This is a genomic window from Pseudorhodobacter sp. (genome assembly GCF_034675685.1).
GTDB lineage: Bacteria > Pseudomonadota > Alphaproteobacteria > Rhodobacterales > Rhodobacteraceae > Pseudorhodobacter.
Map to the genome: position 1 here is coordinate 1 of NZ_JAUCDA010000006.1, position 57,671 is coordinate 57,671.

Below are 57,671 nucleotides of genomic sequence, written 5' to 3' on the forward strand. Positions count from 1 at the left end.
ACAATTACATGCCGCTTTCGGATTGGCGGGATGGGTACGAACATGCCGATGCTGACCATAAATCCATCTATGACCTGGAGTATCTGAGCCGCAATGTTTTGGGCGGCGAGGGATATGATTGGTACTATGACGGCCCTGAGGGCGAAGCCGCGCAGCGCCGTTTGCCAATTGAGGACGGCGCCCATGATGAGCCGTGGGTGTTTCGCTACAAAGATCTGAAAAGCTGGTGGCTGAATGAACATCATGAGCGGATAGATGGGGCCCGGCAGCCTGTGCCAACCGATTGGGTTCCACAATCAAAGCCTATTCGTTTCACCGAATATGGCTGTGCGGCCATCGACAAAGGCGCGAACCAGCCCAATAAGTTCCTTGATCCCAAATCATCGGAATCGAGCCTGCCAAACCATTCGAATGGCCGGCGCGATGATCTGATGCAGATGCAATATTTGCGGGCAATGGCGTTGGCATGGGCCAAGCCTGAAAACAATCCGGTATCGGCGATCTATGCCAAACCCATGCTGGATATGGACCGTGCGCATGTTTGGGCATGGGACGCGCGCCCGTTTCCGCAGTTTCCCAACAACGCGGCCCTTTGGTCTGATGGTGAGAATTATTCGCGCGGTCACTGGCTTACTGGGCGCAGCAGCAATCAGCCGCTTTCGCTTGTCGTTGCAGAGATTTGCGAACGCTCTGGCGTGAGGCAATCTGATGTGTCTGGTCTGTTCGGGGTTGTGCGCGGCTATGCACCCGAAGGGGTTGGCACCGCCCGCGCCGCCTTGCAGCCCTTGATGCTGGCCTATGGGTTTGAGGCGATCGAACGCGAAGGGCGGTTGATATTTCAAATGCGCGGCAATCAAAAGCCGGTCCCGATCGAACGTGAGCGGTTGGCCGAAACCGGCGCGTTGGCGGGAACCATAGAGACGATGCGCACGCCTGCAGCAGAAACGGCTGGCCGCGTTCGGATGAATTTCATCGAGGCCGAGGCCGATTTTTCTGCTCGGCAGGTGGAAGCGATCTTTCCTGATGAAGAAAGCTTTGGCGTGTCGCAGGGCGATCTTGCCCTGACGCTGACGGATGCCGAGGGGCGCAGCATCGCCGAGCGCTGGCTTTCCGAAGCGCGCGTTGCCCGTGACACCGCGCGGCTTGCCTTGCCGCGATCATTGGCCCATCTGGGGGCCGGCGATGTGGTTGAACTGGACGGGTTGACTTACCGCATTGACAGGGTTGAGCAAACGGAAACCTTGCTGGTCGATGCGGTCCGGGTAGAGCGGTCGGTCTATAGCCCTTCGGATGTGACCGACGAGCGCCGACAGGTCAACCAGTTTGTCGCCCCGGTTCCGGTCTATCCGGTTTTTCTGGACTTGCCGCTGTTGACGGGTAACGAGGCAGAGCATGCGCCGCATATTGCAGTGACGGCAAAGCCCTGGCCGCAATCGGTCGCGGTGTGGAGTGCGGTTCACGACGCCGGCTATGTGCTTAATCGGCTGGTCACGCGCCCATCGACGCTTGGCGTGACACAGACCCCCCTGTTGTCAGCCCGACCCGGACTGTGGGATAAAGGAAGGCCGCTGCGCATCAAGATGAGCCATGGCACACTTTCCGCAACGGACGCGCAGGGGGTTCTGGATGGTGCCAATGTGCTGGCCATCGGGGATGGAAGTTCGGACAATTGGGAGCTGTTCCAATTTGCAGACTGCACCCTGATCGAGCCGGGCGTCTATGAGGTCAGTCAACGCCTTCGCGGGCAGTTGGGAACCGATGGAAACATGCCCGAGGTCTGGCAACCGGGCAGTATCGTGGTGCTGGTGGACGCGGCACTGACGCAGATTGATTTGGCGCAATCTGCGCGGGGTTTGGCGCGCAACTATCGCATAGGTGCGGCAGGGCGCGGCATTGACGACCCTGAGGTCGTACATCGGGTAGAGGCGTTTTCCGGCATTGGCCTGCGGCCATATTCGCCCGCGCATTTAGGGGCGAAACTGCTGCCCAATGGCGACCGCATGATTTCATGGCTGCGCCGAACACGAATCGATGGCGACAGTTGGGAATCTTACGAGGTGCCCTTGGGCGAAGTACAAGAGCAGTATCTGATACGGGTTTTTGTGGTCGGCACCATGGTTCGCGAATTCACAACCACAACCAGCAGTTGGCTCTATACAAACGTAATGTTTCTTGCTGATTCCACGTTGGGGGGCGTGACGGTTTCAGTCGCGCAGATATCGGATCGGTTTGGGCCGGGCCGCTTTACCGAGCTGGCACTTTGAACATGGGGGGCAGATGCGCCAGATCCTGATCGGTGATATCATCGCGGCGGCACGATCATTGCTGGAAGTGCCGCCGCAGGCGTGGGCGCAGACTGCAACAACCATGCTTGATCATGCTCATATGGCTGACAAGGTGGTGAAACGCACAGGCGTGCCCCATCGAAAATGGGGCAATGGCAGCCTGATGGCCGCCGCCTTTCCAACACCGAAAAGCGCCGAGCCCTTTTTGAACAACCCTGCCTATATCGAGGCAATGCACCTTGTCTTGCAGCAGTTGATTGCCTGGAGGCGCGCCAACCGCAGGTGAAATCGGCGTCAGGACGCCGGAAACGACTGACCTGCGATGGACGTTGGCAGGTGTTTTCGCTTATAGTGTCGCCTTGAACATTCAGGAGACCAGCCTTGGCGGAAAAACAAAAGAAAGTCGCTAGCATTGATCCGGTTTGGCAATCTGTCTGCCAAGAGGCGGTGCAGGCTATTGCAGCAGAGCCGCTTTTGGGTGGGTTGATTCACTCCAGCGTTTTGCATCATCCCTCGTTTGAGCGGGCATTGGCTTACCGGTTCTCGCTAAAGCTTGCCTCTGCCGAGATGAGTGAGCAAATCTTGCGTGAAATTGCCGACAAGGCTTTTGCGTCAGATGCCCAGTTGGGACAATTCGCGCGGGCCGATATTACCGCCGTGCTGGATCGTGACCCGGCCTGCAACCGCTATCTTCAGCCATTGCTGTTTTTCAAGGGGTTTCAGGCGGTTCAGGCCTATCGCATTGGCCATTGGCTTTGGGCGCAAGGGCGGCAGGATTTGGCGTATTTCGTACAAATGCGGGTATCAGAGGTGTTTGGCGTTGATATCCACCCCGCTGCAAAAATTGGGCGCGGCATCATGATAGACCATGCCCATTCGATCGTGATCGGTGAAACGGCTGTTGTTGGTGACAATGTTTCAATGCTGCATTCTGTAACCTTGGGCGGCACCGGCAAGGAACATGGCGACCGCCACCCGAAAATCGGTGACGGTGTTTTGATCGGGGCGGGCGCGAAAGTCTTGGGCAATATCAAGATCGGGCGCTGTTCGCGCATCGCGGCAGGGTCGGTTGTTTTGCATGATATTCCGTGTTGCAAGACTGTTGCCGGGGTGCCCGCGCGCGTTGTGGGCGAGGCCGGGTGCGATCAACCCTCCATCACGATGGATCAGGTATTCGATCGTGAGGCCTGAACCGCATTGCCTTTGAATGAGAAACGGCCCGGCCATGAAATATGGCCGGGCCGTTTTGCTGTCTGGCCCAGATCAAGCCAGCATCGCCATCGGGTTTTCCAGGTTATCTATGACGGCCTGCAAAAAGGTGGCCCCCAAAGCGCCATCAATCACGCGGTGATCGACCGAAAGCGTCATCGACATGACGGTCGCCACCACTATCTCGCCCGCAGCATTGACAACCGGCCGTTTCACGCCGGCACCAACTGCAAGGATAGAGCCATGCGGCGGGTTGATCACGGCATCGAAATTATCAATTCCCATCATCCCGAGGTTGGAAATGGCAAAACTGCCGCCCTGATACTCATGTGGTGCCAGCTTTCTGGTTTTGGCACGGGTCGCCAGGTCTTTCATTTCTGCCGAAAGCGCCGAGAGCGACTTTTGATGTGCATCGCGCAAGACCGGTGTGAACAGTCCACCCTCAATTGCCACGGCCACCGCGACATCTGACGGCTTCAGCTTCAATATCCGATCTCCGGCCCATACCGCGTTGCAATCTGGCACGGTTTGCAACGCGTTGGCGCAAGCCTTGATGATGAAGTCATTGATCGACAGCTTCACCCCACGCCCTTCCAACTGTTTGTTGAGCGTGGCGCGAAAAGCCATCAAAGTATCAAGCTGCACGTCACGGCGCAGATAGAAATGCGGGATGGTTTGCTTGGCTTCGGTCAGACGGGCTGCAATGATCTTGCGCATACCGTCCAACGGAACCTCAGTATAGTCGCGGTCGGCGAACATCTTTTTCACCGTTTCGGCCAAGGCGCCTGTTGCCATTGCAGGCGCCGAAGTCGCTGCCGGTGCGGGGGCGGGGGCGGCTGCCGGGGCTGCGGTGCTGGTTGCTGCGGGCTTCGCAGCTTCAACATCGGCCTTCACAATCCGGCCATGCGGGCCAGAGCCGCTGATCTGCGCCAGATCAATGCCTTTTTCAGCCGCAATTCGCCGCGCGAGGGGGGATGCAAAGACGCGCGCGCCTGCGGGTTTCGCGGTTGCCGGGGCAGGGGCCGCGGTGACTTCAGCGGCCTCGGGTTTGGCGGTTTGTGCTTTGGCCGCGTCTTTTTGCGGGGTAACGTCGCTGGCAGCGGCGTCTTCGCCCTCTTCCAGCAGCACAGCAATAGGGCTGTTTACCTTCACCCCTGCCGTACCTTCCGTGATTAGAATTTTGCCGATGATGCCCTCATCGACGGCTTCAAATTCCATGGTGGCTTTGTCGGTTTCAATCTCGGCCAGAATATCGCCGGATTTTACCGTGTCGCCTTCTTTTACCAACCATTTTGCAAGCGTGCCTTCTTCCATCGTGGGGGAAAGCGCGGGCATTAAGATTTGTGTCGCCATTGCGTTTCTCCTTAGCGGTAGCAGACAGATTTAACGGCCTCGACCACTTCGGCGGTCGTGATCAATGCGTGTTTTTCAAGATTGGCAGCGTAGGGCATTGGCACATCCTTGCCGGTGCAGTTGATCACTGGCGCGTCCAGATAATCGAAGGCACGTTGCATGATCGTAGCCGAGATGTGGTTGCCGATCGACCCCACGGGCCAGCCTTCCTCAACCGTGACACAACGGTTGGTTTTCTGCACACTTGCCAGAACCGTGTCGTAATCAATCGGGCGCAGGGTGCGCAGGTCGATCACTTCGGCAGAAATCCCATCTTCGGCCAGCTTGTCCGCAGCTTCCAGCGCATAGGTCATGCCAATACCGAAAGACACGATTGTAACATCCGATCCCTCGCGCCAAATCCGGGCCTTGCCAAAGGGAATGGTGAAATCTTCCAGATCCGGTACATCAAAGGATTTGCCATACATGATTTCATTTTCAAGGAAGATCACCGGATTGGGATCGCGGATCGCCTGTTTCAGCAGGCCTTTCGCATCCGCCGCCGAATAGGGCATCACCACCTTCAGCCCCGGAACCATTGCATACCAAGCGGCAAAATCCTGGCTGTGCTGCGCCCCCACACGGGCCGCAGCGCCGTTGGCGCCCCGAAACACAATCGGGCACCCCATTTGCCCCCCCGACATATACAGCGTCTTGGCGGCCGAGTTGATGATCTGATCAATCGCCTGCATGGCAAAGTTGAAGGTCATGAACTCAACAATCGGGTTCAGGCCAGCAAAGGCCGCGCCCACGGCGATTCCGGTAAACCCATGTTCGGTGATCGGCGTATCAACCACGCGGCGGGGGCCGAATTCATCCAGCAAACCTTGGCTGATCTTGTAGGCCCCCTGGTATTCGCCAACCTCTTCGCCCATCAGAAACACCAGCTCGTTGGCGCGCATTTCTTCGGCCATCGCTTCGCGCAACGCTTCACGCACCGTCATGGTTTTCATCGGCGTGCCTTCTGGCCAATCGGGAGAGGCGTTGGATTTCACCTCGACCGCGGCGCTGACCGACTGTTTGGCGTTTGCATCGGCCCTTGGGGCCGTTTCGGTTTTGGTGGCGGCTGTTTCGGTGGGGGCGGCGGTATTCTCGGCGCTTTCGCCTTCCTCTACCAAAACGGCGATGGGCGTGTTGACCTTTACGCCTGCCGTTCCTTCCGCAATCAGCAGCTTGCCGACGATCCCCTCATCGACGGCCTCAAACTCCATCGTGGCCTTGTCGGTTTCGATTTCGGCCATGATATCACCGGCTTTTACGGTGTCGCCCTCTTTGACCAGCCATTTGGCCAAAGTGCCCTCTTCCATCGTTGGAGAGAGCGCCGGCATGAGAATTTTTGTTGCCATTATGTCTATCCCCCTCAGGCGTAAATATCTGTCCAAAGCTCGTCCAATGCGGGCTCCGGGCTATCTTTGGCGAATTCGGCCAACTCGTTGACGACCGCCTTGATCTCTTTGTCGATGGCTTTCAGATCGTCATCGGTTGCATGCCCCCCCTGAAGCAACAGGTCGCGGACATGCTCGATCGCATCTTTTTCATCGCGCATCTTTTGCACCTCTTCGCGGGTGCGGTATTTCGCTGGGTCCGACATGGAATGTCCGCGATAGCGGTAGGTGTGCATTTCCAGAATATAAGGCCCTTCGCCCGCGCGACAAACCGCAACTGCCTTTTCCGCAGCGGCCTTTACCGCCAGCACATCCATCCCATCCACGGCCTCGCCCTTGATGCCGTAAGCGGCACCGCGTTCCCACAAGGACGGCGATTTGGTCGAGCGTTTCATGCTGGTGCCCATGGCGTATTGGTTGTTTTCAATCACAAAAACGACCGGCAAGTTCCACAGCTCTGCCATATTGTAGGTTTCATAAACCTGACCCTGGTTGGCGGCCCCATCGCCAAAATAGGCAAAGGTCACATTGTCATTGCCGCGGTATTTATCGGCAAAGGCCAGCCCCGCACCCAAGGGCACCTGCGCACCGACAATGCCATGACCACCATAAAAATGCTTCTCTTTCGAGAACATATGCATCGAGCCGCCCTTGCCTTTGGAGTAGCCGCCCTCACGCCCTGTCAACTCGGCCATCACGCCCTTGGGGTCCATGCCGCAGGCCAGCATATGGCCGTGATCGCGGTAGCTGGTGATCCGTTTGTCACCCTCTTTGGCCACAGCTTCGATGCCAACGACGACCGCCTCTTGCCCGATATAAAGATGGCAGAAACCGCCGATCAGCCCCATCCCGTATAGCTGCCCCGCCTTTTCCTCGAAACGACGTATCAACAGCATCTCACGGTAAAACCCCATGAGCTCATCTTTGGATGTATTTGAAGTCTTGGGTTTCTTTTCCGCAGCCATGAAGCGCCCCTCCGTCAAAGGTTGAAGTAGTTCAGTATTAAACTAGTTTGCGGGCTTTGAAAAAACAAGAACAAAGCTGACGGGCGCGCCAAACACGAATGCACCGCAAAACTGCGGCGCCAAGGCGCCTCGCCTTGAATCTGCTTCACATAGCGCTGGCTGAAAAAAGATTTCAATGTGTTACGGGATGAGCCGTGCTTCAAGCCAAAGTCAAAACGCGATTGCGTTGGGGAAAGGCAGGCGGCGTCAGCGGATGACGATTTCGTCGGCGCGCAGATACCCCAGGACATCGCGGGCCTGTTCATCCAGAAGATCAAGGTCAAGATAGCTGTCAGACAGGCGGTGGGTCAGGTTTTTCATCCCGGCCAGTTCCGCCCGCAGGGCGTCGCGCTTGTCAATCAAGGCGCGTTCTTCGGCCCGCAACTGCACTTGCCGAAACACCCCATAATCACCCTGCACGGCGGCAAAGGTAAAGTAGCCGCCAAGGCTGACGGCCAGGATCATCAACAAAAGCGACGCGATTGCGGGGCGTGGTTTTGGCGGTGTCATCTGCGTGCTGCCTCATACCCCTCTCATGCGGGGGCTGGGGCTATGATGGCACAAGTGATCTGCAAAGGGAATCCCCCAAAACAGGGGAATTCCGGCATTTTGGCCTTTGGCTTGCGCCCCGGTTTTATCCGGCAACCGAGGCGGCATGGATGCTGCTGATCGCATGTGCCAGGGTTGCGTCAAAATCCGCCTCTGTTTGATCCGCACTCAGCCCTTCGGACAAGGCGCGGCTGAAGCTGGCGATGACACCCTTGTTTTGCGCGAGGATCTGGTTCGCCTCGTCCCGGCTATAGCCGCCCGAAAGCGCCACAACCTTCATCACGCCGGGATGATCGACCAAGGGCTGATAGAGGTTGGCTTTGGTGGGCAAGGTCAATTTCAGCATGACCTGCTGGCCTGCGGGCAGGGCATCAAGATGGCGCAGGATCGCGGCCAGAAGCAGGTCTTCGGCCGCGGCCTTGTCGACAATGGAAATCGTGACCTCCGGTTCCAGGATCGGCATCAGGCCCGCGGCGGTTACCTCGGCGCCCAAAGCGAATTGCTGGGCGACAATCATCTCGATGCCAAGCGCATTGGCGGCGTTGATCACCGAGCGTGCCTTGGTGCCGAAAATGCCCGCTTCGGCGGCACGGGCCAGCAAGGCCACCAACCCCGGAATGGGTTTCATCAGTTGTACACCATTGGCCTCTGCCTCCAGCCCCTTGTCGATTTTCAAGAAGGGCACAACCCCACGCTTTTCCCACAGATAGGTCGCTGTGGGGATGCCATCAATCGCGCGGTCCATGGTCTGTTCAAACAAGATCGCACCGATCACCTTGTTTCCGGTAAAGCCGGGCGATTTGATGATACGCGACCGCATGCTGTGGATCAGGTCATACATCTCGGATTCAGATGCATAGGCGCTTTCCTCAATGCCATACAGCCGCAGCGCCTTGGGGGTAGAGCCGCCGCTTTGATCAAGGGCCGCGATAAAGCCAGCGCCCTTGCGCATCTGTTCGGATTGTTTGCTGTTCGGCATGATTTTGTCCCACCTGTTCAAAAGGGCACAGCCCCGGTTGGACAGGACATAACGGCAAGCGCGCAACCGTTCAATTCTGTTGGCGCTAACGGCGCAAAGTTTAGCGCTCAGGCGCGTCGTTCAAGCAGGATGGCAAGCACCCAGGCAACAAGGGCGCGTGGGGCAAGGCGGGGCAGGTTTGCAAAAACGGTATTCAAGAATCCGGGCACCTTGATCCGCTTGCCTTTCTCCATCGCCGCCCAGCCCGATCTTGCCACCGATTTTGCCGAAGCCATGCCCATTCTTGTTACCAAGGTCGCTTTCTGGGCATCATCTGCGGCAAAGAACGCCGTCCTTGTGGCACCGGGGCACAGGGCCGTAATGGTCACACCCGTTCCGCGCAATTCTGTTGCAACAGCTTCGGACAGCGATAGAAAATAGGCCTTTGTGGCGTGGTACACCGCCATGTTCGGCCCCGGCAAAAACGACGCCACCGAGGCGACATTCAAAACCCGGCCAGAGCCGTGCTCGACCATATGCGCCACGGCGCGCTTCATCAAGATTGTCGCCGCCACCACATTGACCGCAATCGACGCGGCCTCTCTTGGCCAGTTATCCGCTTCGGCAAAGGGGCCATTGCGGCCAAGCCCCGCATTGTTCACCAAAATCGAGATATGGCGGTCAGTCGAAGCGTCGCGCCACAGCCTCTCAACGGCGGCGGCATCTGCAAGATCGGCAGGCAGCACCACCACGGCCACATGATATTCCTGTTCCAACTGCTGCGCGAGCGCTTGCAGCTTGTCTTCTTGCCGGGCGGTCAGGATAACATCAAACCCCGACTGCGCGGCCAGAATGGCAAATTCGCGCCCCAACCCTTCGGATGCTCCGGTAATCAGGGCCCAAACTGCCATCGTTCTATCCTTTCAAGACCGCAACGCCGGGCAGGTCTTTGCCTTCCATCCATTCAAGGAAGGCCCCGCCAGCGCTGGAAATATAGGTAAATTGTTCGGCCACACCGGCCTTGTTCAGGGCTGCCACGGTATCGCCCCCGCCCGCCACGGAAACCAGCGTCCCCGCACGGGTCAGTTCAGCAGCCTTTTGCGCGGCGGCATTGGTGGCGGCGTCAAACGGGGCGATTTCAAATGCACCCAGGGGGCCATTCCAGATCAGCGTGCGCGAAGCAGCAAAAACGCTGGCGATATTGGCGACGGTCTTGGGGCCTGCATCAAGGATCATTGCATCCTTTGGGCAAAGATCAACTGGCACCACCTCACTGTCGGCACCCGCCTTGAATTCCCGCGCCACGACGATATCCATGGGCAAGTGAATGGCACAGCCCGATTGGTCTGCCTTGGTCAGAATGGCCAGCGCGGTTTCGGTCATATCCCGCTCGGCAAGGCTTTTGCCAACCTCAATTCCTTGGGCCACAAGGAATGTATTGGCCATGCCGCCGCCGATGACCAGATGGTTGACCTTGGTCACCAAATTGCCCAAAAGCTCCAGCTTGGTTGATACTTTGGCCCCGCCGACAACCGCGACCACGGGGCGGTTCGGGGTGCCCAAAGCAGCCTCCAGCGCCGTAAGCTCCGCCTGCATCAGACGGCCTGCACAGGCGGGCAGCAGCCGCGCGATGCCTTCGGTGCTGGCATGCGCCCGGTGTGCGGCGGAAAAGGCATCATTCACATAGACCTCACCCAGGGCCGCCATGCTTGCCGCCAGCATGGCATCGTTCTTTTCCTCACCGGCATGAAAGCGGGTGTTTTCCAGCAAAACCACCTCATTCGCGCCCATTGCCGCGATTGCCGTCTTTGCCGGGCCACCAATGCAGTTACTGGCAAAGGTAATCTTGACGCCGGGCAGGGCGGCTTGCAACGCCGGCACAACCTGTTCAAGGCTCATCTCGGGCACCACCGTGCCTTTCGGGCGGCCGAAATGGGCCAAAAGCACGGGTTTGCCACCCTTGGCCAAAATATCGGCAACTGTGGGCACGATGCGCTCGATCCGTGTTGCATCGGTGACCCTGCCATTTTCCATCGGCACATTCAGATCAACCCGCACAAGCGCAACCTTGCCGGTCAGGGTCATGTCATCAAGCGTCTTCCAAGCCATTGCAGCCTCCTCGAAATCCATTCCCTCCCTTCGACCCTATCCCAGTGCTTTCGTCAATGGTTAGCCCTTTCCATCTGTGCCCCGGATGATTAGGTTGTGCGTCATAAAATCCATAGGAGCGCCAGATGGCTGATATCAAAGACCCCGAAAACACAATCTTGATGGAACTCAAAGGTGGCACTGTAACCATTGCGCTGCTTGCCGATGTGGCCCCGGCCCATACCGCGCGGATGAAGGAACTGGCCCGCGCCGGTGCCTATGACAACGTCTGCTTTCACCGTGTGATTGATGGTTTCATGGCCCAGACCGGCGATGTGGAGCACGGCAATATGGAGAACGGCTTCAACCTTGGCCGCGCCGGGACCGGCGGGTCAGACAAGCCCGACCTTCCGGCAGAGTTTTCCAAGCTGCCGCATGCGCGCGGAACCCTGGGCGCAGCGCGGTCGTCAAACCCGAATTCGGCCAACAGCCAGTTTTTCATCAACTTCAAGGACAATGATTTCCTGAACGGGCAATACACGGTCTATGGCCGCGTGATTTCCGGGATGGAGCATGTTGACGCGATCGCCAAAGGCGAGCCGCCCGCAGCGCCGGACCGGATGATCAGCGTCAAGGTGGCCGCCGATGCGTAAGGAAAACCTGATCGCGGGCGGATTTTTTGCCTTTGGCCTCGCCGTTCTGGGGGGGTGGGCGTTGTCTCAATCCGCCACGCCAGCGATGGCGCAGGCTGTCGATGGCCCCGGCCCCAACCTTGTGGTCGAGATTGCGGGCGAGGCAAATGGCAAGGTTGTCATTGATCTGTTGCCCGATCTGGCGCCCAAGCATGTGGCACAAATCACGGCGCTTGCCGAAGCTGGAAAATATGACGGGGTGGTCTTTCACCGGGTGATTGATGGGTTCATGGCCCAGACCGGGGATGTTCAGTTCGGAAAAGCGGGGGGCGATACCTCGCGCGCGGGTATGGGCGGTTCTGACCTGCCGAATATCCCGGCAGAGTTTTCCAACGAAAGCTTTGAGCGTGGCGTTTTGGGGATGGCCCGCAGCCAAAGCCCGGATTCGGCCAATAGCCAGTTTTTCATCATGTTTGCGCCGGGTCCGTTTTTGGACAATCAATATACGGTCGTGGGCCGGGTGATTGACGGCATGGATGTGGTTGACAAAATCAAGCGCGGGGCGGGTGCCAATGGCGAGGTTTCCGGGCCAGACCAAATGGTTTCCGTCACGGTTGAAAAATAAGCCCTTGGCCCGTCTCGCGTGATGCGGGGCGGGCCAATCGCGGCCGTTTCTGTCATGCGGCACGCAGACCGCACGCACAGGCTGGGCAACGCAGAGATAGCCTTGCCCACAACCGCGTGATGCGGCTTTTGCCCTGCCGTTTCTGGGCCGCACCGCCGGTTTGAACAGCGCTGCCCAGCAGGGGTTCAGTGCGTTTCAGGCAAGATTTGATACCGCATTGATCGCCAAGACCCTGCCGCGCCATGCGCCCAAGGCATTGGCGATTCAGGTTTTTTCCGAAACGCTATGGGGCAGTTTACAGTAATCCTCTATGGTTTTCACACAGCCCTTTTGCCAAAGACTGCCAAGCCATTTTACAAAAGCATCGGCAAAGGCAGGTTCGGACGCCAGATCGCCGTAGATGTGGCTTTGCTCCAACCATGCCATCGGTCGGGTTCTGGCGGCGCAGGCAGCCGTTTGAAGCGCGTTCCAATGTGGGTCATTGGCCAGGATCTGGCTACCATCTTCGCGGGTGCCTTCGCACATGCGCGCCCAGATCGCCTCGACCAGGGCCAGCCCCTCGATCGGCGTGCCCGATGCAAGGCCGTCCCGGATGATCGGCAGCAAGAACCCGGTATGACGGGACGAGCCATCAAAGGCAACGCGGCGCGTTGTGTCGACGATGGCCGGGTTGGAGAATCGCCGTTCGATAAGGTCGATATAGGCGGCGGGGGTCATGCCGGGCACAGGTTTCACATGCGGGGCGATCTCGGTGGTTTCGACCTTGCGAAACAGGGCGCGAATTGCCGGATGTTCCATACAGCCCGCGATGGTTGCGACAGACAGCACCTCGCCGGGGTTGGCGATGACTTGGTGACCCGCGTTCAGAATGCGGATTTTCATCACCTCATAGGCGTGGACATCATCGGTAAAGGTTGCCCCGACCTTGTCCCAATCGGGGCGCCCGGCGCAGAAAGCATCCTCGATCACCCATTGGCGATAGTTTTCATGGGTTACGGGGGCCGCATCCTCGATGCCAAAGTCGCGGGCCAGTACCAGTTCATTCGGGCCGGTTGCGGGCACGATGCAATCGACCATCGAATTTGGAAAACTGCAAGTCGCGTCGATCCAATCGGCCAGCACGGGGTCCGTCATCTGCGCAAGGCCGACGACGGTTTGCCGCAAATCGCGCCATTCCCTTGCAGATTATCGCAGCTTTGGCAGGTGAAGGGGCCAATCCCCTGCGCGCGGCGCAGCTTTAACGCGGCAACCATCGCGCCAAAGGCGGTTTTCGGGGTGTCAGGATGGGCTGCATCATGCAAGATGTCGGGGTGTGTCGCGTCAAAACCGCCGCCTTTCGGTGCGATGTAATAGCCCCCTTCGGTGACGGTCAGCGACACGATGCGGATCGCGGCGGCGGCCATTTGGCGGATCAGGGCGCCGTTGCCGTCTTCAACCGGAACAAAACCGATCATCGAGCCTGTCACCTCGGCTGATGTCTGTGAAGGCCCGAGTTCTATCAATGTGGTCAGGCAATCCTGGGCAAGCAGCTTGTCACGCATCGCCGCATCGGTGGCGCGTACACCTGCCCCGATGATCGCCCAATCATGGTTGATGCCAAGATCAAACAATCGGTGCAAATACCACGCCTGATGGCCACGGTGAAAGTTGCCAAGCCCGATATGCACGATTCCCGGTGTCAGGGTGGCGCGGTCATAGCGCGGCACCCGAACGGTTTTCGGCACGCTGGCCAGTGTGGCGTTGGACAATTTCATGCTAATGTTCCTATCAACTCATCCATTGCCCGCCGTCGACGTTATACGTCTGCGACACGATGTAATCAGACTCGGCCGAGGCCAGAAAAATCGCCATCCCCGTCAGGTCGTCTGGCGTTGCAAAGCGGCCTGCGGGCACACCAGCAGCCACTTCGGCCTTTTTCTGGCCGGGTGCTTTGCCTTCCAATTTGGCGAACATGCTGTCCACATGCACCCAATGCTCACCATCCACCACGCCGGGCGCGATGGCATTGACGTTGATGCCATGCTTGATCAGGTTCAGCCCCGCCGATTGCGTCATGGAAATGACCGCAGCCTTGGTGGAGCAATAGACCAGCACAAGGCTTTCGCCGCGACGACCCGCCTGCGAGGCCATGTTGATGATCTTGCCGCCATGACCTTGCTTGATCATCTGCACGGCTGCGGCCTGCATGGTGAACAGGGTGCCAGCCACGTTGACGGCATAGAGCCTGTCATAGCTGGCGCGGGTGATATCGACCGTTTCGGCCGCATCAAACAGCGCGGCGTTGTTGATCAAGATGTCCAGCTTGCCCGCGCGCGCCACCACCGCCGCCATTGCCGCGTCAATGCTGTCTTGATTTGTGACATCAAGTTCCACGGCATAGGCCGCAGCGCCAATCTCGGCGGCCGTGGCCTGCGCTGCCTGCAGGTTGATATCGGCAATGGCGACGGTGGCCCCTTCGCGCACATAAGCCTCGGCAAAGCCGCGACCGATACCGCGTGCAGAGCCTGTGATAAGCGCGGATTTTCCAGAAAGACGTGTCATGCGATGCGCAGCCCCTTGTCATTGAAACGGTGGATCTTGTCAGCGTCGGGCGTCAAATACACGGTATCGCCTGATTTCAACGCAACCTCGCCGGCGACGCGCACGGTGATGTCATCGACCAGCCCGGTATCATGCACATAAAAGAACGTGTCAGAGCCAAGATGTTCCGACACGCCAACCCGGCCTTTCCATGCCCCCGCCGTTGCCGACACCGACAGATGTTCAGGGCGGATGCCGATGGTGGTGGCATCGTGTTTTTTCGCCTCGGCCCCCGCGATCAGGTTCATTTTCGGGCTGCCGATGAAACCTGCCACAAACAGGTTGCGCGGGCGGTGGTACAGTTCCAGCGGGCTGCCGACCTGTTCGATATGCCCCGCGCGCAGCACCACGATCTTGTCGGCCATGGTCATGGCTTCGACCTGATCATGGGTCACATAGATCATCGTGGTTTTCAGGCGGGCGTGCAGTTCGGTAATCTCCAGCCGCATGCCAACCCGCAACGCGGCATCAAGGTTGGACAGCGGTTCATCAAACAAAAACGCTGCCGGTTCGCGCACGATCGCGCGGCCAATGGCCACCCGCTGACGCTGGCCGCCCGAAAGCTGGCCGGGTTTGCGGTCGATGTAATCGGTCAGATTCAGGATTTTGGCAGCATTTTCAATGCGGCGGTCCTGTTCGGCCTTGTCCATCCCCGCCATGCGCAGCGGAAAGGCGATGTTCTTGCGCACCGACATATGCGGGTAGAGCGCGTAGGATTGAAACACCATCGCAAGCCCGCGTTTGGCCGGGGGCGTCAGCGTGGCGTCTTTGCCATCAATGCGGATCTGGCCGCCCGTAACATCCTCCAACCCCGCTATCAGGCGCAAAAGCGTGGATTTACCGCAGCCCGAGGGGCCGACGAACACCACAAACTCGCCCTCTTCAATCGTCAGATCCAGCGGCGGAATGACCTCTACATCGCCAAAGCGCTTTGTCACCTTATCAAGGGTAATACGTCCCATAGTCTGAGCTCCTTATTTCACTGCGCCAAAGGTTAGGCCGCGGACGAGTTGTTTTTGGCTGAACCAGCCCATGATCAGGATCGGCGCGATGGCCATGATCGAGGCGGCGCTGAGTTTGGCATAGAACAACCCTTCGGGGCTGGAATAGCTGGCGATGAATGTGGTCAGCGGCGCCGCTTTGGCGGTGGCCAGGTTCAGCGTCCAGAAGGCCTCGTTCCAGGCCAGGATCACGTTCAGTAGCAAGGTCGAGGCGATGCCGGGAATGGCCATTGGCGTCAGCACATACAGGATTTCTTCGCGCAGGCCTGCGCCATCCATCCGTGCCGCTTCCAGAATTTCGCCGGGAATTTCCTTGAAATAGGTATAAAGCATCCAGACGATGATCGGCAGGTTGATCAGGGTCATCACGATGACAAGGCCGGCTCGGCTGTCCAGAAGGCCCGTAGAGCGGAAAATCAGGTATATCGGGATCAGCACCCCAACCGGCGGCATCATCTTGGTTGACAGCATCCACATCAAGATATCCTTGGTGTATTTGCCCGGCACAAAGGCCATCGACCAGGCCGCAGGCACCGCAATGATCAGCCCCAGCAGCGTGGAGCCGCCCGCAATCACAACCGAATTCCAGAAGTGCTTGAAGTAATCCGAGCGCTCCTGCACCGCGAAATAGTTTTCCAGCGTCCAGTTGAAGGTAAAGAATAGCGGCGGGTCGGCAATCGCATCGGCTTCTGATTTGAAGCTGGTCAGAAACGTCCATAGGATCGGAAAGAAAATCAGCAAACCCAAAGCCCAGGCCAGGGCGGTAAGGCCGATTTTGCGTCGTGTTGATATTGCACGGGCCATCAATAGTCCTCCGTCTGTGCTAATGGGGTTAGGAATCCAGGTTCTTGCCGATGGCGCGCATCAGGAAGATGGCAACGATATTGGCCAGAATAATCGCAATCACCACCCCCCGCAGACCCCGCACCGACGTCAAAGGACAGCAGGCTTTTGGCGTAAACCAGATAGGTCAGGTTGGTGCTGGCTGTGCCCGGCCCGCCATTGGTGGTGACCAGAATTTCAGCAAAGACCGACAGCAGGAAAATGGTCTGAATCAAGATCACAACTGTAATCGCGCGGCCAAGATGTGGCAGCTTGATGTAGAAAAAGCGGCTGAGGGGCGACGCGCCATCCATTTCGGCGGCCTCCAACTGCTCACTGTCAAGGCTTTGAATCGCGGTCAGCAAGATCAGCGTCGCAAAGGGCAACCATTGCCAACTGACGATCCCGATGATCGAGGCCAGCGGCGCCTGGCTAAGGAAATCATAAGGCTGCATCCCCAGCGCCTTGGCCGCAAAGGCAAAAAGGCCATTCACCGGGTTCATGAAAAAGTTCTTCCAGACCAGCGCGGAAACCGTGGGCATCACAAAAAAGGGCGCGATGACCAGAATGCGCACAATGCCTTGCCCGTACATCGGCATATCCAGCAACAAGGCAAACAAAACACCCAGAACAATGGTGATGATCAGCACGCCACCCACCAATAACAACGTGTTGCCCATCGCGCTCCAGAACGCGGGGTTGTTGATAAAGTTGGAATAATTGTCAAAACCGGCCCAGCCTTGCCGCTCGGGCGACAACAGGCGGTAACGGCGGAAGGAATAGTAGATTGTCATTACCAGCGGGATGAGCATCCAGACGAACAATAGAAACGTCGCGGGCGCAATCATCAGCTTTGCGGCAGAGCGGGAATGTTGTGTGGACATGGGAACCATCCTGCAAATGCGGTGGGGGTGTTCCAGCGTTTGATCTGGAAAAGGCAATGGGGCCGGCCAATTTTCTGGCCGGCCCCATCAGACAGGGCGGCGGCTTAGTTGTAGCCTGCTGCCTTCATCTCGGACACGGTCAGGCCTTGTGCTGCAGCCAGCGCATCGGCAGCCGACATCGTACCAGCCAGCGCAGCCGAGAACTGTTGGCCGACGGCAGTTGCAATGCCCTGAAATTCAGGAATGGCCACGAACTGAACACCTGTGTACGGAACCGGATCAACGGTTGGCTGCATTGGATCAGCCGAGTTGATGCTGTCGAGCGTCATTTTCGCAAAGGGTGCCGCGGCCTGATACTCGGCGTTCTCATAGAGCGAGGTCCGCGTTCCCGGAGGCACGTTCGCCCAGCCTTCCTTGGATGCAACAAGGGCGGTGTACTCTTTGGATGTGGCCCAGGCTACGAACTTCTTTGCGGCCTCGGGGGCATCGGTGCTGGTGGGGATAGCCAGCGACCAGGCCCAAAGCCAGTTGCCGCGCTTGCCCAGACCATTGTCGGGGGCCAGTGCATAGCCCATCTGATCAGCAAATTTGCTGTCATTGGGGTTGGATACAAAGGATGCAGCAACCGTCGCATCAATCCACATGCCACATTTGCCGGTTTGCATCAGGGACAGGTTTTCGTTGAACCCGTTGCCCGACGCACCCGGAGGGCCGTAGTTGGTCATCAGATCAAGATAGAAGTTCAGCGTATCGGCCCACGGCTTGCTGTCAAACTGGGCGTTCCAGTTTTCATCAAACCACTTTGCGCCAAACGAGTTGGACATCGCGGTCAGGAAGGCCATGTTTTCGCCCCAGCCCGCCTTGCCACGCAGGCAGATGCCATAAATCTCGGCGTCCTTGTCGGTCATCGCGGCGGCAGCTTCTTTGATAAACGCCCAGGTTGGCGCGTCGGGCATGGTCAAACCAGCCTTTTCCATCAAATCCTTGCGGTACATCACCATAGAGCTTTCGCCGTAGAAGGGCGCGGCATACAGGCTGCCATCCACCGACAGACCGCCAGCGATTGCGGGCAGCAAATCGCCCTTGTCCCATTCGGCAGGCAGGTCATCCAGCGATGTCAGCCAGCCTTGCTTGGCCCAGATCGGAACTTCATAGGTGCCGATGGTCATAACGTCGAACTGACCACCTTTGGTCGCAACATCGGTCGTGACCTTCTGGCGCAGGACGTTTTCTTCCAGCGTCACCCACTCCAGCGTGATGTCGGGGTTCTTCGCGGTGAAATCTTCGGTCAGACCCTGCATGCGGATCATGTCGCCGTTGTTCACGGTCGCAATTGTCAGGGTTTCGGCGCCGGCAGTGGCGGCAAAACCAACGGCAAGACCAAGTCCAACAGCCGAGTTCAGAAGTGTGCGTTTCATCGTCATGTAAATGACCTCCCGTTTTTTACATGTGTAAAAGATAGCGAGAGAAACCACCATTCGTCAAGAAATTTTTTTATCGTTCTTTTTCTGCGCAGCAGCATTGTTGCGCGTCTACGCGGATTCACGCAATTTCAAGACCCCATCAAACAACTGAATCTGGGGCTGCTTTACGCTGTTCTCATTTCGGATCAGGTCAACCAGACGCGAAACCGACGCCTTGCCAATAGCTTCCACATTTTGCGCAACGGTAGACAGGGCCGGGGTGGTAAAGGGGCAAAGCGGGTAGTCATCATGCCCGGCGATGCGCAAACCATCCTTGGCCGCACGCCCCGGCAGCAGGCCATGCCGCGATGCAGCACGGATCGCACCGATGGCAACACGGTCATTGACGCAGAGAATCGAGCGGTCCGTATAGGCCCCGCGTGAGAAATGCTGATTCAGCACCGCCTCGCCATGGGCCTCAAAATGCCAGTCCTGTGCGATCAGCTCTGTGCCGATCACAATCGGCGCATGCCCCAATGCCCGCATTTTTCCGATATAGGCGTTTTCGCGTTCTATCGCGTTGAAGTTGACGCGGGGCATGGCCAGGAAAATCGGGGGCCGACCGACGCGGCACAGGTATTCTGTCATGATACCAGTGCTTTGAATGTGATCCGTGCCGACAAAATCCACGTCAGGCATGGTCTTTGGCCGGGAATCCACCAAGACAAAGGGCAGGCGGGCCCCTAGCCGTCGATAGGTTTCCGGGTCGCTTTGGTTCCCCAGGGGCGCTACCAGGGCGCCATCCACGCTCATGGACATCAGCGTTTCTGCCGCCCGCGCCTCTATCGTCGGGTCGGAATGTGAGCATTGTGTGATGACCGTGAACCCCGCATCCATTGCGGCGATTTCAATGGCTTCAAGCAGCTTGGTAAAGAACAGATCGTTCAGATAGGGAATGATGACGCCAATGATTCCCGTCGTCTTGCGGTTCATCCGCGTTGCGAAAAAATTCGGCACATATTCGACCCGCTCAAGACCAAGGCGGATCTTTTCCGATGTTTTGCCCCGCACGCTGTCGGGGCTTTGGAAATAGCGCGACAAGGTCGGGCGCGATACGCCAATGGCCTCTGACAGCTCCTCCATCGTGTTGATCGTTGGCTTTACCATGCAGGTCCCCTTTTCTGTCGTCCCCAAGTTGGCTGGTAGCATCCAAGGTTGATGAGGCACAGTCCGACATTTTTTTACGCGTGTAAAGCGTTAGGGTCTGGGGGCGGTGCAGCAATGCAAGTGGCCCCGGTGTGTTCCGGGGCCTTGCTCTCTCTATGCAAAAGAATCAGGACGGGCTGCGCGGGCTTTTACGCTCTTTGGCGGGGGGGGGCAGCGGGCCAGCATGAATGGCCCAAAACCATGCGGAGCGCAGTCCAAGGATCGAAAGGCAGGATCTTTGATCAAGGCTTTTGCGCGCGCGCCTTGGTGCATCCGGCGCAGCGCACGGCCAACCGACGGATAAGCTGCGAAATCGTTACAAATGGGCTTGCCCAGGGTGGCGGTCTTGGGCAAGCCGGGGGTGTTTCAGGCCAATCCCATCACCGTATCACATGCACCGAGCATTTTGCATGGCGCACCACCACGGTTGCAGTCCCCCCTAAAAAGTAATCTGTGATGTTTGGCTTGTGCGAATTGAGGACAATGCAGTCAACATCGTTCTTTTCGGCCCAATCCAGAATGGTCCGGCCGGAATGGCCCTCAATCAGCACGGCACGCCCATTTTTAAAACGCTTGGCCAAAACAGAAAGCTGGTCGTAAATGGCTTGTTTCAGGCCAAGATCATAATCTTCGGGCATATAGGCGATCGCATAGCTTGGCACTTCATCTTTGACATGCAGCACTGTCACGCGTGTAGGGCCGTCGGCCAATTTTGCGGCCACTTGCAACGCCCGTTCGGGGTCTTTTTCTTCATCAAACGCGATGGCGACCAGAATATGTTGAAACATCGACTTCTCCATTCGATTACGGGTGCGGGCGAAGACATCAGATAAGGAAGCGTAACAACACATTCACGAAGTTAGAAGTGGCTATTTTGTCATGTGGGGTGGCCGCAAGCCGGGCACGGTGCAGATCGTCGTTATTTGCCGATGGGCTGCGGCCTTTGGGGCCACAATGGCCGCAGCCTGGTTCCAGCGCTGTGCTGGTTACTGGGCGGCATCCAGATTGGCGCGGGTTTCATCAAGATCCTGGCTCATTGCGGCGGCCAGATCGCGTTCCAGCTGCAAGGCGCGCGCGACATAAGCATCATTCAGATGCACAGGTTGCCCCGGCACCCATAAGGCGGCAAGATCACGCAGGGCTGCGCGCTCTACCTTGAAATAGGTCTGTGACATCTTCGAGGCCTCGTAATCGGTGAAGCCGATGTTTTCCAGCACATAGCGCCCCGCCCGGATAGAGCTGTCATAGGTTTCGCGTACAATATCATTGGCCCCGGCGCGGTACAGCGCGAACACATGCGGGCGGTCATACGCGCGCGCAATGATATGCAGATCGGGGCGCTGTTTGCGGGCATGAGTCACGATTTTCAACGCGTTTTCAGGGCTATCCACGGCGACGACCAAAACCGACGCCTCTGCCAGCCCCGCCGCTTCCAGCAACTCTGGCCGTGTCGGGTCACCAAAAAAGCCTTTGGCCCCAAAGCGGCGCATCTGCTCAATCGCGCCCATATCACTGTCCAGAACGACGGTGGAGCCACCGCTCATCCGGACCAGACGGTTGACGTTCTGGCCAAACCGCCCGATGCCGGCAATGATGACCCGGCCTTGCTCATCTATCTCATCTGCCGGGCGTTCGGTTTCGCGCGCCTTCATCCGCCGTGCCAGCGCCTCATAGCCGATGAACAGGGCCGGGGTCAGCAGCATCGACAAGCTGATGATCAACAGCACGATTTCCGCGATGGAAGGGGGCAGGATCGACTGTTTCCGCGCAAAGCTGACCAGCAAAAAGCCAAACTCGCCCGCTTGTGCCAGACCCAGGGCAAACAGCCAGCGGTTATGCCCGCGAATCTTGAAGATAAGCGACAGGAACAGCAACACCCCGATTTTCAGCGCAATTACCGCCAGCGTCAGCGACACCACCAGCAACGGGTTGGCCAACAGCACGCCAAAGTTGATCCCGACGCCAACAGTGATGAAAAACAACCCCATCAAGATGCCCTTGAAGGGCTGAATATCGGCCTCTAGCTGATGCCGGAACTCTGAGTTGGCCAAAACCACCCCGGCCAGAAAGGTGCCCAAAGCAGGTGACAACCCGACCAACATCATCAAAAAGGCAATCCCCAGCACCATCAGCAAGGAAATGAACGTGCTCATTTCCGGCAAGCGCGAGGCATGGACAAAGCGGAAGATCGGCCGGGTCAGAAAATGCCCGACCAGCATGATGCCGATCACGATGCCCAGTGTCATCAGCGTCACCGCCCAGCCCGGCAGCGATTGTACAAGTGTCAGCAATGGCTCGGCGGCCCCGGTTGCATGGTCATCGGTGGCAGCAATCCCGGCACCGTTGTTGATGCCAAAGGTTGACGCCGTTATCCCCTCGGGCAGGCCGGTGCCACTGATCGCCAGCAGCGGAATGATCGCCAAAATCGGCACCACCGCGATATCCTGGGTCAGCAGCACGGCAAAGGTGGCCCGCCCGCCGCCGGTTCGCATCAGGTTCTTTTCTGACAGGGTTTGCAGCACGATGGCGGTGGAAGACAGGGAAAACAGCATTCCCAGCGTCACCCCGACCTGCCAGCTGAACCCCAGCCAATGCGCCACCAGGGCAATGGACGCCGTGGTCAGCACCACCTGCAAGCCCCCCAGGCCGATCAGCTTGTGCCGCATATCCCAAAGCGCGCGTGGCTCCAGCTCCAGCCCGATCAGGAACAACATCATCACCACACCAAATTCGGCAAAATGTTGCAGGTCTGCGGTTTCCGTACCGGCAAGCCCCATGATCGGCCCGACCAGAATCCCTGCCGCAAGATAGCCCAGCACAGACCCCAGCCCAAGCCGGACAGCCAAAGGCACGATAAGCACAGCCGCGCCAAGGTAGATTGAGGCCTGAAGCAGAAAACTTTCCATGGTTATCCTTTTTTGGTGCGTAACAACTGGGTGGGGCAGGCCGGCAATCAGGTTGGCAAGGCGGTGTCGGGTTTGAACTGATCCATCACAATCTGGCTTTGCGCCCGCGATACCGCCGGATGCGGCAGCAGAACATCATGGATCAAGCTGTTCAGCCCGGCCAAATCGGCACACCAGACCCGCAGCAGATAATCCGCCTCGCCTGTCAGGGTCCAGGCGCTGATAATCTCGGGCCGCTGGGAAATCAGATTGGCAAAACTGCGCACGCCGTCGGGGGCATGGCTGGCCACCTGAATCTGCACAAAGGCCTGCACCGTCAGCCCCACAAGGTCAGGGTTCAGCCGCGCCGTGTACCCCGTGATATAGCCTTCGGCCTCCAACCGTTGGCGGCGCCGTCCGGCCTGTGAGGCCGAAAGGTTCAGGCGCTCGCCCAATTCCTGCGCCGTCAGCATTGCGTTTCGCTGAACTTCGCTTAGCAGGCGGGAGTTTAGATCATCCAGCAATGCGCAATCCTCGCAGTAAATGGCAATAAGACGCGCGCTTCACGCATGCCCAACGCAAGTTTATCAAAAAATGTGCAAAGTTACGATGACAGATGCGATAAACTTTTGTTACGCAAATTCATGGTTTTCACGGAATGTTTCCCATATCCAGCCGCAACGGCCTGCCTTTCGGCTGAAAACCCCGTTGGTCGTCATGATGGGCTTGGGGGGGGGGCAGGTGATCTGTGCGGGTTCAACGAAATCCCGGACCCAAGGCAAAAGCCTAACCCTTTGGCATTGCCAGGGTCAACATCCGGTTGCCCTTTTTATAGCGCAACTCATTGCGGGTGATCGCGGCCACAGTGCCACCATCCACCCGGTCGCCCACACGCACCTTTGTATAGCGCCCTGACGAGCTGCGGATCAACGCATAGCGTTTGTTGTCCGGGCCATAAACGCCAATCAGGTTGGTCTTTGACAGGTTGATTGCATTCTTGAAGGTCGCCTGCTTGGCGACATTTGCATGGGTCGGGATGCGCGGGGCCGCTGAAACCTTGATTTCTGGCTCATCGGCTTCTTCTGCATCGGGGACAGGGGCGGGTGCGGTGACCTTGCGCGTGGTGGTTTCTTGTGTTGCGGCGGCAATTGCGGCCTCAACCGCGCGCGAAAAGTCGCGGGGGCGGGCCGTCGGGCGTGGCGACAAGGCCACCGCCATCGGGCTGGCTTGTGCCGCGCTCTCTTGCTCGGTCTTTTGCTGTGCGGCGGCTTGCACGACAAGCGATGCCGCGGCCGCAGCCTTGCGCGCGGCTTCGGCAATGTCGACCACTGCTTGCGGGCGTGCGCGCGGGCGCAAGCTTGTCAGTCGCGTCAGCGCCGGGTCGGCAGCGGTCAGGGTGGCTTCATCGTCGGCCTGCCCCGGTTCTGCTGCGGGTTCCGGGCGGTTCGGTCGTTCCCGTGGGCGGCGGCTTTCAACCGAGGTATCTTGTTCAAAGGCAGAGGGGGGGCCTGCGCTGGCCTGCGCTGTCAATCCTGCCGTGCTTGCCCCGGCTGTATCGGTCGCCGCAATATCGGGCTGTGGTGCAAGCGGGGCAGCGGCCTCGGGTGTTGCCGCCGGGCCCGAGATTGCCGCCGGGCGTGGCGGCGGGGCCACAGGCGGGCGCGCGGCGATCAGCCAAAACCCGTCGGGCATCACGACACCATTTGCGGTTGCCTTGATACTGCCATCGGGTTCAAATTCATATTGGGTGCCAAAGGGCGGCGGCGGGGTCACGGCAGCTGGGGCTGCATCGGGCTGCGATTGTGGGCGTGGCAAAGCTACGGCATCAAAGGCTGGTTGCGCGCCGTCGATCGTTGCCAGAATGATCTCATCTTGTGGCCCGTTGTCTGGTCCTGCCGCTTGCGTGGTTTCTTGGCTGGCAGAGATTTCGGGGCTGGCTGAAAGGGGGGGCGTGATTGTCGCGACCTCAGGCACCGGCGTCTCAACCGGGGCGGGCCGTTCTTGTGTCAACTCTTGTGTGGGGGGCAATTCCGCTTCGGCATCTGCCGCAGCTTCCGCATCGGTCACAACCAGGTTTTCAGGGGGCGCAAGCGTCGATTGATCTGCGCCAAGCGCCCCGTCGGGAAGGGGTTCGGGGCCAAGTTCGGGGCCAGCGGCCATATCTGCAGGCTGTTCCGCGATAGCGGGCTCGGCTTCACCGGCCAGTTGCGTCGTCGCGGGCGTCGTCGTGTCGCGTGACAGATACAGCGACGACCACGCCGCTACGCCAGCAAGCGCTGCAAGCAATACCAGCGTCATGATAAGGCCAAGGAAACGTGGCTTGCCCCGGCGCGCTGCCAGCTTGGCCCCAAACTTGCCCATCGAAGCGTCTGCGGCTGTTGTATGCACCAACCCTTCCGCCGCGCTCTTTTCCTTCTTGCCAGCCGTGTCCGCTGTGGGCTTTGGCGTCATCTTGGATTTGAAGCGCGAAAGTGCCGCAGAGGTGCCGATCACACGGGCCGCCACCGGCGTTTTCTGGGTGGGCGGGGCTTCGGCAGCAGTTTTGGCGCCAGTTTTGGCTGCGGGCAGGGCGGCCAGCTTGTCCAACACGGCCTTGCGGCCTTTTGAAAGGCTGGCGATGCCATTCAACGGGCGGGCTGCCGCAGGGCCGGGCCCCGCAGTTGCGCCAACACTTGCCGCCGTACCCACATTTACCGCAGGGCTTGCCACAGCGTCTGCAATCAGCACCCTGTGTTTCTTGGGAACCGGGCCAACAAGCCTGCCTGTTGCGACAGGCGAAACCTTCGAGACCACAGGGGCCTGGGGCTTTTCTTTGGGCGTGCCAGCCACAAGCGGCGACGGGGGGGGCGACACTGGCTCTGCCAGAGGCTTGCCCACAGGCACGATTTCGGGCCGGGGCAGGGGTTGGGCCTGCCCATCTTCGCGCCGTCGGCTGGAAAAGGTCGGCGCAGCCGGGGGGGGGGCAGTCTCTTTGGTGTCCGCAATGCCGGGATCGCTGACACCGTTAAACGCCGCTGCCGCCTCTTCGGCCGCAGCCTGATCGCTTTTTGCGCGCTTGCGTTCGGCCTCTATCAGGGCCGCCCTGGCCCTTTCGCGTTCAAGATGGGCCGATTTTGTCTTTTCCGCCTCTTGGACCAGACGTTTCGCTTCGGCCTGCGCCAGCGCCTGCGCCCGATTTTCCATCTCTGCTTTGGCGGCTTCGGTTTTGCGGATCGCCTCTGTATCCGCCTCAAGCGCAGCCCGGGTCAGGGCTTCGGCTTTGCGGGTGGCCTCGGCCTCTTCTGCGGCGCGTTGGTCTGCCTCGGCGGCCTGCTTGGCTGCTTGTGCTGCGGCTTGTTCGGCTGCTTGCCTGGCAAGGGCCGCTTCGCGGGCCTTTTGCGCCTCGGCCTCGGGATTCACCACCGGCTTGGCTTCGGCTTCGGGCTTGGCTTCGGCTTTTGCGCTATGCGGTTCTGCGGCAGCCTTTGCCGGCTTTTCGGCATCCTTGGGCGCGGCCCCATCATCCTTTGGCAGATCACGCGTGATCACCTTTACCGGGTCTTGGTCGCGGGTGATCTTTTCACCTTCGGGCAAAAGTGCTGGCGCAAGCCGGGATGCGCCGAACCACGGCTCACCGGCAAACTGGCCCTCAGCCGGGATGGTAACAAAAGACACCGGGTTGAAGCGATGCGTCTGGGCAAAGGCCTCGGCCTCTTCCAGCGTTTCGCGGGCGACCACAGCCACCTGAACCGTGGGTCCGGTGCCCCACCAGTCAAACACCAGTTCTTCCACGTCATAAGGCGTGCGGCCTGCAAGGGCAGCCCTGATCTGCGCTTCTCGGGCGGCCTTGTCAGGGCCGGGTGCCTCGGCTTCGGTATAAAGAATCTGTCCCGGCGGCAGGATCAGCTTGGTCGTAATACCCGCAGGCGACAGCCCAAGCGCCGTTGAGCGCATGTAGGCAAGCGCCTCCTCCAGGTCGGGGGCATCGAAAGCGGCAGATCCAACTTCCAGCCACCCGCGCGCGGTACGGTGGAGAAGACTGACAGCGGAATCAGTGATATTCAGAGCAAAATTTGGTTTCATTGTACGAGTCTAGCACAAAAGGAAAAGGTGCGGGGAGGCCCCGCCCTAAGTTAAGCATGTCCTACAGCAGGTTTCTGCCGAATGAAAGAAAAAGCCCGCGATCTTCTGGTGCTTTCGGCCCAAATCCGCCAAGTCACCCTTTGCCCTGGCGTAAGGCGATCCGCTCCAATCAGAAATCCGGGCGCGAAACCTTGGGCGCGCGCAACCGATCTGTGCCCGACAAAGCCTGACTTTTTGCGCCCGCCCCGAAATTGCCTGCCCTGATACCACGGTGCCTTCTGGGGCGTTTGCAGAGGTTTTCTAGCTGTGCGACGTGTCCGGTGCCCGGATCAGCCTGCGATACATATCAAAATCCTCTGCCGCAAAGGCCAGTAGTTTTGCCTCGGTTGCGCGGGTAAGCTCTAATGAGGCCGAGGGCGAAACATTGAGCTGCGGCAGGATGATTTCACAGCCTAACCGATCCTCCAGAAACTGCACAAAGCTTTCGATATCCTCATAGCGGAAAAGATGATCCACCCCCCGATCTTTTCGCGGCTTCAAAAACCGGGCCTGAGAGCCGACAGCAGCAAATTCAGGCGGGTTTTCCGTGCAATATGCCGTCACGAATTCATCAAAGCTGACGTTCAAGGTGCTTTTTTCAGGGTCTGTCACATCATCGCGCTGACGATAGCGATACCAGCTTCCCAGCCAATCCTTTGGCTCGCGCATCAGGGCCGCCACAGAAAAGCTATGCCCGGATGCAACCTCCAGATAGGGGCCAAGAAAGCGGTGAAACCTTTGAACAGACGTGTGTTTAAGAACGGGAGGCCGCTGCACAACCAGGGCCGAAAGTGATTCCAACGCCGCCTCGATCGCGGTTGACCCTGTCTTTGGCGTCGCCAGGAATGCCAATCTTTGATCCCAAAACACCAACATATGCGCCCTTTCTGTGTTTTCTCATTCATGCGATATCCGCAAACCAACCGCTAGCGTATTCTTTCGATTCAGCGCCGGGCCGCAAGCCAGGTTTCGGCAGGGAAAGCCTGTGCGAATGTCGCGTTTGAGGGGGGATAGCCGATTGCCTTGCCGAAAAATAAGGCGGGAACGGCGGGTGGCGCAGGCGGCCAAAGCAGGGGGGAGTAGAGGAATTTGGCTGCACGGGTTGGCTTTTTTGCGGGTTGTCTATAGGGGTGGGCGCTTGTTTGGACCGGGCTTGGCCACAAAAGGGCGGACCACAGAGGGTGGACCACAGAGGGTGGACCATTGGGGCAAGATCTGCGGGGCCAAGGCCAATAGGGCCAAGATTATCGGGGCCAGGATTATCAGGGATAGGGGCTAAATGCTTTCACTGCATCTGTACCGCCAGCAATGGTTTGGCAATATTCGCGCGGATTTGTTGTCGGGGCTGGTTGTGGCCTTGGCGCTGATCCCCGAGGCGATTGCGTTTTCAATCATCGCAGGGGTGGACCCGAAAGTCGGGCTTTACGCCAGTTTTTCCATCGCCGTGATTTGCGCGATCACTGGCGGGCGGCCGGGAATGATCTCGGCGGCGACGGCGGCGACCGCGGTGTTGATGGTGACCTTGGTAAAGGATCACGGCTTGCAGTATTTGCTGGCCGCGACCGTTTTGGCGGGGCTGTTGCAGATTGGTGCCGGCCTTTTGCGGCTGGGGCGGGTGATGCGCTTCGTCTCCAAATCAGTGATGACGGGGTTCGTGAATGCGCTGGCCATTCTGATCTTTCTGGCGCAACTGCCAGAGTTGGACCCAGCGCGCGTGACTTGGCTGACCTATGTGCTGGTGGCCGCTGGTTTAGGAATTATCTATCTGTTTCCGTTGCTTACAAAGGCGGTGCCGTCACCTTTGGTGACGATTGTCGTGCTGACGGCGCTAACGCTGTTCTTTGGCTGGGATGTGCGAACGGTGGGCGATATGGGCGCGCTGCCTGACACGTTGCCGGTGTTCTTGATCCCGGATATTCCGCTGACCTGGGAAACCTTGCAGATCATTCTGCCCTATTCGCTGGCGGTGGCGGTGGTGGGCTTGCTGGAAAGCCTGATGACGCAGAACATTATCGACGATCTGACCGACACGACATCGGACCGCAACCAAGAATGTATCGGGCAGGGGCTGGCCAATACCGCGACCGGGTTTATTGGCGGCATGGCAGGCTGCGCCATGATCGGGCAAAGCATCATCAACGTGAAATCAGGCGGGCGCGGGCGGCTTTCAACCTTTACTGCGGGGGTGATGTTGCTGGTGTTTTGCGTCGGGCTTGGTGATTGGGTAAGCCGGATTCCGATGGCGGCCTTGGTGGCGATCATGATCATGGTCAGCGTCGGCACGTTTTCGTGGTCGTCGATCAAGGCGCTGCGCAGCCATCCCACCTCAAGTTCGGTGGTGATGCTGGCGACGGTGGCGGCGGTGATTTACACGCATAACCTTGCGATTGGGGTCGGGATCGGGGTGCTGCTGTCGGGGATATTCTTTGCCGGCAAGATTGCGCAATTGTTCCGGGTTACCTCAAGCCTGTCGGCGGATGGGGCGCAGCGAACCTACCGCGTCGAGGGGCAGTTGTTCTTTGCCTCTGTCGAGGATTTCATGAAAGCTTTCGATTTCCGCGAGGTGTTGGACTGCGTGGTGATTGACGTGTCAGACGCACATATCTGGGATATTTCATCGGTTGCAGCGCTTGACATGGCGGTTCTGAAATTCCGTCGGGATGGGGCCGAGGTGCAGATTGTCGGCATGAATGAGGCGTCAGAAACCATCGTGGATGAGTTGGCACTGCATGATAAACCCGGCGCGCTTGACACCATGTTGGCGCATTAAGCCTTTCGTCTTGAGCTTGGCCCGGATGAGGCGGCCAGACGTAAAAAACTTCATCGCGTTATGTGACGGCGTGACCCGCGCACAAGGCGAAACACCATAGGAGGAGACGGCAAGATGAAAATCATCGCTTTGGTGGATGGCTCGGTCTATGCGCAATCGGTCTGCGAATTGGCAGGCTGGGCGGGCGCGCGGTTGGGCGCTGGTGTGGAATTGCTGCATGTTCTGGGGCGGCGGATGGGGGGCGCGCAGGATTTCTCGGGCTCGCTGCGCCTGGGCGCACGCACGGCGCTGCTGGAGGAGTTGGCCGCCTTGGACGCGCAGCGCGCCAAGCTGGTGACGCATCGGGGCCGCGCAATTCTGGAAGATGCCAAGGCGGTGCTGGCCGAGGCGGGGGTTATCGCTTCGACCCGGCTGCGCAATGGCGATTTGTTTGAGGAATTGGGCTCTGATTTCGATCTGATCGTGATCGGCAAGCGCGGCGAGGCGGCTGATTATGCCAAGGGCCATCTGGGGTCAAATCTGGAACGGATCGTGCGGGGCACCAAGGTGCCGGTGCTGGTGGCCGCCCGCGCCCATGTGCCGGTGACCAAGGTATTGGTGGCGTTTGACGGGGGGCCATCGGCCATTCGCGCGATCGAGCATATTGCGCAAAGCCCTCTGTATAACGGGCTGGAGGTGATGGTGGTCAGCGTGGGCGAGGGGGCCGCGATGGCAGCGGGCCTTGCGGATGCCAAGGCACGGCTACGCGCTGCGGGCGTTGTGGCCGATGCCATCCAGATCAGCGGTCAGCCTGAAACCGCGTTGGGCAAGATGGTCGAAGACGATGGCTATAGCATGCTTGTCATGGGGGCTTATGGCCACAGCCGCATTCGCAGCCTGATTATCGGGTCTACCACGACCCAGATGATGCGTTCGGTCAAAGTGCCGGTGATGTTGGTCCGTTAAAGCGTTTCGCGTTAACCCGCGCTTGCATGTTGCCGCCTGAAATCAACGAGTCCAACGCGGCATGGGATGGGCTGTGTTTCAGGGTGCCGTTGAAACGCCACAGGTCATCTTTTTTGCGATTGGGGCTTGATCTGCGGGGCGTCTCGGGCTTCCCATAGCGGGATGATCTTGCATGAAAAGGCCCCGCAATGACCGCCAGGCGCAATGTCTTGTTTATCGTGATTGATCAGCTTCGCGCAGATTGCCTGATGGGGGCGCTTGGCGATGTCACGCCCCTGCCCAACCTGCGCGCGCTGCAGGCTGAGGCGGTAAGTTTTACCCGGCATTTTTCGGTGGTGAACCCCTGTGGCCCCTCGCGCGCGTCGATCTTGACCGGGCAATATGCGATGAACCACCGGGCGGTGCGCAATGGCACGCCTTTGCCGCATGACACCCCCAATATCGCGCTTGAGATGCGCAAGGCGGGATATGTGCCGCTGCTATATGGCTATACCGATTCCGCCCAGGACCCGCGCCGCTTTCATCCCAATGACCCGGCGCTGACCTCATATGAAGAGGTGATGCCGGGGTTTCACGAAGCGGTGGAAATGCGGCTGGAAGCAAGCCTGCCGTGGCGCGCTGATCTGATGGCCAAGGGCTATGACGTGCCGCCCTATCCCGATATTTTCCGCCCCAACGGGCCAGAGCTGAACGCAGCCGCAGTTTATTGCGCTGAAGATAGCGATACAGCCTTCCTGACCGATCAGTTTTTGCGCGGGCTGCTGGGGCGGCCTGCGGGCTGGTTCGCGCATCTGACCTATATTCGCCCGCATCCCCCCCTGGTGGCCCCTGCGCCCTATAACCGGCTGGTGGATGCCGCCACCATCCCCGCCCCGCTGTGTGTGGGCGACAAAGCCGCCGAACAGGCGCGCCATCCGTTCATTGCCAGCAGCCACGCCAAAACACCGATTTCATCCGTGGTCGAGGGGTTTCCTGATCTGGAACCCACGCAAGAAAACGTGGCAACCCTGCGGGCGGTCTATCTGGGGCTTGCCGCCGAGGTGGATCATCACATCGGGCGGGTGATAGCCGCCCTGAAACAGGCCGGAATTTATGACAATACGTTGTTGGTGGTTACGGCTGATCATGGTGAGATGCTGGGCGACCACCATGTCTGGGGCAAACAGACGTTTTATGACGCGGCTTATCACACACCGTTGATTATCCGTGACCCGTGCCAACCGCAGGCGCATGGTCAGCGTGTATCGGCGCCAACCGAATCCATCGACATCGCGCCGACGATTCTGGATTGGCTGGGCCAAACCGCGCCCGATATGATGGATGGCCACAGCCTGATGCCGTTTTTGCGCGGCGAATCCCCGCAAGAGTGGCGCGACCACACATTTTCCGAGCTTGATTTCGGCGATCCGATCACACCGACCAAGGCGCAAACCGCGTTGGGGCTTGGGGCTGATAGCGCTAATCTGTGCATCTTGCGCGGGCCGCGCCACACGTTGGTCCATTTCAACGCAGACTTGCCGCCGCTGCTGTTTGATCACGCCGAGAGGGGCGAATTGCGCGATATTGCCGCCGAGCCCGCCGCGCAACAGGTGCTGCTGTCCATGACCCGCAAGCTGCTTAATCACAGGATGCGCCACGCGGGGGGCCGGTTCAACCGTGTGATGATCACCCCCGCGGGCGCTGTCAGGGCCGATGGACAGGGGAATTGATCCGCCAATCAGATTTATTTTTCATGACATCGCTTGACGGAATTTTATTCGCAAGACCATACTTGACCATTCACGAAGCCGTAAAAACCCTGCGTATCCCCAGGGTACAACCTGAGTCCGGGCTGTTGAAATCTGGCTCTAACCGAAAGGAGGCATTGGACCTATACCAAAAAGGCGCCGCTTCGTAGCCTTTTTGTTACATAAGGCAGCTATGCCAAAATAAGGAAGAAACTTCCGCATTATTCACCGACAGGAGAGAGTATGAAACGACTATTATTGGGCAGCGCTGCGCTGCTCGTTCTGCCATTCGCAGCCCTTGCCAACTGTCCTGCAATCACCGTGGCCGATATGGGAGGGGTCGCACCCGGCGCCTTCCCTGAGCAATATGACCTTGCCGAATTTCAGGCCGCTGCAAGCTGCACGATAGAGCTTTCGGAAAACCCTGGCATTGCCGGGTTCAACGCCCAGATACGTGGCAACCCCGACCTGCCCGCCGTGGCTGACCGCCTGCCCGAAGACCCGCTGGTCGTGGTGCCCTATGCCTCTGCCGGCAGTTATGGTGGCACGCTGGACGCGCTGTCAAACGGAACCGAGGCCGGAACCTCTGACTTTATGTCGCTGCGCCATGTGAACCTTGTGCGCTATTCGGATGATCTGGAAACCATCGTGCCGAATGTGGCTAAGTCCTGGGCCTGGAATGATGATTATACCCAGCTTACCTTTACCTTGCGCAAAGGGCATAAATGGTCGGATGGCCAGCCCTTCACCTCGGCCGATGTGAAATTTTGGTATGACAATCTGGCGCTTGACCCGAATGTGAACGAAAAGCCAAAGGATTATGTGACCGTTGGCGGCGAGCGGATGACGGTCGATACACCCGATGACGTGACCGTGGTGTTCAACCTGCCTGCGCCAAAGCCCGGCCTTTTGGCGCATTTCGCGACCCATTTTGCCCAGGGCTTTCAGCCCAAGCATTTCCTGGGGCAGTTCCACCCCGATATCAACCCCGATGCCGATACGCTGGCGAAATCACTGGGGTTTGAGAATGGCTATGCGGTGATCCGGGCCTATTACGGCAACTCGGATTGGATGGATACCGGCACCCCGATGCTGAATGCGCCCGATCTGGTGGGCAAACTGCCAGCCGATGCGGCCCCGACGCTGGAAAGCCATATCGTCGTGCGCGAAACCACCGAGGGGCGGCATTTTGTGGCCAACCCGTATTTCTACATGATTGATACAACGGGTCAGCAATTGCCCTATATCAATGAAATGGATGAGCTTTATGCAAATGACCAAGAGGTGCGTCTGCTGAAGCTGGTCAATGGCGAGGTGGATTACAAAGCGCAAAGCCTGCAGCTTTCGGATGCGCCGCTGATGCTGGAAAATCAGGAAAAGGGCGATTACACCATTCAGCTAAAGCCGCGGATCGCGATGCAGGCGGTGTCGTTCAACGTGACCCATACCGATGAGGCCAAGCGCGCCGTGTTTGGCGATGTGAAATTCCGCAAAGCGATGTCCGAGGCGATTGACCGCGACGGGCTGAACAGCACGGCCTATTTCGGGCAGGGCACGTTGCAGCAATATACCGGGTTTTCGCCGCTGCCAGAGTTTATCGACCAGAAATGGAAATCCTATGCGATGGAATACAACCCCGAAGGCACCAAAGCGGTGCTGGATGAGCTGGGGCTGAAAGATACCGATGGCGATGGGTTCCGCGAATTGCCGAATGGCGAACCGCTGGTCATCAACATGCAATTTGCCACGCAGGGGATTGCGGGGCAGGTGGTGGAGCTGATCAGCCAGAACTGGGCTGATGTCGGCATCAAATCCACGGTCAAAGAGGTGACGCCGGATGAATACCGCTCGGCGCAATCGTCCAACCAGCTTGACGTTGGCCTGTGGGAAAAGGGCCAGCCGATGGGCATTATCCTTGGCAATAATGAGCTGTGGGTGCCGCCGTTTGAAAACTATTTCGCGCATCGCTCTGGCATGCTTTGGGCGGAATGGGTGGATAGCAACGGCACCAGCGGGGTAGAGCCGCCGGACTATGTGAAGGCGTTGATGGCCGATATCAACACCCTGCAATCCACCCCGGCCGGCACGGATGAGTTCAAGGCCATTGCGAACCGCATGGTTGCGGCGATGGTCGAAAACGTCCTGTTCATTGGCACGGCGCTGACCCCCGATCCGATCTATGTCAGCAACAAGCTTGTCAATGTGCCAGAGTTCAAGACGGCGTCATATGAATACTACCGCGCCTATCCATACCGGCCATCGCAGTGGTATATTAAGGATTAAGATCAGCGCGCTACACGCTGGTCTTAATGCTGTGGCAGGCGTTTGCGCCTGCCGCTTTCCCTGATATTCCCGCCATATGCCAGGATGCGCCGCCCATGATCCGTTTCGCGTTGACTCGTGCCTTTTTGGCAATCGTCACCTTGCTGACTGTTTCCCTGATCGTCTTCACCTTGATGGAGCTGGTTCCCGGCACCTGCGCCGAACGCTATCTGGCGTTCAAGAACACCTCTGGCTCGCAAATATCCATCGCGGATATTGAGGCGGAAAAGGTGCGGCTGGGGTTGGACCGCCCGTTCATGACGCGTTGGGGCTCTTGGGTTTATGACGTTGTCGTGCATGGGGAATTTGGTGATAGCTGTATTTTACGGCTGAACATCAACCAGCTTTTGGCCGATAAGTTCTGGGTGTCGCTGGGCATCTGCATGGCGGCGCTGATCCTGTCTTATGCCATCGCGGTGCCGATAGGGATAATTTCGGCCAGTTCCAACAGCCCGACTGCCAATAACGCGCTGCGCTTTGTCAGCTATCTGGGGCTGGCGCTGCCCAATTTCCTGCTGGCGCTGATTATCATGCTGATCTCTACCGTGTATTTCGGAGACAGTCTTACCGGGCTGTTTTCAAAGGAATATCGAGATGCGGCCTGGTCCTGGGCCAAGTTCGGTGATTTCATCAGCCGGGCATGGTTGCCGGTGTTTATTCTGGGCTGGTCAGCCACGGCCTTTGCGCTGCAAACCGTGCGGGCCTTGATGCTGGATGAGATCGGCAAGCTTTACGTCACCGCCGCCTCGGCGCGGGGGGTCTCTGGCGCGCGGCTGCTGTGGCGCTATCCGGCGAAACATTCGCTTGGGCCGGTCATCAACTCTCTGGGCTTTGATTTGAACCGGATTTTCAACGAATTGCCCATCGTGGCCCTGATCCTGACGCTGACCGAGGCGGGGGCGCTGCTGTTTGACAGCTTGGCGCGCTCCAACGACCAACAGCTTGCCGGGGCGATCATTTTTCTTCTTACCGCCAGCATTGTCGCGCTGAACTTTGTCACCGATATTCTGCTGGCCCTGATAGACCCGCGCGTTCGCCGCGGGCTGATGGGATAACCCATGTTCTGGCGCAAAACCGCACCCGCAGCCGAAATCGACCAAAAGGCGAAAGAGGCCTATTTCACCGCGTCCCAAGGCCAATTGATCTTTGCCCGGTTCAAATCGAACCGCACGGCAATGATTGCGGCCTGGGCGCTGATCCTGATGATCCTGATGGGGCTGTTTGCGCCGTTTCTGTCGCCCTATGACCCGACGATTGCGGGCCGCGATGAGCAATATGAAAACGGCGCGCCGCAGATACCAAAGATGTGGGATGAGAACGGGTTTTCATGGCGGCCCTTCATCTATGCGACGGAACGTGAAAGGTCGATGGCGACCAATTTTCGTTGGGTGGTGAAAGAAAACCGTGAGCATCGGCTTTATATGCAATTCTTCACCCGCGATTGGGACTATACGATTTTTGGAATTGATTTCAATGTGATGGGGCAACAAATTGATCTGGCGCTGATCCGCTCCAACATTCATTTATTCGGGGTAGAGGGGGGCAAGATTCACCTTTTTGGCACCGATGGCAGCGGCAAGGATATTTTTGGCCGAACCCTGCACGCGATCTGGACGTCGCTTGCGGTGGGAACCCTTGGCGTGATGATCTCTTTCGTTTTGGCGCTGATGATCGGCGGGGTGGCGGGGTATTTTGGCGGCTGGCTGGATAGCGTTTTGCAGATGATCACCGATGCCATTCGCACCGTGCCGCAAATTCCGTTGTTCATGGCGCTGGCCGCATTCTTGCCGCCCGAATGGTCATCCGAGGCGCGATTCTTCTTTATCTCGATCATCCTTGGCCTGATCGGCTGGCCGACGCTGGCACGCCGTATTCGGACCCATTTGCTGACCGAGCGAAGCCAGGAATATGTACTGGCCGCCGAGCTGTGCGGGGCATCCAGCAGCCATATCATCCGGCGCCATCTGTTGCCCAGCTTTACCAGCTATATCATCGTCGATCTGATGATTTCCTTTCCCTATATGGTGCGGTCGGAAACCGCGCTGTCTTTCATCGGGCTGGGGTTGAAAGACCCGGTGAACAGTTTGGGCGCGATGATGCAAAATGTCTCCAAGGCCGATGTTTTGCTGAATTATCAGTGGTATTTCATTCCCGTGCTGTTCTTCATCGCCCTGGTTCTTGCCTTTGTTTTTGTGGGCGATGGTCTGCGCGATGCTGCAGACCCTTATTCGGATAGCAAGAAATGACCGTGCTGATTGACGTACAGAACCTGACGCTGAAATTTCGGACCGATGAAGGGCTGATCACGGCTGTCGATGATGTCAGCTTTACCATCAACAAGGGTGAGGTGATGGGGCTGGTGGGCGAATCCGGGTCGGGTAAATCGGTGACGGCCAAGGCGCTGATGCATCTGAATGCCAGAAACGCGGTCTATACGCCGCAAAGCAAGATCATCTTGCATAGCCAGACGGGGGCGGTGGATGTTTTGAAACTGCGCACGACCAAGGAATTGAAGGTCGTGCGGGGGGGCGCGATTTCGATGATCTTTCAAGAACCGATGGCCAGTTTCGCGCCTGCGATCACCATCGGCAGCCAGATGGCCGAACAATTGCGCATCCACGGGGATATGACCAAGGCGCGAGCCAAGGAAATCTCGATAGAGATGTTGGACCGGGTGGGCATTTCAGACCCATCCAGGCGGTTTGATCAATATGCGTTTGAACTCTCGGGTGGGATGCGGCAACGGGCGATGATCGCGATGGCGCTTTCCACCAAACCCAGCTTGCTGATTGCGGATGAGCCGACGACGGCGCTGGATGTAACCATTCAGGCGCAGGTGATTGATTTGATGAAGGATCTGGTGGCCGAGTTTCAAATGGGCATCATCTTTATCACCCATGACCTGGGGGTGATTGCGCAAACCGCTGACAGTGTTTCGGTGATGTATCTGGGCAAGATTATTGAACAGGGCCCGGTGCGCAACGTGATCCGGCAGGCCAAACACCCCTATACCCAAGGGCTGCTTGCGGCCTTGCCGAAACTGGATGATCTGGATGCGCCGCTGACGCCGGTTGCCGGTGACATCCCCTCCCCGTTAGAGCGCCCGCCGGGCTGCGTGTTTCACACCCGTTGCCCGCAGATTATCGGAGATATCTGCAAGACCAGGCTGCCGGTGCGGGCGCGGGTTGATGCCACACATAGTGTGGCCTGCCACCTTTATAGCGAAGGGGAAAAAGCATGAGCGAAAACCCCCTGATTTCTGCGCGGGGCCTGTCGGTCGGTTTCAAGATCGGCGCGGGGCTGTTCAGCAAATCCATCCTCAAGGCGGTGGATAACGTCAGCCTTGATATTGCGCGCGGGTCGTTCTTTGGGCTTGGTGGGCGAATCCGGTTCGGGCAAGACCACCCTTGGCCGCGCGCTTTTGAAGGCGGTTCCGATCACCGGGGGCCATGCGGTCTATAATGATGATCAGGTCAGCTATGATCTGGGCACGCTGACCGGGCCAGCGCTGAAGGATTACCGCAAACGCGCGCAGTTGATTTTCCAGGATCCTTATGCCGCCTTGTCACCGCGCATGACGGTGCGCGATATTATCGCCGAACCGTTGGAGGTGATGGGCTTGACCAAAACCCGCGAAGAAACCGATGCCCGCGTGCGCGAGATTGCCGCGAAATGCCGACTGAACCTGGAGCATCTGCGCCGCTTTCCGCATGCGTTTTCTGGTGGGCAACGGCAGCGGATATCAATCGCCCGCGCGCTGGTGTCGCGGCCGAATTTCATTGTGGCAGACGAATCCGTGGCGGCGCTGGATGTGTCAATTCAGGCCGATGTGCTAAATCTGCTGAAGGAAATTCAGCGCGAAATGGGCCTGACCTTTCTGTTTATCAGCCATGATCTGTCGGTGGTGGCGCATACCTGTGATAATCTGGCCGTGATGTATCTGGGGCGGTTGGTGGAAACCGCGCCGACGCGGGTCTTGTTCAAGGCGCCCCGCCACCCCTATACCAAAGCGTTGTTTTCTGCGATCCCATCGCTGGACCCGGATGACCGCAGCGGCGGGCAAAAGCTGACGGGCGAAATTCCCTCGCCGACCAATCAACCGCCCGGCTGCAAATTTCATACCCGCTGCCCGCATGTGATTGACCGTTGCCGGATAGAGGAGCCGACACTGGAAAACCCCGGTGACGGTCACGCGGTTTCATGCCACCGCTGGCGCGAATTACTGGCGCTGCCTGCGGGGTAGGGGGCGTTGGCGCTGGCCTATGCATGAATTTCAATCAGTATTCGCAATGCCGATCAAAAGGGTGTATGTAATGCGCATATGAAATACTTATTCAAGGTGTGAAGATGAAATTTGTGAATGCGTTGCTGTGGCCGGGGACCAAGATTTGCCAATGGTTGGGGGTGGACCCGACGGCGGATGCCGGGTTGATCCGATCAATGTTCAACATGCTGGTGTATCTGGTGGTCATTCTGGCCGGGCTTTGGGTGTTTTTGGGCTGAAGCGGGCGCAAAAAGACGCATGAAACAAAAAGGCCCGCCCAGACAGTGCCGGGCAGGCCTTGGCTTTTTTTCTGTGATCTGATCAGAAGCCTGCTTTGATCTTTTCAAACTCTTCCAGCATGCGGTCGCGCATGGCGGGCTCGATCGGGGTTTGGGCCAGAAGGGTCGTCTCAATCGGGTTCACATCCGCGGCCACAAGATCTTCCATCGGGATTTCGGCCATCGCGGCGTCATTGGTATGGGCGTAGCCAAAGCCATCAAGCAAACCACGCGCCGAGCCATGATCCTGCCATGCGTTGATGAAATCATAGGCTTTGTCTTCGGAACCGGGGGCATCCTTGAAGTTCACATAGCCGCAGAACCAAGTTGAAGCGCCCTCTTTGGCCTGACGCTGAAAGCCAACCGAGAAACCCTCTTCGCGCATCAGGGCGATGGAATCATTCCATGTCCAGGCCACTTGCACCTGCCCGCCAGCCATCAGCTGCGCCAGTTCGGACGGGTCGGCCCAATAGGTGACAACATGGGGATGCGCCTCGCGCAGCCATGCCGCACCAGCCTGAAACTGTTCTTCGGTCAGGTTGGTCCAGTCGGATACGCCGGTCGCAAGCAAGGCCAGCGACCAGATATCATCGGTGTTGTCGGGCAGAGAAATGCGGCCCGAGAATTTCGGATTTAGGAAGACATCGACCGAGGCCACATCTTCTTCGGTGACGTCCTTGGTGTTATAGGCGATGGCGGTATAGGCGTAGTCGGTCGGAATATACCAGACGCCGGTATCATCGCTGAAAATCTTTGATTTCAGGAAACGCGGGGCGATTTCACTGAAATTCGTAATGCGTGAGGTATCCCAAGGCTCGATCAATCCGGCATCGCGGTATTTTGATACCATCTGCGAGCAGGGATGCGCCACATCGGCCTTGAACCCCGAGGCAACCTTTTGGAACGCCTCATCATCATCGCCAAACAGGGCATAGGTTGGCATCTGGCCATGCTTTTCGATATAGGGTTTCAGCAGGTTTTCATCTTCGAACCCGGCCCAGTCAAAGACGATCAGGTCAGGGTCGGCGGCCTGGGCTGCAGAAAATGGCAGGGCGAGGGCAAAGGCCGCGCCGATCATCAGTTGGTTTTTGGTTTTCATTTTTTCCTCATCTGTTGGTCGTTACGCGTATTGGCAAACAGGGGTTTGCCCTTACTGACCCGCAAAGGCTAGGCGGTTGCGGGGGTGCGCTCAAGAGGGAAAAACGCGTTTTTCGGCCGCAATCGGACTATCAATATGGGTTGTGGGTGGCTGGATCATGGCTAAGATCACCCGAAAGCGGCCGTTTGCAGGGGCAGGCCAAAGGAGTGGGTGATGGTTTTGGATGTGGATTTCGTGCGCAGTCAGTTTCCGGCTTTCAAAAGCGCGGGGCTGGCCGGGCAGGCGTTTTTTGAAAATGCTGGCGGCTCTTATACTTGCGGTGCGGTGATTGACCGGCTGACGCGGTTTTATACGGATCGCAAGGTACAACCCTATGCGCCCTATGAGGCCTCTGCGCTGGCCGGTGCCGAAATGGATGAGGCACGGGCGCGGCTGGCGGCGATGATGGGGGTAGAGGCGGACGAGGTTTTCTTTGGCCCCTCGACCAGCGCCAATACCTATGTTCTGGCGCAGGCCTTGCGGCGGTTGATCACCGATACGGGCGGTGCCGTTGTGGTGACGAACCAGGACCATGAGGCGAATTCGGGCGTGTGGCGGCGCCTGGCCGAGGATGGTGTGGAGGTGCGCGAGTGGAAGGTTGACCCGCAAACCGGGCATCTGGACCTTGGCGCTTTGCAGCCGTTGCTGGCCGATGGCGCGGTGCGGATGGTTTGTTTTCCGCATTGCTCCAACGTGGTGGCCGAACTGAACCCGGTGGCTGAAATTTGCGCGATGGCCCGCGCGGCGGGGGCCTTTACCTGCGTTGATGGGGTCAGCTATGCGCCGCATGGCTTTCCTGACATGACTGCGCTGGGGGCTGATATCTATCTGTTTTCGGCCTATAAAACCTATGGCCCACATCAGGGCATCATGGTCATGCGCCGCGCGGTGGGGGCGGCCTTGCCTGCCCAATGCCATTATTTCAACGCAGATACGCTGTACAAGCGGTTTACCCCGGCAGGGCCAGACCATGCGCAGGTGGCGGCCTGCGCCGGGATGGCGGATTATATTGATGCGCTTTATGCCCATCACATTCCGGGCGGCACGGCGGGGCCGCTGGCGCGCAACAATGCTGTGCATGACTTGATGCGCGCGCATGAGGTGCGACTGCTGCAACCCTTGCTGGATCATCTGGCCGCACGCAATGACTTGCGCCTGATTGGCCCGCGCGACGCAGGGCGGCGTGCGCCGACGGTTGCCGTCGCCCTTGACCGCGCGGCAGAGCCGGTGGCGGCAGAGCTGGCCAAACATGGCATCATGGCGGGGGGCGGTGATTTTTATGCAGTGCGCCCATTGCAGGCGATGGGGGTGGATGTGGCGCAGGGCGTGCTGCGGCTGAGTTTTGTGCATTACACAACCGAGGCCGAGGTGACGCGATTGGTAGCGGCATTGGACGCGGTTTTATAGGGCCGATGGCGGCTGTTTGCCCCCAATAGGGTTTGCCACAGGGGCAAACCCTTGCCCCCAAGGATATTTTTGAACATAAAAAAGGCTGAGGAGTGATCCATTCCGCAGGGTGCCGCGTATTCTGTGAAAAGAAAATGGACGTATATGCCTGAAACACCCCTGATCCTTTGGGTTCGCCGCGATTTGCGGCTGGCCGATAATTCGATGTTGGCGCAGGCTGCGGCCTCTGGCCGGCCGGTTATCCCGGTGTTTATCCTTGATGCTGAAACCGAGGCGCTGGGGGCTGCGGCAAAATGGCGGCTGGGCCTGGGGGTCGCCGCGTTTTCCAAAGCGCTGGAGGGGATCGGCGCACGGCTGATCTTGCGGCGCGGGGCGGCGTTGGACGTGTTGCAGGCTTTGGTTGCACAGACCGGGGCGGGGGCTGTGCATTGGGCGCGGCTGTATGACCCGGCGGCCAAGGCGCGCGATACCGAAGTAAAGTCTGTGTTGCGCGCTGCGGGCGTGGAGGCGGTAAGCCATGCCGGGCATTTGCTGTTTGAACCCTGGACGGTGGCAACCGGACAGGGTGGATTTTACAAGGTGTATTCGCCGTTTTGGCGGGCGGTAAAGGGGCTGGATGTTGCCGTGCCTGCCGCAGCACCTACCCGGCTGAAAGCGCCGCAGGTCTGGCCAGCCAGTGAAGTGCTGGCAGATTGGCAGATGGGCCGTTCAATGCGGCGCGGCGCGGATGTGGTCGCCCGGCATGTCAATGTAGGCGAGGCACTGGCGCAGGCGCGGCTGGCCGCGTTTCTGGACGGGCCGGTTGACAACTATAAAGAGCAGCGCGACTTTCCGGCCATTGAGGCCACGTCGCGCCTGTCGGAAAACCTGACTTACGGCGAAATTGGCCCACGAATGCTGTGGCATGGCGGGATGCGGGCGCTGCATGAGGGCCGCGCCGGGGCCGAACATTTCCTGAAAGAGCTGGTCTGGCGCGAATTCGCCTATCATCTGCTGCACCACACGCCGCAAATCACCACCCGCAACTGGCGCGAGGACTGGGACAGCTTTGCCTGGCGCGGCGACAATGACGATGCCGAACGCTGGCGGCGTGGCATGACCGGCGAGCCATTTGTCGATGCGGCCATGCGTGAGATGTATGTGACGGGCACCATGCATAACCGGGCGCGGATGATCGCGGCTTCGTACCTGACCAAGCATCTGCTGACGGATTGGCAGGTGGGGCAACGCTGGTTTGCCGAATGTCTGACCGATTGGGACGTGGCGGCCAATGCAATGGGCTGGCAATGGGCGGCGGGGTCGGGGCCGGATGCAGCGCTGTTTTTCCGGGTGTTCAACCCGGCAACGCAGGCCGAGAAATTTGACCCCAAGGCCGCCTATCGCCATCGGTTCATCGCCGAACTGGCACAGGAACCGGGGGCGGATGCGCTGAGTTTTTTTGACGCGGTGCCACGCGCCTGGGGGCTTTGCGCCAAGGCTGCCTATCCTGACCGGATGATCGCGTTGGCGGCGGGACGCGAAAGGGCACTGGCGGCCTATGCGGCCCGAAACTCTGCCAAAAGCTGAACGTAGGTACAAAAGAATGGCGGGAACGTCGCACGAAGAACCGGGGCCAAGGATGGATATTTTGACAGTGACCGATGGCCAAAAAGGCTTGCCACGTTATTTCGCGCAGGTTTTCGCGCAGGCCAAGGGGTTGGGCCATGGCCGGCTTGATCTTGTTTTGGATGACGGGCGCCGGTTTCGGGCCGAAGGGGCGGCACCCGGCCCGCAGGCGGTGTTGGAGGTGCATAACAAGGATTTGTTTGCGCGGTTGATCCGTGAGGGCGATATCGGCTTTTCCGATGCCTATCTGGAAGGGTGGTGGTCCAGCCCCGATTTGCAGGCCTTCATGGACCTTGTGCATGCGGATAATGATGCGATTTATGACGGGTTTTATGGCATGGCGCTGGTGCGGATGTATGAACGCCTGCGTCATGTCTTGCGCCCCAACAGCAAGCGCGGATCCCGCAAGAACATCGCCCATCATTATGATTTGGGAAATGATTTTTATGGGCTGTGGCTGGATGAGACGATGACCTATTCCTCGGCCCTGTTCACCACCGGGCAAGAAAGCCTGGGGCAGGCGCAGGCGCAAAAATACGCGTCGATGGTTGACCAGATGGGCGTAAAAGCAGGAGATCACATCCTGGAGATTGGCTGTGGTTGGGGCGGGTTTGCCGAATATGCTGCCAAAGAGAGGGGATTGCGCGTGACCGGCCTGACGATTTCCAAGGCGCAATATGATTATGCCGTGGCGCGGATGGCACGATTGGGCCTGTCGGACCGTGTGTCCATCAAGCTGCAAGATTACCGCGATGAAATCGGACTTTATGACGGTGTGGCCAGCATCGAGATGTTCGAAGCCGTGGGCGAGAAATACTGGCCGGTCTATTTCAACGCCCTGCGCGAGCGGTTGAAGCCTGGGCGGCACGCCACGTTGCAGATTATTACCTTGCAAGAAAAGCGCTTTAAGATGTACCGAAAAGGGGTTGATTTCATTCAAAAACACATCTTTCCGGGTGGCATGTTGCCCAGCCCAAGCGTGCTGCGGGCCGAGGTGACCAAGGCGGGTTTGAACATCAAGGGCTCGGTCGAGTTTGGCAAAAGCTACAGCGACACGCTGCGCCGCTGGCATGAGGTATTCAACGCGCGCTGGGAAGATGTGGCGGGGCTTGGCTTTGATGATCGGTTCCGCCGGATGTGGAATTATTACCTTACCTCTTGCGCAGGCGCTTTTCAGGGCGGAAACTGCGATGTGACACAGATTACCGTGACCCGCCCGCTTTAGGCTGGCGCGGAGCAGCAAGACAGGGGCGCGATGCCAACCATATCAAGACTGATTGCCGCCGTGCTGTTCGCGGCAATCGCCGTTCTGGCTGCCGAGGCCTTCAAGCTGAGGATGCCCGAGGGCACGCAATTTGGCCGGTTCACGCTGCTTTGCGCCGCAATCGGGCTGTTATGCGGCTGGTATATCATGGGGCGCCTGACCGGACAGGGCTATCGCAGGGCGTTCGGAACGGGGGTGCGGACCTCGGTTGGCTTTGTGGTCTGGGCTTTGCTGGTTTGCTCGATCCTCTTGATGCTGCGCAAGGCCTTCAACAAGCGCTATGATAGCCCTATGGAGGCGGTTGTTGATATATTTGCGCTGGCGTTGGAGAATGGGATGCGCTTGTTTACGCCGTTCACCGCAGATCTGCCGGTGCTGCTGGGGGTGTTGCTGCTTGGTGGCGGGCTGGGCGGGCTGATGGCGGAATGGGCCAAAAGACGTTGGGAATGAAGACATGACGCCACTGTTCATCTATGGCACCCTGTGCCACTTGCCGCTTTTGCAGACGGTTCTGGGGCGCCTGCCTGCATCGCAGGCCGCGGTCTTGCCCGATTACGCGGTTTATTGGGCCGAGGGCCATGATTTCCCGCTGATCACAAACGAGCCGGGGGCGCAGGCGCAGGGGCTTTTGCTGCCGGATCTGACAGCGCAAGACATGGCGCGGCTGGATTTTTACGAAGGCCCATTTGGCTATGCCACCCAATGGTGTTCGCTGGCGCTGGCTCAGGGGGGCGTTGCACGGGCGCAGGTCTATATGCCCGCACCCGGTTTGTGGCAGGCCGGTGCGGCTTGGAATCTGAAAGAATGGGCGGCGCGGTGCGGCGATACCATCGTTGCGACGGCGGGCGATGTTTTTGCCTTTTACCCCAAACCCATAGCGGCATCGCGGCGGGACCCAATGCTGGTGCGCGGGTCAAGCCGGCTGCGCGCGGCGCAGGCAGGGCCAAACCAAACCCGCCGCGCGGTGGCCTCTGACGATGTCGTGGTTCAGTCTTGCACGCAGCCCTATGCCAATTTCTTTGCAGTCGAGGAATATGATCTTTCGTTTCGTCGGTTTGATGGTGCGCGCAGCCCCGTGATCAAGCGTGCGACTTTTATTTCGGGGGATGCGGTGACTGTGTTGCCCTATGACCCGGTTCGTGACCGGGTGCTGATCATCGAACAGTTTCGCACCGGCCCTTTTGCGCGGGGCGATGTGCAGCCGTGGCAGTTGGAGGCGATTGCCGGGCGGATTGACCCCTATGAGTCGCCAGAAGCGGCGGCGCGGCGCGAGGCGTCAGAGGAAGCCGGCCTGACCTTGGGCCCATTGCTTCAGATCGGGGCGTATTACCCGTCACCGGGGGCCAAGACCGAATACCTTTATTCCTATATCGCGCTGACTGATTTGCCCGATGACGTGGCAATTCTGGGCGGCGAAGACAGCGAGGCCGAAGACATCAAGGGGCATTTATTGTCATTTGACGCGTTTGCCGCGTTGGTTGCGCGCGGCGAGGCGACAACCGCCCCCCTGTTGGTAAGCTATTACTGGCTGGAGCGAGAGCGCCCGCGCCTGCGCGCCGAGGCTGCGGCCACAGGAATGTGAGCAGATCTGCCGGTTTTGGCGGTGCTGTCTGCGGTCCGGTGCTTGAGTTTGGGCCTGCCAACCCGTAGACCAAGACAAACGGAAAAGGAAAAGCGGATGCGTATCTACAGCGATCTGGCAGAGTCAATCGGCAAGACACCCCTGATAAGGCTGAACAAGGCGTCAGCGGCGACCGGCTGCGAAATTTTGGGCAAAGCCGAGTTTCTGAACCCCGGTCAATCGGTCAAGGACCGGGCCGCGCTCTATATCATCCGCGATGCGGTGGCCAGGGGGGCGCTGAAACCCGGTGGCACGATTGTCGAGGGGACGGCCGGAAACACCGGCATCGGGCTGGCGCTGGTCGGGGCCTCAATGGGGTTTCGGACGGTGATCGTTATTCCCGAAACCCAAAGCCAGGAAAAGAAAGACATGCTGCGGCTTGCAGGGGCTGATTTGGTACAGGTGCCGGCCGCGCCCTATTCAAACCCCAATAATTATATCCGCTATTCGGAAAGATTGGCGGAAAAGCTGGCAAAAACGGAACCGAATGGGGTAATTTGGGCCAATCAGTTTGACAATGTCGCCAATCGGCAGGCGCATGTGGAAACAACGGGGCCCGAGGTGTGGCAGCAGACCGATGGCAAACTTGACGGCTTTATCTGCGCGGTCGGTTCTGGCGGTACGCTGGCGGGGATGGCGATTGCGTTGCAGCCCAAAGGTGTGAAAATCGGGCTGGCCGACCCGGAAGGCGCGGCGTTGCATGCCTTTTATACCACGGGCAAAATGGACAGCCCCGGTTCGTCGATCACCGAAGGCATCGGGCAGGGGCGGATTACGGCCAATCTGGAAGGCTTGAAACCCGATTGCAGTTATCGCATCCCGGATGCCGAGGCGTTGCCGATTGTTTTTGATATGCTGGCCGAAGAGGGGCTGTGTCTTGGCGGCTCGTCTGGCATCAATATCGCGGGTGCCATTCGCATGGCGCAGGCGATGGGGCCGGGCCATACGATCGTGACCATATTGTGTGATTATGGCACCCGGTATCAATCCAAACTGTTCAACCCCGAGTTTTTGCACGCCAAGGGGTTGCCGGTTCCGAAGTGGCTTGATGGGCCCGGCCGCGCTCTTCCGACTGTGTTTGCGGAATGATCGGTTTGCGGCGGCAAGGAATGGCCCGGTTTGCGGGGCTGCTGATAGCTGTGCTGGCGCTTTGGGTTGCTATTGCAGGGCCCCTGCTGGCGCAATCCAACTTTTCTGCGGGAACAACACCCGAGGCGGCAACGGTCGTTGCCCCGCCTGATTATGACCGCTGGGAAAAATTTGCCAGCTCTGCCGATGGGTTGATAGCCGATCCCGGCTCGTCCGAAATCCGGCTGGAGACGCTGCGCAGTGAAATCGCGGATTGGCGCGAAAAGTTTCTGGCGTCGCAAGGCACCAATTCGTCGCGGCTGGCGACCATTCGCGCGCAGATAGAGGCATTGGGGCCAATGCCCGCCGAGGGCAGCAAGGAACCCGCGGATATTGCCGCGCGCCGGGCCGATCTGACCAAGCAATTGGCCGTGCTTCAGGCCCCCTCCATCGCTGCGGTCGAGGCATATAGCCGGGCAGATGGGTTGATCCGTGAGATTGACGCCGTGATGCGAGAGCGCCAGACCGATGCGCTGTTGCAGCTTTGGCCAACACCGCTGAACCCGGCGACCTGGCCGCAGGCGGCCTCGGCGGTGATGACCTCGGTCAAGGTGTTGGCGGATGAGTTGCAGGAGAACTGGTCCGACACAACAAAACGCGGCAATCTTTTGGATAAACTGCCGCCGATCATCGGGCTTTTGTTGATTGCCGCCTTCACCATCTTGCGCGGTCGGGCGCTGATTGAAGGCGTGGCTGTGCGTCTGCTGGAACGTGGCAGATCCAACGCGCGCGAAATCTGGTCGTTTATTGCCTCTTTGGGGCAGATCATCATTCCGACACTTGGGATGCTTGCCTTTTCAACCGCGATCATTCTGTCGGGGATGCTGGGCCCGCTTGGCAAGGCCATCGCCGAGGATCTGGTCGCATTCGGTGTTATTGTTTTCACCGCGCGCTGGATCGGGACTTGCAGCTTTCCGCTTGCAACCAGTGCGCTGACCCATCTGCCGATGGGTACGGCTGCCCGCGCCAGAGGCCGCTTTTTGGCGAACGCGCTTGGGGTGCTGCTGGGCGTTGAGGTGCTGCGCGGGGCACTTTTTCCCGAAAGCGAGTTGAGCGAGGCTGCAATCTCGGTTCTTTCCTTTCCAACCCTGTTGCTGACGGGGTGGCTTTTGTTCCGCTTGGGCAAGCTGCTTTTGCACAACACCATTGGCAGCTCGGGCGAAGATGCCTCGGCATCCTTTGTCAAACGGCTGGTTTCGCTTGTGGCGCGGGCGACGATTCTGGTTGCCGTTCTGGGGCCTTTGTTGGCGGCTGTCGGCTATATTCGGGCCGGGCAAGGCATGGTTTTCCCCATGGTGGCCTCGCTTGGGTTGCTGGGCTTGCTGTTCACCCTGCAAAACCTTGTCGGTGCGATTTATTCGGTGATCATCCGAAGCGATGAGCAGGGGCGCGATGCGCTGGTTCCGGTGCTGATCGGCTTTGTGCTCAGCTTTGCTTCGACGCCGTTTTTCGCGCTTATCTGGGGGGCGCGGACCTCGTCGGTGATGGAAGTGTTCACAAAGCTGCGGGACGGGTTCCAGATCGGCCAAACCCGGATTTCACCGTCTGATTTCATTTTGCTCGCGGTGGTGTTCGGCTTTTGGTATCTGGTTACGCGGCTGCTGCAAGGGGCGCTGAAAACCACGATTCTTCCCAAGACCAACCTTGATCAGGGCGGGCAGAATGCGATTGTTGCCGGCGTTGGCTATATCGGGATTTTTCTTGCCGGGTTGATCGGGATTACGGCGGCGGGGATTGATTTGTCGAGCCTTGCGATTGTTGCCGGGGCTTTGTCGGTTGGCATCGGCTTTGGCTTGCAAAACATCGTATCCAACTTTGTCTCGGGCATCATCTTGTTGATAGAGCGGCCGATCTCTGAAGGTGATTGGATCGAAGTGAACGGGGTGATGGGAACGGTGCGCAGCATTTCCGTGCGCTCGACCCGGATTCAAACCTTCGACCGCACGGATGTCATCGTTCCAAACTCGGATTTTGTGTCGGGGATGGTGACGAACTGGACACGGTTCAACCTGTCGGGGCGATTGATTGTCAAGGTCGGTGTGGCTTATGGCACCGATACCCGCAAGGTTGAAACTATCTTGCAAGAAATTGCCGAGGCACAACCCCTGGCCGTGCTGAACCCGCCGCCGACGGTTGTTTTGATGAATTTTGGCCCCGATAGTCTGGATTTTGAAATCCGGGTGATCTTGCGCGACGTGAATTTCACGGTTGCTGTGCGTTCTGAAATCAACCATGAAATTGCGCGCCGCTTTGGAGAGGAAGGGATCGAGATTCCGTTTGGGCAGCGCGACATCTGGTTGCGCAACCCCGAAGTGCTGGCCAAGATGGTCACTGCCGCCGCAGCGCCCGTCCGGCAACCCGGCGAGGCGGTCGCCCTGAGGGAGCCTGTGGCTGCGACCGCAAAGGCCAAAAACCCGCGAAAGGATGGTTAGGTGACAGAGCTATTGTTTCAAAACGATCCCTACCAGGCCGAGGCCGAGGCCGTTGTCATGGCGCACACCCCCGAGGGCGCGATTGTTCTGGACCGCACGGTGTTCTATCCAACCGGCGGTGGGCAGCCTGGTGACAGCGGGCATTTGATCTGGGGGGGCCATAAGTTGCCGATTGCGACGGCGATCAAACTGGATGCGGGGCAGGTGGGGTTGATTGCCGCAGAGCCGCTGGAATTGCCCGCCATAGGGACGATGGTGCGGCAGGTGTTGAACTGGTCCCGTCGCCATCGCCATATGCGGATTCATACGGCGCTGCATCTGTTGTCGGTCGTTATGCCTTTTCCCGTCACCGGGGGGCAGATCGGCGCCGATAAAGGGCGGCTGGATTTCGCGATTCCTGAAGCCCCGGCAGATATGCAAGCGGTTGAGGAGGCGTTGAACCGGTTGATTGACCGGGATCTGGCCGTGTCAGAACACTGGATCACCGATGAAGAGCTGTTGGCAAATCCGGGTCTGGTGAAAACCATGTCGGTCATGCCGCCCACCGGGCAGGGCAGGGTGCGGTTGGTGCGGATCGGGACAGGGGCAACGCAGGTTGATTTGCAGCCCTGCGGCGGCACCCATGTCGCGCGCAGTGCCGAGATTGGCCGTGTTGTGCTGGGCAAGGTCGAAAACAAAGGCCGGCAGAACCGCCGGATCAGCCTGAGCCTGACAGACTGAACCCATCATGTCAGTCAGTGTCGCAAGGCCCTTGCCACAGCGCGCAGGCCAGTGCCCCCGACTTTGCCGCCCCCCCGACTTTGCCCCCGACTTTGGCAGTAACGCGAGATCTTGCCAAACTCGGGGGGGCAACACCATTTCCATCTGCCTTTTTTCAGGCTTTCTGGCACGCAGTTCATGCGTCAGAAATCCGTAAATCAAATGAGCCGCTTACGGCGTTTGCCGGTTTCCAAGACTGTAATCAACAGAACAAAAAAGGGGCTGGTAACGGAAAGGTAGACAAATGGGCGGGCATTGCCCTTTGGCGGTATGGGGCCGGCGTTCAAATCCTGTCGGATGCGCCAAATATCGCAACCGGTCTTGGCCCCCTCAGCGCCGCAAGATCATCTGATCCTGGTCGATTTCAACGCGGAAACGGCCCAGATAATCCATACCCAAAAGCGAGCCGTCCATGGCGCCATCATTGACATAGGCGCTCAGGCTTGCATCCTCGTAGCTGCCAAGACGCACGTTTTCAAGGGTGATGCGCGCAGTCCGCACGATGCCATTTGCCGTGTTCGCCGAGCCGAGATAGACAAGGCCGCCGGGATCAAACCCCAATTTTTGCGCATCCGATTGCGTCAAGACCACGCCGGATGCGCCCGTGTCGACCATGAACTCAATCGGGGTGCCGTCTATTTCCAAACTCAGATAATAATGCCCATCGCGCGCACGGGGCAATACCACCTCACCATTCGTGGCTACGGATTGGCGCGGTACCATTTGCACACCCAAATCATTCCACAGCCCGTAAGCCGCCATCAGCCCGACGACAATCATGCCCCATGACATCAGGCCCCGCAGCATCTGGCCCATGCGCCCCCGATATTCCACCAAAAGATAGCCGCCGACCGCAACCACCAGAAGGCCAAGGTAAAGAACCCGGCCAATAACCTCATTGTCCATGGCAATCTCCTCTTTTGGCACGGTGTCGATATGGGGGGCGGGGCCTAGCCGATCAACCCGGTGCCGATGATGCCATCAATCACGAATTGCACCGAAAGCGCGGCCAACAGCATGCCCAAAAGCCGGGTGATAACCACAGTGCCGGTGCGGCCCAAGGCCTTTTCCAGCGGTCCTGCAATCAAGAACAGCAGGAAGGCAAGCAAAACCACAAAGATCATTACCAGATGCACCGCCAAAGCGCCCTGCCAGCCGCCCGATTCCCCTACCAGCAAGATCATGGTGGCAATCGCGCCTGGCCCGGCAATGAGTGGAATTGCGATCGGAAAGACAGAAGGGTCATGGTCGTGAACCGTCGATTGGCCCTCGCGCCGCTGGGTTCGACGCTCAAACAGCATATCCAGCGCTGTCAGGAACAGCAAAATACCGCCTGCGATGCGAAAGGCTGACATTGATATCCCGATAAAGCCCAGCACCGCCTCGCCCAACAGGCCAAAGAGTGTAAGGATGGCAACCGCGATGATACAGGCCCGCAAGCCGATCACACGCCGCCGCTCGGCGGTCATGCCGGGGGTCAATGCGATGAACATCGGGATCAGGCCCGGCGGGTCGATCACGACAAACAACGTTGCAAAAGCTGTGATCAGAAACGCGGTTTCCAAGCAATTTCCTCCGGTACAAGCAAACATACTGTTGCCTGTATTCATCGTGGTTCAAATAGCCAACTCTGTCATCTTTACGATTTTTCGCCGAAAAATCAGAATTTTCGGCGAAAATTCGCGATCATGCGACCTTTTCCAGCTTTTCCTGGGCCCGCAGCCACATCGCTTCGGCGCGGTCCAGGCCTTCCATCACCTCGGCATATTTCTTTTGCCAGGTTTCCATTTCGCCCAGGCGTTCAGGCTCATAAAGCGCCGGATCGGCCAGCTTTTTTGCCAGCTTGTCGCGCATGTTGTTAAGTTTCTCCAACCGTTCTTCGCATTTCCGCACGTCTGCCCGCAGGGCCATGATTTCATCGCGGCTGATTTTTTTCGGTTTTTCCACAGGTTTGACCGGTTTTGCCTCGTCATCGCCTGCCAGAAGCTGCTTGCGATAGGCGTCCAGATCCTCATTATAGGGCAAGACGTTGCCGCCCTTCACCAACCACAGCCGGTCTGCAACCAGGCCCAGCAAATGCATGTCATGGCTGACCAGCACAACCGCGCCCGAATAGGTCGTCAGCGCCTCGACCAGCGCCTCGCGGCTTTCCATATCAAGGTGGTTGGTCGGTTCATCAAGGATCAGCAGATGCGGCGCCTCCAGTGTTGCCAGCAGCAGCGACAGTCGCGCCTTCTGCCCGCCCGAAAGCCGGCCCACAACCGTCTCTGCCTGGTCGGCCAACAGGCCAAACCCGGCAAGCCTTGCCCGCAGCCGTGGTTGCCCTTCGGCAGGGCGCATGCGCTGCAAATGCTGCAAGGGGGTTTCATCAATGAACAATTCATCGACCTGATGCTGGGCAAAGTAACCGATCCGCAGCTTGCTGCTTTGCGTCATCTTGCCGGCCACGGGTTTGAGCTTGCCCGCCAGCAGTTTGGCCAAGGTTGATTTTCCTTCGCCGTTTCGTCCCAAAAGGGCGATCCGGTCGTCTTGATCTATGCGCAAAGACAGGTTGCGCAGCACGGGAGGGCCGTCATAGCCCACGGCCACGCTGTCCATGTTGATGATGGGCGGTGACAGCTCCTCTGGCTCGGGGAAGGTGAAGACCTGTTTGCGCGCTTCTTCGGGCGGGGTGATGGTCTCCATTTTTTCCAGCATCTTCACGCGGCTTTGCGCCTGCACAGCCTTGGAGGCCTTGGCCTTGAACCGATCGACGAAGGATTGCAGATGCGCCCGCCGCAATTCCTGTTTTTTTGCTTCGGCCTGCAACACGGCGCGGCGTTCGGCCATCTGGCGGGCGAATTGATCATAGGGGCCAGACCAATAGGTCAGCTTTTTTTCATCCAGGTGCAAGATGCCCTGAACCGCGCGGTTCAGCAGCCCGCGGTCGTGGGAAATGATGATCACCGTATGCGGATATTTGGCCAGATAGCTTTCCAGCCACAGCGCCCCTTCAAGGTCGAGATAGTTCGTCGGCTCATCCAGCAGCAAGAAATCGGGTTGCGCAAACAGCACCCCCGCCAAGGCTACCCGCATCCGCCACCCGCCCGAGAAATCCGAACAGGGTCGCAACTGCGCTTCCGCATCAAATCCCAGACCTTTCAGAATTCGACGCGGCCCGCCCCTCGGCCGACCAGGCGTCAATATCCGACAGCCTGGCCTGTACCTCGGCGATGCGATGCGGATCGGTGGCAGTCTCGGCCTCGGCCATCAGCGACTCGCGCTCGGTATCGGCCTGCAATACGGTTTGCAGCAGGCTGGTCGCAGACGATGGCACCTCTTGGGCCACGCCGCCAATGCGCGAGCGGGCCGGCATTGAAATATCGCCCCCCTCCAGTGCCAACTCGCCCCGGATCAATCGGAACAGCGTGGTTTTGCCCGCGCCATTGCGCCCGACAAGGCCAACCTTGTGGCCGGCAGGAATGGTTGCAGAGGCGCCCACAAGCAGCGGGCGGCCTTCGACGGAATAGCTGATATCTGATATACGTAACATGGGTCACGCCTTGCCCCATGCAGCGCGCCGCGTCAACGGGGCGCGCACGCGCAGATGGGCTTTTCAAGCGTTGCCTCTCATGTTAGCAGGCACCCATAAACATCACGCGGACTTCCGCGCATATCAAAGTGAGATGACCATGGCCACTGAACGCACCCTTTCGATGATCAAACCCGATGCCACCAACCGCAACCTGACCGGAAAAATCAACGCAAAATTCGAAGACGCGGGTCTGCGGATCGTCGCGCAAAAGCGGATTTAGTTGACGCCTGCCCAAGCTGGCGCGTTTTACGCTGAACATTCCGAGCGCCCGTTTTATGGCGAGCTGTGCGAATTCATGTCCTCGGCGCCGATCATCGTGCAGGTTCTGGAGGGCGAAGGCGCCATTTTGAAAAACCGCGAAGTCATGGGGGCAACGAACCCGGAAAAGGCCGATGCTGGCACGATCCGCAAAGAGTTTGCCTTGTCCATGGGGGGAAAACTCGGTTCACGGCTCTGACAGCCCCGAGTCCGCTGCGCGTGAGATTGCCTTCTACTTCTCCGGCCTTGAACTGGTTGGCTGATCGCCTACGATTTTTCGTCGAAAAATCAGAATTTTCGAAGAAAATTCGCAAGCCGCCTCCAAGCTTATCCAGCGGGGGCGGCTTTTCTATACTCTGACAGACAGGTAATCCAATGGCCCGCGCCCCACTTTTGCAACTTTCCGGTATCATGCTCACCTTTGGTGGTGATCCGGTGTTCGACAATCTCGATCTTGTGGTGCATCCCGGTGATCGTGTGGCGCTGGTCGGCCGCAATGGCTCGGGCAAATCCACCTTGATGAAGGTGATGGCCGGTTTGGTGCAACCTGACGCCGGCACCCGCGTTGTGCCGCCCGGCGTGACTGTGGGCTATATGGAGCAAGATCCAGATCTTTCCGCTTATGAAACGCTGGGCGATTACGCTGCCGCCACCTTGCCCGAAGGTGAGGAATACAAGGTCGCGATGGTTGCCGAGGGGCTGAAATTCAATCCTGAAACGCCGGTTGCCTCGGCTTCGGGGGGCGAGCGCCGGCGTGCGGCCTTGGCGCGACTGATGGCTGAAGCCCCCGAACTGATGTTGCTGGACGAACCCACCAACCACCTTGATATTCAGGCGATTTAATGGCTTGAGGAGGAGCTGAAATCCACCCGCACCGCCTTTGTGCTGATCTCGCACGACCGCGCCTTCCTCAAGGCGCTGACCCGCGCGACGCTGTGGATTGATCGTGGCCAGGTCCGCCGCCGCGAATCCGGATTTGACGGGTTTGAAGAATGGCGCGAAACCGTCTGGGCCGAGGAAGACGAGCAGCGCCACAAGCTGGACCGCAAGATCAAGGCCGAGGCGCGTTGGGCCGTCGAAGGCATTTCCGCCCGCCGCAAACGCAATCAGGGCCGCGTGCGCGCCTTGGCCGAACTGCGGGCCGAACGGGCGGGCCAGATCCGCCGCCAGGGAACAGCGGCAATGGCGCTCGACTCCGGCACCACATCGGGCAAACGGGTGGTTGAGGCAAAGGGTATCAGCAAGGCCTTTGGTGACACGCAAATCGTCAATAATCTTGATCTGCGGGTGCTGCGCGGCGATCGTATTGCCTTTGTCGGCCCGAACGGAATCGGCAAAACCACTTTGCTGAAGATGCTTACTGGCGAAACCGCGCCCGACAGTGGCACAATCACCCTTGGGACCAACCTTGAAATCGCGGTGTTTGACCAGACCCGCGCGCAGCTTGACCCGAATGCAAGCCTTTGGGACAACCTGACAAATGATCCGTCTATGGCGGTTTCCGGCAGTTCGGATCAGATCATGGTGCGGGGCAACCCGAAACATGTCGTCGGTTACCTGAAGGATTTCTTGTTCAATGAGGCACAGGCCCGCGCGCCCGTCCGGTCGCTTTCCGGCGGTGAAAAGGCGCGGCTGCTGTTGGCGCGGATCATGGCCAAACCGTCCAACCTGCTGATTTTGGACGAGCCGACCAATGACCTTGATGTCGAAACCCTTGATCTGTTGCAAGATATCCTTGGCGATTATGACGGCACTGTGCTTCTGGTCAGCCATGACCGCGATTTTATCGACCGGGTGGCGACCTCGACCGTGGCGCTGGAAGGGCAGGGCCGGGTTGGTGTTTTTCCCGGCGGTTGGTCTGATTACATGGCCCAGCGCGATACCGAATGGGCGCCAGAGGCCACGTTCAAAGCCAAAACCCCCACCCAAGCCACCGCCAAACCCGATGGAAAACGCGGCGAGCGTTTGTCGTTTACCGAACGCAAACGGCTGGAAGATCTGCCCGAACTCATCGCCAGAATGGAAGCCGAGATCAGCAAGCTGGCGGAACTTCTGGAAGCGGATGATCTTTTCACCAAAGAACCCGTTAAATTCCGCAAAGCCTCGGAGATGATGGCCGACCGGCAGGCCCAACTGACGGCGCTGGAAACCGAGTGGATGACGCTGGAAGATAAGGGCTCTACCCCTTAACCCTTTAATCAGGCTGAATTTTGCCGATAAAGCCGTGAATTGGCGGCTTTCAGCCAATCTGCGGCGCTTGGGGGCATGTCTGCATGGCGCGACCTTAAAAAACGGGAACCGCATACCTATCTAGGGGTTGTCAACACAGTCGGTATGATCCGAACGCAAGGACACGAAAGGTAGATACATGAAACTCTTTACATCCCTCGTACTCGCAACTTCCCTCGCAGCCCCGGTCGCCTTCGCCGGTGGTATGGCAGAGCCGGTGTCAGAGCCTTATGTTGCGCCGGTGGCGGTGGTTGCGCCGGTAACTGGCGATTGGACAGGGCTTTACGCCGGTGTCCAGCTTGGCTATGGCGATGTTTCGTCCAATGCCATCATCCCTGCCCTTGACGGCAATGGCATGATCGGCGGGGTACATGCAGGCTATCGCCACGATTTCGGGCAATTCGTCACCGGGGTCGAGCTTGCCTATAACGCCGCAGATATTGACATTGGCCCCGGCTCCAAGCTGGACAGCATCACACAGTTGAAGCTGATGGGCGGTTATGATTTCGGTCAAACGCTGCTCTATGCAACTGCAGGCGCGGCCCATGGCAAGGTTAGCGGCGGCCCTGCAGCCGGGTCCGACAATGGCTGGCTGATCGGTATCGGCATGGATTACGCGATCAATGACGCGTGGACCGTGGGTGCAGAACTTGGCCATCACCGCTTTGATGATTTCAACGGTTCGGGTGCCGATATCCGTACCAATCTGTTCCAGGTCAAGGCGGCCTATCGGTTCTGATCTGCGGGTTCTGAACTATCGGCTCTGATCGGCGGGTCAACCGCATGGTCTGGCAAAGCACAGTTAAATAAGGGGCAGGGGGAAACCTCTGCCCCTTTTCGCATGGTCAGCGCATCCGCAAGGCCCCGTCCAGCCGGATCACCTCACCATTCAGATAGCTGCATTCGACAATGAAACCGGCCAATGCGGCAAATTCTTCCGG

The 57,671-nt window shown here is 58.7% G+C and carries 45 protein-coding genes and 5 pseudogenes (1 of these 50 running past the window's edge); 26 read left to right on the forward strand and 24 right to left on the reverse strand.

What is annotated here, in order from left to right; translation table 11 throughout:
• The 3 genes from VDP61_RS06640 to cysE all read left to right on the forward strand — a co-directional run.
• Nucleotides 1–2,264: baseplate multidomain protein megatron (locus VDP61_RS06640; RefSeq protein WP_323006167.1), on the forward strand; the 2,264-nt coding region annotated here is incomplete at its 5' end.
• 13 nt (nt 2,265–2,277) lie between these two features.
• Nucleotides 2,278–2,571, forward strand: coding sequence for a hypothetical protein (locus tag VDP61_RS06645; protein ID WP_323006168.1), 294 nt, complete (start codon nt 2,278–2,280; stop codon nt 2,569–2,571).
• Between the two features lie 95 nt (nt 2,572–2,666).
• Nucleotides 2,667–3,476, forward strand: coding sequence for a serine O-acetyltransferase (gene cysE, locus VDP61_RS06650; RefSeq protein ID WP_323006169.1), 810 nt, complete (start codon nt 2,667–2,669; stop codon nt 3,474–3,476).
• Between the two features lie 72 nt (nt 3,477–3,548).
• Here the strand turns inward: cysE and VDP61_RS06655 are convergent, their stop codons facing one another.
• The 7 genes from VDP61_RS06655 to VDP61_RS06685 all read right to left on the reverse strand — a co-directional run bounded on the left by VDP61_RS06655 (nt 3,549) and on the right by VDP61_RS06685 (nt 10,891).
• Nucleotides 3,549–4,847, reverse strand: a complete 1,299-nt coding sequence (locus VDP61_RS06655; protein WP_323006170.1) for a pyruvate dehydrogenase complex dihydrolipoamide acetyltransferase — start codon at nt 4,845–4,847, stop codon at nt 3,549–3,551.
• Between the two features lie 11 nt (nt 4,848–4,858).
• Nucleotides 4,859–6,232 (reverse strand): pyruvate dehydrogenase complex E1 component subunit beta, encoded by a 1,374-nt coding sequence (locus VDP61_RS06660; RefSeq protein ID WP_323006171.1) that lies wholly within the window; start codon nt 6,230–6,232, stop codon nt 4,859–4,861.
• Nucleotides 6,233–6,246: 14 nt separating this feature from the next.
• Complete coding sequence (gene pdhA, locus VDP61_RS06665) at nt 6,247–7,236, reverse strand: pyruvate dehydrogenase (acetyl-transferring) E1 component subunit alpha (protein ID WP_323006172.1); 990 nt, start codon at nt 7,234–7,236, stop codon at nt 6,247–6,249.
• A 246-nt stretch (nt 7,237–7,482) separates the two neighbouring features.
• The gene (locus VDP61_RS06670; protein ID WP_323006173.1) at nt 7,483–7,785 is read right to left on the reverse strand and encodes an FtsB family cell division protein; all 303 of its coding nucleotides are present in this window, start codon (nt 7,783–7,785) and stop codon (nt 7,483–7,485) included.
• 124 nt (nt 7,786–7,909) lie between these two features.
• Nucleotides 7,910–8,803 (reverse strand): fructose bisphosphate aldolase, encoded by an 894-nt coding sequence (locus tag VDP61_RS06675; RefSeq protein ID WP_323006174.1) that lies wholly within the window; start codon nt 8,801–8,803, stop codon nt 7,910–7,912.
• A gap of 107 nt (nt 8,804–8,910) precedes the next feature.
• Nucleotides 8,911–9,693 carry an SDR family oxidoreductase gene (locus VDP61_RS06680; RefSeq protein WP_323006175.1) on the reverse strand — a complete coding sequence of 261 codons (783 nt, stop codon included), beginning with the start codon at nt 9,691–9,693 and terminating at the stop codon, nt 8,911–8,913.
• A 4-nt stretch (nt 9,694–9,697) separates the two neighbouring features.
• Nucleotides 9,698–10,891, reverse strand: coding sequence for a phosphoglycerate kinase (locus VDP61_RS06685; protein ID WP_323006176.1), 1,194 nt, complete (start codon nt 10,889–10,891; stop codon nt 9,698–9,700).
• Nucleotides 10,892–11,016: 125 nt separating this feature from the next.
• Between VDP61_RS06685 and VDP61_RS06690 the strand changes: the two genes are divergently transcribed.
• Nucleotides 11,017–11,523 carry a peptidylprolyl isomerase gene (locus tag VDP61_RS06690; protein WP_323006177.1) on the forward strand — a complete coding sequence of 169 codons (507 nt, stop codon included), beginning with the start codon at nt 11,017–11,019 and terminating at the stop codon, nt 11,521–11,523.
• On the forward strand, nt 11,516–12,127 hold the full coding sequence (locus VDP61_RS06695) for a peptidylprolyl isomerase (RefSeq protein WP_323006178.1): 612 nt from the start codon (nt 11,516–11,518) through the stop codon (nt 12,125–12,127). The genes VDP61_RS06690 and VDP61_RS06695 overlap by 8 nt, the downstream gene beginning before the upstream one ends.
• A gap of 264 nt (nt 12,128–12,391) precedes the next feature.
• Here the strand turns inward: VDP61_RS06695 and VDP61_RS06700 are convergent.
• The 12 genes and pseudogenes from VDP61_RS06700 to VDP61_RS06755 form a co-directional block, all read right to left on the reverse strand.
• A pseudogene (locus tag VDP61_RS06700) lies at nt 12,392–13,881 on the reverse strand (mannitol dehydrogenase family protein).
• Between the two features lie 13 nt (nt 13,882–13,894).
• Entirely contained in the window at nt 13,895–14,668 is a 774-nt protein-coding gene (locus VDP61_RS06705; RefSeq protein WP_323006179.1) for an L-iditol 2-dehydrogenase, read from the reverse strand.
• Nucleotides 14,665–15,669 (reverse strand): ABC transporter ATP-binding protein, encoded by a 1,005-nt coding sequence (locus VDP61_RS06710; RefSeq protein ID WP_323006180.1) that lies wholly within the window; start codon nt 15,667–15,669, stop codon nt 14,665–14,667. The genes VDP61_RS06705 and VDP61_RS06710 overlap by 4 nt, the downstream gene beginning before the upstream one ends.
• Before the next feature lie 12 nt (nt 15,670–15,681).
• The gene (locus VDP61_RS06715; RefSeq protein WP_323006181.1) at nt 15,682–16,512 is read right to left on the reverse strand and encodes a carbohydrate ABC transporter permease; all 831 of its coding nucleotides are present in this window, start codon (nt 16,510–16,512) and stop codon (nt 15,682–15,684) included.
• 28 nt (nt 16,513–16,540) lie between these two features.
• Nucleotides 16,541–17,414, reverse strand: a pseudogene (locus VDP61_RS06720) (carbohydrate ABC transporter permease).
• 104 nt (nt 17,415–17,518) lie between these two features.
• On the reverse strand, nt 17,519–18,832 hold the full coding sequence (locus tag VDP61_RS06725; RefSeq protein ID WP_415234355.1) for an ABC transporter substrate-binding protein: 1,314 nt from the start codon (nt 18,830–18,832) through the stop codon (nt 17,519–17,521).
• A gap of 114 nt (nt 18,833–18,946) precedes the next feature.
• Entirely contained in the window at nt 18,947–19,984 is a 1,038-nt protein-coding gene (locus VDP61_RS06730; protein ID WP_323006183.1) for a LacI family DNA-binding transcriptional regulator, read from the reverse strand.
• A 419-nt stretch (nt 19,985–20,403) separates the two neighbouring features.
• Nucleotides 20,404–20,811, reverse strand: a complete 408-nt coding sequence (locus tag VDP61_RS06735) for a universal stress protein (RefSeq protein WP_323006184.1) — start codon at nt 20,809–20,811, stop codon at nt 20,404–20,406.
• 198 nt (nt 20,812–21,009) lie between these two features.
• Nucleotides 21,010–22,929, reverse strand: coding sequence for a cation:proton antiporter (locus VDP61_RS06740; RefSeq protein ID WP_323006185.1), 1,920 nt, complete (start codon nt 22,927–22,929; stop codon nt 21,010–21,012).
• A 47-nt stretch (nt 22,930–22,976) separates the two neighbouring features.
• The gene (locus VDP61_RS06745; RefSeq protein WP_323006186.1) at nt 22,977–23,432 is read right to left on the reverse strand and encodes an Lrp/AsnC family transcriptional regulator; all 456 of its coding nucleotides are present in this window, start codon (nt 23,430–23,432) and stop codon (nt 22,977–22,979) included.
• Between the two features lie 262 nt (nt 23,433–23,694).
• Nucleotides 23,695–26,970, reverse strand: coding sequence for a hypothetical protein (locus VDP61_RS06750; protein WP_323006187.1), 3,276 nt, complete (start codon nt 26,968–26,970; stop codon nt 23,695–23,697).
• A gap of 300 nt (nt 26,971–27,270) precedes the next feature.
• Nucleotides 27,271–27,885: a hypothetical protein gene (locus tag VDP61_RS06755; RefSeq protein WP_323006188.1), complete on the reverse strand. Its 615-nt coding sequence runs from the start codon at nt 27,883–27,885 to the stop codon at nt 27,271–27,273.
• A gap of 403 nt (nt 27,886–28,288) precedes the next feature.
• Between VDP61_RS06755 and VDP61_RS06760 the strand changes: the two genes are divergently transcribed.
• The 10 genes from VDP61_RS06760 to VDP61_RS06805 all read left to right on the forward strand — a co-directional run bounded on the left by VDP61_RS06760 (nt 28,289) and on the right by VDP61_RS06805 (nt 39,276).
• Complete coding sequence (locus tag VDP61_RS06760) at nt 28,289–29,779, forward strand: SulP family inorganic anion transporter (protein WP_323006189.1); 1,491 nt, start codon at nt 28,289–28,291, stop codon at nt 29,777–29,779.
• A 114-nt stretch (nt 29,780–29,893) separates the two neighbouring features.
• Nucleotides 29,894–30,724: a universal stress protein gene (locus tag VDP61_RS06765; RefSeq protein WP_323006190.1), complete on the forward strand. Its 831-nt coding sequence runs from the start codon at nt 29,894–29,896 to the stop codon at nt 30,722–30,724.
• Nucleotides 30,725–30,912: 188 nt separating this feature from the next.
• The gene (locus VDP61_RS06770; RefSeq protein ID WP_323006191.1) at nt 30,913–32,433 is read left to right on the forward strand and encodes an alkaline phosphatase family protein; all 1,521 of its coding nucleotides are present in this window, start codon (nt 30,913–30,915) and stop codon (nt 32,431–32,433) included.
• A gap of 261 nt (nt 32,434–32,694) precedes the next feature.
• Complete coding sequence (locus VDP61_RS06775; RefSeq protein ID WP_323006192.1) at nt 32,695–34,734, forward strand: ABC transporter substrate-binding protein; 2,040 nt, start codon at nt 32,695–32,697, stop codon at nt 34,732–34,734.
• A gap of 95 nt (nt 34,735–34,829) precedes the next feature.
• A complete protein-coding gene (locus VDP61_RS06780) occupies nt 34,830–35,828 on the forward strand; it encodes an ABC transporter permease (RefSeq protein WP_323006193.1) in 999 nt (332 codons plus the stop codon).
• Nucleotides 35,829–35,831: 3 nt separating this feature from the next.
• A complete protein-coding gene (locus VDP61_RS06785; RefSeq protein ID WP_323006194.1) occupies nt 35,832–37,019 on the forward strand; it encodes an ABC transporter permease in 1,188 nt (395 codons plus the stop codon).
• The gene (locus VDP61_RS06790) at nt 37,016–38,014 is read left to right on the forward strand and encodes an ABC transporter ATP-binding protein (protein ID WP_323006195.1); all 999 of its coding nucleotides are present in this window, start codon (nt 37,016–37,018) and stop codon (nt 38,012–38,014) included. The genes VDP61_RS06785 and VDP61_RS06790 overlap by 4 nt, the downstream gene beginning before the upstream one ends.
• Nucleotides 38,011–38,235 carry a hypothetical protein gene (locus tag VDP61_RS06795; RefSeq protein ID WP_323006196.1) on the forward strand — a complete coding sequence of 75 codons (225 nt, stop codon included), beginning with the start codon at nt 38,011–38,013 and terminating at the stop codon, nt 38,233–38,235. The genes VDP61_RS06790 and VDP61_RS06795 overlap by 4 nt, the downstream gene beginning before the upstream one ends.
• Nucleotides 38,150–39,016: an oligopeptide/dipeptide ABC transporter ATP-binding protein gene (locus VDP61_RS06800; RefSeq protein WP_323006197.1), complete on the forward strand. Its 867-nt coding sequence runs from the start codon at nt 38,150–38,152 to the stop codon at nt 39,014–39,016. The genes VDP61_RS06795 and VDP61_RS06800 overlap by 86 nt, the downstream gene beginning before the upstream one ends.
• Nucleotides 39,017–39,120: 104 nt before the next feature.
• A complete protein-coding gene (locus VDP61_RS06805; protein ID WP_323006198.1) occupies nt 39,121–39,276 on the forward strand; it encodes a hypothetical protein in 156 nt (51 codons plus the stop codon).
• 82 nt (nt 39,277–39,358) lie between these two features.
• On the opposite strand, the gene VDP61_RS06810 is transcribed toward VDP61_RS06805, so the two are convergent.
• Nucleotides 39,359–40,414 (reverse strand): ABC transporter substrate-binding protein, encoded by a 1,056-nt coding sequence (locus VDP61_RS06810; protein WP_323006199.1) that lies wholly within the window; start codon nt 40,412–40,414, stop codon nt 39,359–39,361.
• Nucleotides 40,415–40,627: 213 nt separating this feature from the next.
• Here VDP61_RS06810 and VDP61_RS06815 point away from each other — a divergent pair, with 213 nt between their 5' ends.
• The 8 genes from VDP61_RS06815 to VDP61_RS06850 all read left to right on the forward strand — a co-directional run bounded on the left by VDP61_RS06815 (nt 40,628) and on the right by VDP61_RS06850 (nt 50,630).
• The gene (locus tag VDP61_RS06815) at nt 40,628–41,860 is read left to right on the forward strand and encodes an aminotransferase class V-fold PLP-dependent enzyme (RefSeq protein ID WP_416236497.1); all 1,233 of its coding nucleotides are present in this window, start codon (nt 40,628–40,630) and stop codon (nt 41,858–41,860) included.
• Nucleotides 41,861–42,004: 144 nt separating this feature from the next.
• Nucleotides 42,005–43,426, forward strand: coding sequence for a deoxyribodipyrimidine photo-lyase (locus tag VDP61_RS06820; RefSeq protein ID WP_323006201.1), 1,422 nt, complete (start codon nt 42,005–42,007; stop codon nt 43,424–43,426).
• 52 nt (nt 43,427–43,478) lie between these two features.
• Complete coding sequence (locus tag VDP61_RS06825; protein WP_323006212.1) at nt 43,479–44,690, forward strand: cyclopropane-fatty-acyl-phospholipid synthase family protein; 1,212 nt, start codon at nt 43,479–43,481, stop codon at nt 44,688–44,690.
• Nucleotides 44,691–44,720: 30 nt separating this feature from the next.
• A complete protein-coding gene (locus VDP61_RS06830) occupies nt 44,721–45,179 on the forward strand; it encodes a TrgA family protein (protein ID WP_323006202.1) in 459 nt (152 codons plus the stop codon).
• 4 nt (nt 45,180–45,183) lie between these two features.
• Nucleotides 45,184–46,311, forward strand: a complete 1,128-nt coding sequence (locus VDP61_RS06835) for an NUDIX domain-containing protein (protein ID WP_323006203.1) — start codon at nt 45,184–45,186, stop codon at nt 46,309–46,311.
• A 96-nt stretch (nt 46,312–46,407) separates the two neighbouring features.
• Complete coding sequence (locus tag VDP61_RS06840; protein WP_323006204.1) at nt 46,408–47,439, forward strand: cysteine synthase A; 1,032 nt, start codon at nt 46,408–46,410, stop codon at nt 47,437–47,439.
• 20 nt (nt 47,440–47,459) lie between these two features.
• Entirely contained in the window at nt 47,460–49,910 is a 2,451-nt protein-coding gene (locus VDP61_RS06845; protein WP_323006205.1) for a DUF3772 domain-containing protein, read from the forward strand.
• Nucleotides 49,911–50,630 (forward strand): alanyl-tRNA editing protein, encoded by a 720-nt coding sequence (locus VDP61_RS06850; protein WP_323006206.1) that lies wholly within the window; start codon nt 49,911–49,913, stop codon nt 50,628–50,630.
• Between the two features lie 369 nt (nt 50,631–50,999).
• On the opposite strand, the gene VDP61_RS06855 is transcribed toward VDP61_RS06850, so the two are convergent.
• The 3 genes and pseudogenes from VDP61_RS06855 to VDP61_RS06865 all read right to left on the reverse strand — a co-directional run bounded on the left by VDP61_RS06855 (nt 51,000) and on the right by VDP61_RS06865 (nt 54,201).
• A complete protein-coding gene (locus tag VDP61_RS06855) occupies nt 51,000–51,575 on the reverse strand; it encodes a retropepsin-like aspartic protease family protein (protein WP_323006207.1) in 576 nt (191 codons plus the stop codon).
• A 44-nt stretch (nt 51,576–51,619) separates the two neighbouring features.
• On the reverse strand, nt 51,620–52,234 hold the full coding sequence (locus VDP61_RS06860) for a MarC family protein (protein WP_323006208.1): 615 nt from the start codon (nt 52,232–52,234) through the stop codon (nt 51,620–51,622).
• Between the two features lie 121 nt (nt 52,235–52,355).
• Nucleotides 52,356–54,201 (reverse strand): annotated as a pseudogene (locus tag VDP61_RS06865) (ABC-F family ATP-binding cassette domain-containing protein).
• Nucleotides 54,202–54,340: 139 nt separating this feature from the next.
• Between VDP61_RS06865 and ndk the strand changes: the two are divergent.
• The 3 genes and pseudogenes from ndk (at nt 54,341) to VDP61_RS06880 (ending at nt 57,469) form a co-directional block, all read left to right on the forward strand.
• Nucleotides 54,341–54,764, forward strand: a pseudogene (gene ndk, locus VDP61_RS06870) (nucleoside-diphosphate kinase).
• 112 nt (nt 54,765–54,876) lie between these two features.
• Nucleotides 54,877–56,691 (forward strand): annotated as a pseudogene (locus VDP61_RS06875) (ABC-F family ATP-binding cassette domain-containing protein).
• A 178-nt stretch (nt 56,692–56,869) separates the two neighbouring features.
• Nucleotides 56,870–57,469, forward strand: coding sequence for an outer membrane protein (locus tag VDP61_RS06880; RefSeq protein ID WP_323006209.1), 600 nt, complete (start codon nt 56,870–56,872; stop codon nt 57,467–57,469).
• Between the two features lie 106 nt (nt 57,470–57,575).
• Here the strand turns inward: VDP61_RS06880 and VDP61_RS06885 are convergent, their stop codons facing one another.
• Nucleotides 57,576–57,671 carry the 3' portion of an SDR family NAD(P)-dependent oxidoreductase gene (locus VDP61_RS06885; RefSeq protein WP_323006210.1) on the reverse strand. The gene runs 657 nt beyond the window's last position, so only the last 96 of its 753 coding nucleotides appear in the window; its start codon lies off the right edge, out of view — the gene reads right to left on this strand; its stop codon occupies nt 57,576–57,578.

What these genes read in the sequence shown, in the direction of transcription:
- VDP61_RS06645 (WP_323006168.1), top strand. Translation starts at nt 2,278, where the DNA reads ATGCGCCAGATCCTGATCGGTGATATCATCGCGGCGGCACGATCATTG.
- VDP61_RS06655 (WP_323006170.1), bottom strand. Translation starts at nt 4,847, where the DNA reads ATGGCGACACAAATCTTAATGCCCGCGCTTTCCCCCACGATGGAAGAA.
- VDP61_RS06660 (WP_323006171.1), bottom strand. Translation starts at nt 6,232, where the DNA reads ATGGCAACAAAAATTCTCATGCCGGCGCTCTCTCCAACGATGGAAGAG.
- pdhA (WP_323006172.1), bottom strand. Translation starts at nt 7,236, where the DNA reads ATGGCTGCGGAAAAGAAACCCAAGACTTCAAATACATCCAAAGATGAG.
- VDP61_RS06670 (WP_323006173.1), bottom strand. Translation starts at nt 7,785, where the DNA reads ATGACACCGCCAAAACCACGCCCCGCAATCGCGTCGCTTTTGTTGATG.
- VDP61_RS06675 (WP_323006174.1), bottom strand. Translation starts at nt 8,803, where the DNA reads ATGCCGAACAGCAAACAATCCGAACAGATGCGCAAGGGCGCTGGCTTT.
- VDP61_RS06680 (WP_323006175.1), bottom strand. Translation starts at nt 9,693, where the DNA reads ATGGCAGTTTGGGCCCTGATTACCGGAGCATCCGAAGGGTTGGGGCGC.
- VDP61_RS06685 (WP_323006176.1), bottom strand. Translation starts at nt 10,891, where the DNA reads ATGGCTTGGAAGACGCTTGATGACATGACCCTGACCGGCAAGGTTGCG.
- VDP61_RS06690 (WP_323006177.1), top strand. Translation starts at nt 11,017, where the DNA reads ATGGCTGATATCAAAGACCCCGAAAACACAATCTTGATGGAACTCAAA.
- VDP61_RS06695 (WP_323006178.1), top strand. Translation starts at nt 11,516, where the DNA reads ATGCGTAAGGAAAACCTGATCGCGGGCGGATTTTTTGCCTTTGGCCTC.
- VDP61_RS06705 (WP_323006179.1), bottom strand. Translation starts at nt 14,668, where the DNA reads ATGACACGTCTTTCTGGAAAATCCGCGCTTATCACAGGCTCTGCACGC.
- VDP61_RS06710 (WP_323006180.1), bottom strand. Translation starts at nt 15,669, where the DNA reads ATGGGACGTATTACCCTTGATAAGGTGACAAAGCGCTTTGGCGATGTA.
- VDP61_RS06715 (WP_323006181.1), bottom strand. Translation starts at nt 16,512, where the DNA reads ATGGCCCGTGCAATATCAACACGACGCAAAATCGGCCTTACCGCCCTG.
- VDP61_RS06725 (WP_415234355.1), bottom strand. Translation starts at nt 18,832, where the DNA reads ATGAAACGCACACTTCTGAACTCGGCTGTTGGACTTGGTCTTGCCGTT.
- VDP61_RS06730 (WP_323006183.1), bottom strand. Translation starts at nt 19,984, where the DNA reads ATGGTAAAGCCAACGATCAACACGATGGAGGAGCTGTCAGAGGCCATT.
- VDP61_RS06735 (WP_323006184.1), bottom strand. Translation starts at nt 20,811, where the DNA reads ATGTTTCAACATATTCTGGTCGCCATCGCGTTTGATGAAGAAAAAGAC.
- VDP61_RS06740 (WP_323006185.1), bottom strand. Translation starts at nt 22,929, where the DNA reads ATGGAAAGTTTTCTGCTTCAGGCCTCAATCTACCTTGGCGCGGCTGTG.
- VDP61_RS06750 (WP_323006187.1), bottom strand. Translation starts at nt 26,970, where the DNA reads ATGAAACCAAATTTTGCTCTGAATATCACTGATTCCGCTGTCAGTCTT.
- VDP61_RS06755 (WP_323006188.1), bottom strand. Translation starts at nt 27,885, where the DNA reads ATGTTGGTGTTTTGGGATCAAAGATTGGCATTCCTGGCGACGCCAAAG.
- VDP61_RS06760 (WP_323006189.1), top strand. Translation starts at nt 28,289, where the DNA reads ATGCTTTCACTGCATCTGTACCGCCAGCAATGGTTTGGCAATATTCGC.
- VDP61_RS06765 (WP_323006190.1), top strand. Translation starts at nt 29,894, where the DNA reads ATGAAAATCATCGCTTTGGTGGATGGCTCGGTCTATGCGCAATCGGTC.
- VDP61_RS06770 (WP_323006191.1), top strand. Translation starts at nt 30,913, where the DNA reads ATGACCGCCAGGCGCAATGTCTTGTTTATCGTGATTGATCAGCTTCGC.
- VDP61_RS06775 (WP_323006192.1), top strand. Translation starts at nt 32,695, where the DNA reads ATGAAACGACTATTATTGGGCAGCGCTGCGCTGCTCGTTCTGCCATTC.
- VDP61_RS06780 (WP_323006193.1), top strand. Translation starts at nt 34,830, where the DNA reads ATGATCCGTTTCGCGTTGACTCGTGCCTTTTTGGCAATCGTCACCTTG.
- VDP61_RS06785 (WP_323006194.1), top strand. Translation starts at nt 35,832, where the DNA reads ATGTTCTGGCGCAAAACCGCACCCGCAGCCGAAATCGACCAAAAGGCG.
- VDP61_RS06790 (WP_323006195.1), top strand. Translation starts at nt 37,016, where the DNA reads ATGACCGTGCTGATTGACGTACAGAACCTGACGCTGAAATTTCGGACC.
- VDP61_RS06795 (WP_323006196.1), top strand. Translation starts at nt 38,011, where the DNA reads ATGAGCGAAAACCCCCTGATTTCTGCGCGGGGCCTGTCGGTCGGTTTC.
- VDP61_RS06805 (WP_323006198.1), top strand. Translation starts at nt 39,121, where the DNA reads ATGAAATTTGTGAATGCGTTGCTGTGGCCGGGGACCAAGATTTGCCAA.
- VDP61_RS06810 (WP_323006199.1), bottom strand. Translation starts at nt 40,414, where the DNA reads ATGAAAACCAAAAACCAACTGATGATCGGCGCGGCCTTTGCCCTCGCC.
- VDP61_RS06815 (WP_416236497.1), top strand. Translation starts at nt 40,628, where the DNA reads ATGGTTTTGGATGTGGATTTCGTGCGCAGTCAGTTTCCGGCTTTCAAA.
- VDP61_RS06820 (WP_323006201.1), top strand. Translation starts at nt 42,005, where the DNA reads ATGCCTGAAACACCCCTGATCCTTTGGGTTCGCCGCGATTTGCGGCTG.
- VDP61_RS06825 (WP_323006212.1), top strand. Translation starts at nt 43,479, where the DNA reads ATGGATATTTTGACAGTGACCGATGGCCAAAAAGGCTTGCCACGTTAT.
- VDP61_RS06830 (WP_323006202.1), top strand. Translation starts at nt 44,721, where the DNA reads ATGCCAACCATATCAAGACTGATTGCCGCCGTGCTGTTCGCGGCAATC.
- VDP61_RS06835 (WP_323006203.1), top strand. Translation starts at nt 45,184, where the DNA reads ATGACGCCACTGTTCATCTATGGCACCCTGTGCCACTTGCCGCTTTTG.
- VDP61_RS06840 (WP_323006204.1), top strand. Translation starts at nt 46,408, where the DNA reads ATGCGTATCTACAGCGATCTGGCAGAGTCAATCGGCAAGACACCCCTG.
- VDP61_RS06845 (WP_323006205.1), top strand. Translation starts at nt 47,460, where the DNA reads ATGGCCCGGTTTGCGGGGCTGCTGATAGCTGTGCTGGCGCTTTGGGTT.
- VDP61_RS06855 (WP_323006207.1), bottom strand. Translation starts at nt 51,575, where the DNA reads ATGGACAATGAGGTTATTGGCCGGGTTCTTTACCTTGGCCTTCTGGTG.
- VDP61_RS06880 (WP_323006209.1), top strand. Translation starts at nt 56,870, where the DNA reads ATGAAACTCTTTACATCCCTCGTACTCGCAACTTCCCTCGCAGCCCCG.